Genomic DNA, 55,735 nt, shown 5'->3' on the forward strand with positions numbered 1-55,735 from the left:
CACTCCTGGTGTTGCTCGGGGCTTGTGGCCTGGCGCTGGTTCTGCGCGCCGGCCATACCTGGAACCGCGTGCTGCTGTGCAGCGTGGCCGTGGGGTTGTTGTGTGCGGTGAGCCTGGGAACTGTATTCAGTTCCTTCATCGAGTCACTGGCGCAGACGTTCGAACACGTCCTGCCGCTGGCGATGGGTGAGGTCTACGAGACATTCTCGGCAGACCAGAAGGCGTTTCTCACCGCCCTGAGCGCTCCGCTGATGATCATTTCGATAGCGTCTTCGCTGCAGATCTTTAGCGTGCTGTGCCTGATTCTTGGGCGCTATTGGCAGGCATCGTTGTATAACCCCGGTGGTTTCGGTCGCGAGTTTCGCGCCATCCGATTCCCCAAGAGCGTGGCGCTGTCACTGCTGGCCGTCATGTGTGTTGCTCCGTTTTTCGGGCTGCATGCATTGATCCTGTTGCCGTTGTGCAGTGTACCGCTGGTCTTCGCCGGCCTGGCCCTGATTCACGGGCTGGTGGCGCAGAAACGACTGGCCACTTTCTGGCTGGTGGGGGTATACGTGACGTTGTTGCCTTTCATGCACTTGCTCGGTCCGTTGCTCGTGGTCTTGGCCATCGTTGACAGCCTGATTGATTTTCGCGGTCGTATGGCGCCGAAAGACGCCGACAACGCGAACGGTGAAGGTTAAAAGTTAGAGGATTTTCACATGCAACTGATCCTTCTGGAAAAAGTCACCAACCTGGGCAACCTGGGTGACAAAGTAAACGTTAAGGCCGGTTACGGTCGTAACTACCTGCTGCCTTACGGCAAAGCCACCGCTGCGACCGCTGCCAACCTGGCTGCGTTCGAAGAGCGTCGTGCCGAGCTGGAAAAAGCTGCCGCAGACCGTAAAACCTCGGCTGAAAGCCGTGCTGCCCAACTGGCTGAGCTGGAAGTGACCATCACTGCCACCGCTGGCGACGAAGGCAAGCTGTTCGGTTCGATCGGTACTCACGACATCGCTGACGCACTGACCGCCTCCGGCGTTGAAGTTGCGAAAAGCGAAGTTCGTCTGCCGAACGGCACCATCCGCAACGTAGGCGAATTCGACGTAGCCGTGCACCTGCACGCCGAAGTTGAAGCCACCGTACGCGTTGTCGTGGTAGCAGCCTAAGCAACACCTGTCGGTTGGCACCCTCGGGTGCTTGCCGGTAACATCGGGCACGATCCTGTTTACAGGTCGTGCCCTTTGTCTTTCTGCAATTCCTGATTTTCATAACCAGAAGTGGCCATGAACGAAATCACCGCTCCCGAGCAATACGATCTGCAAACCGCTGCCCTGAAGGTGCCTCCGCATTCCATCGAGGCCGAACAGGCCGTGCTCGGTGGCCTGATGCTGGACAACAACGCCTGGGAACGCGTGCTCGATCAAGTCTCCGATGGCGATTTCTACCGGCATGACCACCGTCTGATTTTCCGTGCGATCGCCCGTCTGGCCGATCAGAACATGCCGATCGACGTTGTGACCCTGGCCGAGCAATTGGACAAGGAAGGGCAGACGTCCCAGGTCGGCGGCCTCGGTTACCTGGGCGAACTGGCGAAAAACACACCGTCGGTCGCCAACATCAAGGCCTATGCCCAGATCGTGCGCGAGCGGGCGACCTTGCGCCAATTGATCGGCATCAGCACCGAAATCGCCGACAGCGCCTTCAACCCGGAAGGCCGTACCGCCGCCGAGATCCTTGACGAAGCCGAGCGGCAGATCTTCCAGATCGCCGAGGCCCGTCCGAAAACCGGCGGCCCGGTCAGCGTCAACGACCTGCTGACCAAGGCCATCGACCGCATCGACACCTTGTTCAACACCGACAACGCCATCACCGGCCTGTCCACCGGTTACACCGACCTCGACGAGAAGACCAGCGGTCTGCAACCGTCCGACCTGATCATCGTCGCCGGCCGTCCGTCCATGGGTAAGACCACCTTTGCGATGAACCTGGTGGAAAACGCCGTGCTGCGCAGCGACAAGGCGGTGCTGGTGTACTCCCTCGAGATGCCAGGCGAATCGCTGATCATGCGTATGCTTTCGTCCCTGGGGCGTATCGACCAGACCAAGGTCCGTTCCGGCCAGCTGGAAGACGACGATTGGCCCCGCCTGACATCGGCGGTCAACCTGCTCAACGACCGCAAGCTGTTCATCGACGATACGGCCGGTATCAGCCCGTCGGAAATGCGCGCCCGTACCCGTCGCCTGGTGCGTGAGCACGGTGATATCGCACTGATCATGATCGACTACCTGCAATTGATGCAGATCCCGGGTTCCAGCGGCGACAACCGGACCAACGAGATTTCCGAAATCTCCCGTTCCCTCAAGGCCCTGGCCAAGGAATTCAACTGCCCGGTGGTAGCACTTTCCCAGTTGAACCGATCCCTGGAACAGCGCCCCAACAAGCGTCCGGTGAACTCCGACTTGCGGGAATCCGGAGCGATCGAGCAGGACGCCGACGTGATCATGTTCGTGTACCGCGACGAGGTGTACCACCCCGAGACGGAGCACAAGGGCATCGCCGAAATCATCATCGGCAAGCAGCGGAACGGCCCGATCGGCTTCATCCGCCTGGCGTTTATCGGCAAATACACGCGCTTCGAAAACCTGGCGCCGGGTAGCTACAATTTCGATGACGACGAGTAAGCCGTTCGCTCGATCGGATATTGTCTTTGTGGCGAGGGAGCTTGCTCCCGCTCGACTGCGCAGCAGTCGCAAAACCAGCGAATGCGATCTGCCAGGGTAAAAGTGGGTGCAGCAGTGGGTCTGCTGCGCAGCCCAGCGGGAGCAAGCTCCCTCGCCACAATTGATTTGTATCTGGCTTGAGTTCTGGGGGCGAGCCACAAAATCGATTTCCGACCATAGCCGTCGGAATTGGTCAAAATTTGTGCTATATTCCGCGCCCGCGATTTTTCATCCTTTATACCGGTCATCGACATGCAAGCAGCCAAGCCGTTATTTGACTATCCCAAGTACTGGGCCGAATGTTTCGGCCCGGCGCCGTTCCTGCCCATGAGCAGGGAGGAGATGGATCAGCTCGGCTGGGATTCGTGCGACATCATCATCGTGACCGGTGATGCCTACGTCGATCACCCGTCGTTCGGCATGGCGATCATTGGCCGTCTGCTGGAAGCCCAGGGCTTTCGCGTCGGGATCATTGCCCAGCCGAACTGGCAGTCCAAAGACGACTTCATGAAGCTTGGCGAGCCCAACCTGTTTTTCGGTGTCGCGGCCGGCAACATGGACTCGATGATCAACCGCTACACCGCCGACAAGAAGATTCGCTCCGATGACGCCTACACCCCGGGCGGCATGGCGGGCAAGCGGCCGGACCGCGCGAGCCTGGTCTACAGCCAGCGCTGCAAGGAAGCCTACAAGCATGTGCCGATTGTGCTGGGTGGCATCGAAGCGTCGCTGCGCCGCATCGCTCACTACGATTACTGGCAGGACCGTGTCCGCAACTCGATCCTGATCGACGCCTGCGCCGACATCCTGCTCTACGGCAACGCCGAGCGGGCGATTGTCGAAGTTGCCCAGCGCTTGTCCTACGGTCACAAGATCGAAGACATCACTGACGTGCGCGGCACGGCCTTCATCCGTCGTGACACGCCGAAAGACTGGTACGAAGTCGATTCCACGCGCATCGATCGTCCGGGCAAGATCGACAAGATCATCAACCCGTATGTGAACACCCAAGACACCCAGGCTTGTGCTATCGAGCAGGAAAAGGGGCCGGTTGAAGACCCGAGCGAAGCCAAGGTCGTGCAGATCCTGGCAAGCCCGAAAATGACCCGCGACAAAACCGTGATCCGTCTGCCCTCAGTGGAAAAGGTCCGTGGCGATGCGGTGCTCTACGCTCACGCCAACCGCGTCCTTCACCTTGAAACCAACCCGGGCAACGCCCGTGCCCTGGTGCAGAAGCACGGCGAAGTCGATGTCTGGTTCAATCCACCGCCCATTCCGATGACCACCGAAGAAATGGACTACGTGTTTGGCATGCCTTACGCACGCGTCCCCCATCCGGCGTACGGCAAGGAGAAGATCCCGGCCTACGAGATGATCCGTTTCTCGGTGAACATCATGCGTGGCTGCTTCGGTGGCTGCACGTTCTGCTCGATCACCGAGCACGAAGGCCGGATCATCCAGAACCGTTCCGAAGAATCGATCATTCGCGAGATCGAAGAGATCCGCGACAAGGTTCCCGGTTTTACCGGGGTGATTTCCGACCTCGGCGGCCCGACCGCGAACATGTATCGCATCGCCTGCAAGAGCCCGGAAATCGAATCCGCGTGCCGCAAGCCGTCCTGCGTGTTCCCGGGCATCTGCCCGAACCTGAACACCGACCATTCTTCGCTGATCCAGCTGTACCGCAGCGCCCGGGCCTTGCCTGGGGTGAAGAAGATTTTGATTGCCTCCGGCCTGCGTTACGACCTGGCGGTCGAGTCGCCGGAATACGTCAAGGAGCTGGTGACCCACCACGTCGGCGGTTACCTGAAGATCGCTCCGGAGCATACCGAAGAAGGCCCGCTCAACCAGATGATGAAGCCGGGCATCGGCAGCTATGACAAATTCAAGCGGATGTTCGAGAAGTACACCAAGGAAGCCGGGAAAGAGCAGTACCTGATTCCGTACTTCATCGCCGCCCACCCGGGCACCACCGATGAAGACATGATGAACTTGGCGCTGTGGCTCAAGGGCAACGGCTTCCGCGCCGACCAGGTGCAGGCGTTCTATCCATCGCCAATGGCTACGGCCACGGCGATGTACCACTCGGGCAAGAACCCGCTGCGCAAGGTCACCTACAAGAGCGACGCGGTGACCATCGTCAAGAGCGAGGAGCAGCGCCGGCTGCACAAGGCCTTCTTGCGTTATCACGACCCCAAGGGCTGGCCGATGCTGCGCGAAGCGCTGACCCGCATGGGCCGTGCCGACCTGATCGGGCCAGGCAAGCACCAATTGATTCCGTTGCACCAGCCGGCCACCGACAGCTACCAGAGCGCCCGTCGCAAGAACTCGACGCCAGCCGGCAGCCACAAGGTTGGCAAGGAAACCACCAAGATCCTGACCCAGCACACCGGCCTGCCACCGCGCGCCAGCGACGGCGGCAACCCGTGGGACAAGCGTGAGCAGGCCAAGGCCGCGGCATTCGCCCGCAACCAGCAGGCCGCCAAGGAACGCAAGGACGCCGCCAAGGGCAAAGGACCGAAACCGGCGCGCAAGCCTGTCGTGCCGCGCTGATCGCCTAGCCGCATCGCAAAACGCCAGCCTAAGTGCTGGCGTTTTGCTTTCTGGCGACGGTGCTGACCGTTTGTTATCGTGGCGCCCGCATAGCCCTTGTGGCGAGGGAGCTTGCTCCCGCTGGGCTGCGAAGCGGCCCAAACAATCCCATGCAATGTTTCCAGACAGACCGTGCCGGCCGGTGTACGACGGCTTCGCCGCCGAGCGGGAGCAAGCTCCCTCGCCACAATATTGTGTGTGGATAAAGATTCACTTCCGTTTCTCAAGGACGATTCATATGAGCAGCGCTTCAACAGGCATCGGCATGGACCTGAGTTTCTCCCAGGTCATGGCCCGCAAACGCATTGAAAGCCAAATCAACCTGCCACGTCTGTTCGCCGCCATCGATGCCGATCCAGGCATCGTCGGTGCAGGCGTGGTGTACATCGATGCTGAGTTCAATGTAGTGACCCTGCGTGAGTTCAAGCCGATTTGCAGCATCAAGCCCAAGCGGATCATTTTGCATGAGGCGCAGAAGTACATCGCGCCTGAGCAGTTTGCCCAGCAGGTACAGGTCAATCCTCGGCAATCGCGCCTGGTGGGAGAGGCGATCAATACCACCTTGTCCTGCGCTGGAGCGGTATTGGGTTGGGTTGTCGTGCTCAGTGGGTCGATTGCGGTTCCTTTCAGTGCCGGGGCTAGCACTGTGGTAGTGGCTTTAGGTTATGCGGCTGCGACGGCGAGTTCAGTGCAATGTGGTATCGGTATTATCCGTACGACGGCAGAAGTGACTAATCCGCAGATCAATGACAAGTTGGACAGTGAAGAGTGGTACCAATACGCCTCGATCGGTCTGGATGCTGCCTCTTTGCTGGGCGTAGGGGCTTCTACCTTAACCACCATAAAACTTGTGAGGGTGGCCAAGGCCAGTACGGGTAAGAGTCTGCGTGAAGTCTTGCGTGGCCTGACTCGCCAGGAGCGGTCGAAGTTGACCAAAGAGTTGTTGAGCATCAATGATCCCCGGCTGACGCCAAAGATGCTCAAGCTCAAGCAACTTGCCGGTGAGTTGCCAAAGCGCTTCACTCCGACCCAACTGCAGCACGCTACGGTTACTCAGATCAAGGACGCCTTGGGGGCGGCGATAGGCCTGACGGGTAGTAGCTTGTCGGGCAATGTCAAAACTATTGCCGTTGGCTTGTACGAAGAGCTGGAGGAGTAATGGAAGATCTGAGTCTGCCCCGTTTTTTGGCGCGTTACTTTCCGACTTTCATGGGCGGCATTTTCGCCGCGCTGCTCTCTTTGGGCTGTGCTATTCCCTTGGTGACAACGTCCTATTTCGCCGGGGCTTCAATCGACGAGCAAGCGACTTGGTCGGTTCTGGGGGGCGCGGCGGTCACCCTGGTGGTGGTGCACTGCAATTTCATGATGGTGCGCGGATGGCCATTGTGGGTGTGGGGAGTGGTCGCCGTTCTGGTTTTATGCCTGCTAGTCGTATTACCCACCATAGGGAGCCATCCGCATAAGGTCATCTATGTTTTGGCTGTGATGTTTCCACTATTAGGTTTGCTGGTACTCAACAGCAAACGGCATCGCGAGATGCGTAGCCGGCTGGTGGAGATCCGTCATCAACGTGAAATGTTAAGGCAAGAGCTGAAGGGGCAGAGAAAGAAATAATGAATCGCAAGCATTCATTGAGCGCTTTCCTTGCTCACTATTTCCCGACCTTCATCGGCGCCTTTTTTCTAGCCTGCTTTGCGGTCTCCGCTTCGATTTCATTGGCATCAAGTACTTATTTTCGAGGTGATCCTGAACGGGCAAAATATTCTTTCCTGATTGCACTGGTGCTATCTCTGCTCTTGGCGCTGAGTCATTTCTTCATGATCAGAGGGTGGTCATGGGGTGTTCGGGTCATCGTTGTGTTCTATCTGGGGTGCCTTTTCACTGTCCTTCCCACCTACGGCTATAAACCGCACCCCGTTGTCTATGTGGCTGGGTTGCTGTTCCCGTTGCTAGGGCTGCTACTGCTAAACAGCAAGCGCCATCGCGAAATGCGCAGCAAACTGGTAGAAGTCCGCCGTCAGCGCGAACTCACCATCCAGGCCGCCAAGGCATCACGCCCGCGTCGCTGAGTCGATTCGCGCTGCCTGCGCCGCATTTATGTGCATTGCTTTGCAGATGAATTCGGGCAGCGCGCGTTTTTAGTGCTCTACTGCCTTGAGTAGACAAAGAAAGTGTCCGACCTGCCTGCATGGCATAAGTCTTGCGCCGCTTTCACCAACGCTCAGGCTCGCAGGAGGCACGTCGTGTCGATCCATGTCGCATTGCACCACGTTACGCATTACCGCTACGACCGCGCCGTCGAACTCGGCCCGCAGATCGTTCGCCTGCGCCCGGCGGCCCACAGCCGCACGCGCATTCTTTCCTATGCGCTGAAGGTTTCGCCCGAGCAGCACTTCATCAACTGGCAGCAGGATCCCCAGGGTAACTACCTGGCGCGGCTGGTGTTTCCCGAGAAAACCCAGGAGATGCGCATCGAAGTCGATCTGCTGGCGGAAATGGCAGTGTTCAATCCGTTCGACTTCTTTCTCGAGCCCTACGCCGAAAAGATTCCGTTCGCCTACGCGGCCGACGAGCGCAAGGAGTTGGCGCCTTACCTGGAAACCCTGCCGTTGACGCCGAAATTCCAGGCTTATCTGGACGGCATCGACCGCACGCCATTGCCAGCGGTGGATTTTTTGGTGGCGCTCAACCAGCGCCTGAGCGAAGACATCAACTACCTGATTCGCATGGAGCCGGGCGTCCAGACCCCGGAGCATACCCTTGAGCACGCGTCCGGCTCTTGCCGCGACTCGGCCTGGCTGTTGGTGCAGCTGTTGCGCAACCTTGGCTTGGCCGCGCGTTTCGTTTCCGGTTACCTGATCCAGTTGACCGCCGATGTGAAAAGCCTCGATGGTCCGTCCGGCACTGAGGTGGACTTCACCGACTTGCATGCCTGGTGCGAGGTCTACCTGCCCGGTGCCGGTTGGATCGGCCTGGATGCGACGTCGGGGTTGTTCGCTGGTGAAGGCCATATCCCGTTGGCGTGTAGTCCCGATCCGTCCTCGGCGGCCCCGATCAGTGGCTTGGTGGAGCCTTGCGAGTGTGAGTTCAGCCACGAAATGTCCGTCGAGCGGGTCTGGGAAGCGCCGCGGGTGACCAAGCCTTACACCGACGCACAGTGGCTGGCGATCCAGGCCCTGGGACGGCAGATCGATGCCGACCTGTTGGAGGGCGACGTGCGCCTGACCATGGGGGGCGAACCGACCTTTGTCTCCATTGATGACCCGGACGGTGCCGAGTGGAACACTGCGGCACTCGGGCCGGATAAACGCCGGCTCTCCGCCGAGCTGTTCCAGCGCATGCGCAATCACTATGCGCCCAAGGGGCTGGTGCATTTCGGCCAGGGCAAGTGGTACCCCGGCGAGCAATTGCCGCGCTGGTCGCTCAACTGCTATTGGCGGCGCGACGGCGTGCCGATCTGGCACAACAGCGCGTTGATTGCCGATGAGCAGGAGGACTACGGCGCCGATGGCGAACTGGCCGGACGTTTCCTGGCGAGCGTCGCCGAGCGTTTGAAAATTCCTGCGCGGTTCGTGTTTCCGGCCTACGAAGACAACTTCTATTACCTCTGGCGCGAAGGTGCATTGCCTTCGAATGTCACGGCCGAGGACCCACGCCTGGAGGACGCCCTGGAGCGTGCACGGTTGCGCAAGGTCTTCAGCCAGGGCCTGGACAAGGTCATCGGCCAGGTCCTGCCGCTGGCCCGTACCGCCAAGGGCGATCAGTGGCAAAGCGGTCGCTGGTACCTGCGCGACAACCACTGCCGCCTGGTGCCGGGGGATTCGCCCCTGGGTTATCGCTTGCCGCTGGCGTCCCAGCCTTGGGTAACGGCGGCCGAGTACCCGTTCATCCACCCCACCGACCCGAACCAGGATTTGCCCGAGCTGCCCGGCACCGAGCAACTGGCGCGTCACGGCGAGCCGGCGGTCGAGCAGGAGCGCGTCCCGGAGATCGACAAATCCGCCGACTGGCTGACCCGCACCGCCTTCTGTGCCGAGGCCCGCGATGGCCGGCTGTACCTGTTCATGCCGCCACTGGAGCGGGTCGAGGATTACCTGGAGCTGGTCAGCGCCATCGAGGCGACGGCCGAGGAGCTGCATTGTCCGGTGCTGTTGGAGGGCTACGAGCCGCCGAGCGACCCGCGCCTGGGCAATTTCCGCATCACCCCCGACCCGGGTGTGATCGAGGTCAACGTGCAACCCTCGGCGACCTGGGATGAGTTGGTCGAGCGGACAGAATTTTTATACGAAGAGGCGCGACAGACCCGACTGACCACCGAGAAATTCATGATCGATGGCCGGCACACTGGCACTGGCGGTGGTAACCATTTCGTACTGGGTGGCGCGACACCGGCTGACTCACCGTTTCTGCGGCGTCCCGACCTGCTGCGCAGCCTGATCAGTTACTGGCATAACCATCCGTCGTTGTCCTACCTGTTTTCCGGATTGTTCATCGGCCCGACCTCCCAGGCACCTCGCGTGGACGAGGCGCGCAACGACGCGTTGTACGAGCTGGAAATCGCTTTCGCGCAAATGCCACAGCCCGGCGAGGAATGCCCGCCGTGGTTGGTCGATCGCCTGTTGCGCAACCTGTTGATCGACGTGACCGGCAATACACACCGTGCCGAATTCTGCATCGACAAGCTCTATTCACCGGACGGCGCCACCGGGCGTCTCGGCCTGTTGGAGTTGCGTGCTTTCGAGATGCCCCCCCACGCCCGCATGAGCCTGGCCCAGCAATTACTGCTGCGGGCACTGGTGGCGCGGTTCTGGCGTGAGCCTTACGCGCCGGCGAAACTGGCGCGCTGGGGCACCGAGCTGCATGACCGGTTCTTGTTGCCGCACTTTATCGAGCAGGATTTTGCCGATGTCATCCATGAGCTGAACGCCGCCGGCTACCCGCTGCGGGCCGAGTGGTTCGCCGCGCACCTGGAGTTCCGCTTCCCCAAGGTGGGCGATTACGCGGTCAGCGGTATCGAACTGCAATTGCGCCAAGCCCTCGAGCCTTGGCATGTGCTGGGGGAAGAGGGCGCGGTAGGCGGCACCGTGCGTTATGTGGATTCCTCCCTGGAGCGCTTGCAGGTCAAAGTCAGCGGCCTGGCGCCGCAACGCTACCTGCTGACCTGCAATGGCGTGCCGGTGCCGTTGCAACCCACTGGACGGGTCGGCGAGTTCGTCGCCGGGGTGCGCTTCCGCGCCTGGCAACCGCCCAACTGCCTGCAACCGACCATCCCGGTGCATGCGCCACTGGTCTTCGATTTGCTCGACACCTGGATGCAACGTTCCGTGGGCGGCTGCCAGTATCACGTGGCCCATCCGGGGGGGCGTAACTACGACAGCCTGCCGGTGAATGCCAACGAGGCCGAAAGCCGGCGGATGGCGCGTTTCTTCCGTATCGGACACACGCCTGGGAAACTTCCGATACCTAGCCTGGCAATGGATGACGAATTTCCCCTCACGCTCGACCTGCGTCGTTTTCAAGGGGCACCCAAGGTGTAAGCGAACCCCGTGGCGAGGGAGCTTGCTCCCGCTGGGCTGCGCAGCAGCCCTGAAACCTGACGACCCGGTGTGTCAGGCCAATGGAGTCTGCTGTCTTGGGGCCGCTGCGCAGCCCAGCGGGAGCAAGCTCCCTCGCCACGGTCGTCATGTTCCGCTCCAAACTCAACTATCCGGGCGTCATGCGCTTGCGCTAGTCTCACCTTTTATTGCCGTCTGCCGAGCTTTCCATGCCTGACCTGCTTGACCGTTACCCGCTGACGACGGGCACCTATCACGAACTGTTGGACGACAACGGTGCGGTGCGTCCGCACTGGCGGCGGTTGTTCGATCAGTTGCAGCGCAGCACGCCGGCTCACCTGATCCAGCGTCAGGCGCTGCTGGCTCGGCAGATCCAGGAAAACGGTGTGACCTATAACGTCTACGCCGATCCGAAGGGCGCCGACCGGCCGTGGGAGCTGGACCTGCTGCCCCACGTGATCGACCCGCAGGAATGGAAACATCTGTCGGCCGGGATCGCCCAGCGTGCGCGCCTGCTCAATGCGGTTCTGGCCGACCTGTATGGGCCACAGCGGCTGATCAGCGAAGGGCTGCTGCCGGCAGAGTTGGTGTTCGGGCACAACAACTTCCTTTGGCCCTGTCAGGGCATCGTGCCGCCGGACGGCAGCTTCCTGCACTTGTATGCGGTGGATCTGGCGCGCACCCCCGATGGCCGTTGGTGGGTCACGGCGGATCGGACCCAGGCGCCTTCGGGGGCCGGTTATGCGCTGGAAAATCGCATGATCGTTTCCCGCGCGTTCCCCGAGCTGTATCGCGACCTGAGGGTGCGACACCTGTCCGGGTTCTTCCGCACCTTGCAGGAAACCCTGGCACGACAGGCACCCAGCGACGGAGAGTCGCCACTGGTGGTGCTGTTGACGCCGGGGCGGTTCAACGAAAGTTATTTCGAGCATCTTTATCTGGCCCGTCAGCTTGGCTATCCGCTGGTGGAAGGGGGCGACCTGACCGTGCGGGACGCCACGGTCTACCTCAAGACCCTTAGCGGCTTGCGCCGGGTTCACGCCATCATGCGCCGGCTCGACGACGATTTCTGTGACCCCCTGGAGCTGCGCACTGATTCAGCCCTCGGCGTGCCGGGACTGCTGGAAGCGGTGCGCCAGGGGCGGGTGCTGGTGGCCAATGCCCTGGGCAGCGGCGTGCTGGAGTCACCGGGCCTGTTGGGGTTCCTGCCGAAGATCAGCCAGTATCTGTTCGGCGAGGAATTGATACTGCCGTCCATCGCCACCTGGTGGTGCGGTGAGCCGCCGGTGCTGGCCCAGGCCCTGGAAAAGTTACCGCAACTGTTGATCAAGCCGGCGTTTCCTTCCCAAAGTTTCACCCCGGTGTTCGGCCGTGACCTGAACGAGGTGCAGCGCGGCCAACTGGCGGCGCGCATGCAGGCTCGGCCCTATGCCTATGTCGCCCAGGAGCTGGCGCAACTGTCCCAGGCCCCGGTCTGGCAGGCCGAAGACGGGCACATCCAGCCTCGGGCCATTGGCATGCGCGTGTATGCCGTGTCCGGGAAGGATGATTATCGGGTGCTGTCGGGTGGCCTGACCCGCGTGGCCGCCGAGGCCGACGCCGAAGTGGTGTCGATGCAGCGCGGCGGCGCCAGCAAGGACACTTGGGTGTTGGGCGAGCAGGTGCCCGGCGGTGAACAATGGACGGCCCAGCGAACCGTAGGCGTCCATGACCTGGTTCGACGCGATCCGTACCTGCCTTCGCGGGTGGTGGAAAACCTGTTCTGGTTCGGCCGTTACTGCGAACGCTGCGACGACAGCGCGCGGCTGCTGCGGATCATGCTGGGACGATATGTCGATGGCGATGATCCGCAGGCCCTGCAGTCGGCGGTGGCCCTGGGCGAAAGCCTGATGCTGCTGCCTGAAGAGGGTGAGCTGCACGAGCGTTTGCTGGCGGCGCTGTTGGGCGATGACTGGTCGTTCAGCCTGCGTTCCAACCTGCAGCGCTTGCAGTGGGCGGCCTCGCAGGTTCGCGGCAAGCTGTCCCGGGAGAACTGGCAGGCGCTGGTGGAGTTGCAGCGCGAAGCGGCGGAGCTGGAAACCGAGGAACCGGATTTCGGTGAGTTGCTGGATTTCCTCAATCGGCTGGTGATGTCCCTGGCGGCGTTGTCTGGATTTGCCTTGGACGACATGACCCGCGACGAGGGCTGGCGCTTCTTGATGATTGGCCGGCGCCTGGAGCGCTTGCAGTTCCTCAGCAGCAGCCTGGCGGCGTTTTTGCGCAGCGATGCAGTATTCGACCAGGCCGGGCTGGAGTGGCTGCTGGAACTGGGCAACAGCAGCATCACCTACCGTTCGCGCTACCTGGCGGTGGCGCAACTGATCCCGGTGCTGGACCTGTTGTTGCTGGACGAGCAGAACCCCCACGCGGTGCTTTTCCAGTTAAAACTGGTGGCCCGCACGCTCAAGCGCCTGAACGACGATTTTGGCGCGCCGAAGGAAACGGCCTTGCCAGAATTGGTGACGCGTCTTTCTCGCTTTGACTTGCGTTGCCTGGAAAATCCCCTGTTTGGCGAAGCCAGCCTGCGCGCGGCACTTGATGGGCTGGCCGACCTGTTGCAGGAAGTGGCCGATGTCGGTGGCCAGGTATCCGATCGCCTGGCCTTGCGTCATTTCGCCCACGTCGATGACGTCAGCCAACGCACGGTATCCGTCTGATGAGCGCTCGTTACCAGATCCTCCACGACACCCATTACCACTACGACAGCCCGGTGTCCCTGGCCCAGCAGCTTGCTCATCTGTGGCCGCGCGCCTGTGACTGGCAGCGTTGCACCGAACAGCAGTTGCTGATCAGCCCGGAGCCGACGACCCGGCGCGATGAGCAGGATGTGTTCGGCAACCCGCTGACCCGCCTGGCCTTCGAACGCCCCCACGACGAGTTGCTGGTCAATGCTCGCTTGAGCGTCGAGGTGCTGTCTCGCCCCTCGCTGGACTTCAACCTGTCCCCGGCCTGGGAGTCGACCTGCAACGCGCTGACCTACAGCGGCCGGCCACTTGCGGCGCCATTGCTGCAAGCATGCCGTTTTCGTTTCGAGTCACCGTATGTGCACCTCAAGCGCAGCTTCGTCGAGTTTTCCGAAAGCTGCTTCCCGCCGGGGCGCCCGTTGATGGTTGGCGTGCGGGCGCTGATGGAAAAGATTTTCGAGGAGTTCACCTTCGATGCCGAGGCGACCCAGGTGGCCACGCCGCTGGTGGAGGTGCTGGAGCGGCGGCGGGGCGTGTGCCAGGACTTCGCCCACTTGATGCTGGCCTGCGTGCGCTCTCGCGGGCTGGCGGCGCGTTACGTCAGCGGCTACCTGCTGACCCAGCCGCCCCCCGGCCAACCCCGGCTGATTGGCGCCGATGCGTCCCATGCCTGGGTCTCGGTGTATTGCCCGGTGTTGGGTTGGGTGGACTTTGACCCGACCAACAACGTGCAACCGGCCTTGGAACACATCACCCTGGCCTGGGGCCGGGACTTTTCCGATGTGTCGCCGTTGCGGGGCGTGATCCTGGGGGGCGGCAATCATGATCCCGAGGTGCGGGTGACGGTGATGCCGCTGGAGTCATGACCCCGCTCTGCGGTGAAATACTGGTGGCGAGGGAGCTTGCTCCCGCTTGGGTGCGAAGCGCCCATAAAAATGGGGTGGCTGCGCGACCCAGCGGGAGCAAGCTCCCTAGCCACAGATAAATCATTAACTGCGAGGCCTCTTCATGTTCCCGGTTTCCATCAAGGGCGTGCTGCAATCCCCCGAAGGCCTGGTCGTGCTGATGCTCAACGAACGGGATGAATGGGAATTGCCCGGCGGGCGGATCGAGCTGGGCGAAACAGCGCCGCAATGCCTGGCGCGGGAAATTACCGAGGAGCTGGCGATCGAGGTGAGCGTGGGGGAGCCACTGGATTCGTACTTGTTCGAGGTGATCCCCGGCAAGCACGTCTTCATCTCCACGTACCGCTGCCAGTTGCTGGGCGGTTTCGTGCCGACGATCAGTCATGAACACAAGGAAATTGGGCTGTTCGAGCCGGGGCGGCTGCCGGCGAACCTGCCAACGGGTTATCGCGAGTCGATTATCAAGGCATTGGGGTTGTGAGGACCGGCAGCTAGGCTGCCGGCCCTGGACACAAACCGTGGGGCCGGATTACATCATCGGGCCCGGAGGGGCTCAGGCGTCGGGCGCCTGATCTTTCGGTGCATCAACATCATCTTCTGCCGCCACTTCGCCTTCGGTATCCGGGGTCAGTGAGGCTTCTTCTTCAGCTGTGGCTTTCTTGCGCTGCAGCTTTTCCTCTTTCTTCTGCTCCTTGGCCAAGTCTCTTTGACGTTTGGCGAAGGAATAATTGGGTTTGGCCATGGGCGATCCTCTGGGGTCGAAGGTGAGGTTGAGCGGCGCATATTCTGCCCTGTATCGGGGCCGAGCCGTTAGCTGGGTTTTTGTTCGGCCCACTTTGGCTGCACTGACGGTTGCCATTCGTCCAGCGCATCGAGCAGGCTCTGCGCTGATTCGCTCACCTGCAGCATGTCACGATGGGGCGCGCGGACGAAGCCTTCGTCGACGATATGATCGAGAAAGCCGATGAGCTTGCTGTAGAAACCGTTCACTTCCAGCAGCCCCAGCGGTTTGCCGTGGTAGCCCAGTTGGCCCCAGGTCCAGACTTCGAACAACTCCTCCAACGTGCCGAGGCCGCCAGGCAGGGCGATGAAGGCATCGCTGAGTTCGGCCATGCGTGCCTTGCGGGCGTGCATGCCGTCCACCACTTCCAGGCGAGTCAGGCCGCTGTGGCCGATTTCCTTGTCCTTGAGGCTTTGCGGGATGATGCCGATGACCTCGCCGCCGGCCGCCAGCGCCGCGTCGGCGACGATCCCCATCAGGCCGACGGCACCGCCGCCGTAGACCAGGGTCAATTTTCGTTCCGCCAATGCCCGGCCCAAGGCCTGCGCCGCTTCACGATACGCTGGATCGGTGCCGGTGCTGGCGCCGCAAAATACACAAACAGACGCGATGGACATGCTTTACTCCATGATCAGTAACCGACCCAGAGTAAAGCCTGGCCTTGGTGGCGCAAAGCGATTAAACCTCGCGCTGGGTTTTTTCGTAGGTACCACTGGCGCCGCAGGCGTAGGCGGCGAGCAAGCTGCATAACAGGCTGTTGACGTTCATGAGGGGCGCTCCCGAGAGGTGGTGAGGCTGATCATAAAGTGGCGTCATCCCTCTGGCTGGTTGATTGTGTCCATCAGGCTGATAGCCTTAAGTTGTATACAATCTTTGATTCAGGTCATAGGAACTTGTCTGAAATTCAGGCAGTCTTCCCCTTTGACGGATTTTTGTTAACCATGCCTTGGAGATTCACGATGTTTGCCAAACTTGTTGCAGTATCCCTGTTGACGCTGGCCAGCAGCCAACTGATGGCAGCGGAGTGCAAGACCACCATCGACTCGACCGACCAGATGTCCTTCAACACCAAGGCCATCGAGATCGACAAGAGCTGCAAGACGTTCACCGTTGAGCTGACGCATTCGGGCAGCTTGCCGAAAAACGTCATGGGCCATAACTGGGTGCTGAGCAAAGAGGCTGACATGCAGCCGATTGCCACGGCTGGTTTGGCAGCAGGCATCGACAAGAACTACCTGCCGGAAGGTGATGCACGCATCATCGCCCACACCAAGGTCATTGGTGCCGGGGAAAAAGACTCGGTGACCTTCGACGTGTCTAAACTGGCTGCCGGTGAGGCATACGGTTTCTTCTGCTCGTTCCCGGGCCACATCTCGATGATGAAAGGCACCGTTACCCTGAAATAATCACTTCAGGCATAAAAAAGCGCCCAAGCAGGGCGCTTTTTTATGCCTGGCAAACACCCTGTGGGAGCGAGCTTGCTCGCGATGGCGGCAGAGCAGGCGCCTCTTGTAGTCATGGGGCGTAAGGCATCACCCGCTTGTGCTCAGTCTTGCGATAGGTCTCGCAAATGATCCTGAACGCCTCGTCCCGTACCGGCTTGCCGTGCAGGAACGCATCGATCTCGGCGTAGGTCACGCCGTGGGAGGCTTCGTCCGGCTTGCCTGGGGACAGGTCCTCAAGGTCGGCGGTGGGGATTTTTTCCACCAGCGACTCCGGCGCGCCAAAGTCACGAGCGATGGCCCGGACCTGGTTTTTCACCAAACCACTCAACGGCGCCAAGTCGCAGGCGCCATCACCGAACTTGGTGAAGAAACCCATCACCGCTTCGGCGGCATGGTCGGTGCCGATCACCAGGCCGTGCTCGGTGCCCGCGATGGTGTATTGCGCCACCATACGCATCCGCGCCTTGGTATTGCCCAGCACGAAATCCCGCGAGACTGCTGCCTTGCCTTCGAACGCCGCGACTTGATCGGCCAAGGCCTTGACCGCCGGACCGATGTTGACGGTATGGCGCTCGTCCGGGTCGATGAAGTCCACACAGGCTTGGGCTTCATGCTCGTCGAACTGGGTTTCGTACGGCAGGCGCACGGCGATGAACTTGTAGGCGGTGTTACCGGTTTTCTCCCGCAGCTCGCGCATGGCACGTTGGGCCAGCAGCCCGGCGGTCAGCGAATCGACGCCACCGCTGATGCCCAGCACGAGGGACTTGAGCCCGGAGTTGACCAGGCAATCCTGGATAAAGTCTACCCGACGGGCGATTTCGGCCTTGAGGGCGGCGTCATCGGCGAACGGTGGCTGGACCTTGAGCTGTTCAGCAATCTCACGCTGTACGGCTTGCATGAATTCACTCCTTGCTTGATGTGTCAGAAAGGGCGGCAGGTACTTGGAAAACATGTCGCATGTAGGCGACGAAATTCGGGTCTTTGCAGTGGGTCTTGCCGGGCTCGTCTGAAATCTTGGCCACGGGTTGCCCGTCACAGCTGATCATTTTAAGCACGATGCTCATCGGCTCTACACCTGGAATGTCACACGTCAGGTTGGTGCCAATACCGAAGCTGACATTAATGCGACCACGCAATGCTCGAAAAATCTCCAGGCATTTGGGCAATGTCAGGCTATCGGAGAACACCAGGGTTTTGCTCATCGGATCGATGCCGAGCTTGTGATAGTGGGCAATGGCTTTTTCGGCCCAGATCACCGGGTCGCCCGAGTCATGGCGCAAACCGTCGAACAGCTTGGCGAAGAACAGATCGAAATCCTTGAGGAAGGCGTCCATTGTGATGCAATCGGTCAGGGCGATCCCCAGCAGGCCTCGGTACTCGCGCACCCAGCAATCGAGGGCGGCGATCTGGCTGTCGATCAGCCGCGGGCCCAATTGCTGGTGGGCCATGATCCACTCGTGGGCCATGGTGCCCAGGGGCTTCATGTCCAGTTCCCGGGACAGGTGCACGTTACTGGTGCCGACGAAGCGCCCGGGGAAGTCATGCTTGAGCACGTTGACCACTTCTTCCTGGACACGGAAGGAAAAACGACGACGGGTGCCGAAGTCCGCGACTTGCAGTTCGGACAGTTCTTCGGCGCTGGCGTTGGCGCTCAGCCAGTCGAACTTGCGATAAAGCTGTTCCCGCGCCTGTTCCAGGACGATTTCACGATAGCGATAACGATTGCGCACCTCGCTGACGATGGCCAGTAGCGGCACTTCGAACAGAATGACGTGCAGCCACGGCCCGCGCAGGCGGATGAACAGCTCGCCGTTTTCGATACCGGTGTGCACGTAGCGCAGGTTGAAGCGAAACAGGCCCAGGAAACGCAGGAAGTCCGGCTTCAGAAAACTGATGCGCTCCAGGAAACCCAACTGGTCGGCGCTCAGGCTCAACTCGGCCAGGCGCTCGATCTGAAAGCGGATCTCCGCCAGGTACGGGCGCAGATCTTCGCTGTTGCGGCAGCGAAATTCCCATTCGACTTCGACGTTGGGGTAGTTGTGCAACACCGCCTGCATCATCGTCAGTTTGTAGAAGTCGGTGTCGAGCAGGTTCTGCACGATACGATCGGCAAATACGCTCTCGCTCATAGGGTTCTCCAGACAGGCCGCTGCGGCGGGCAGCGGGGTGCAGCGGTTTGGGATGAGGGGGTTAGTGGCGCATAACCTGGGTGGGTATTGCCAGTGATTTTTTTGGTGTTCACAGGCCTTTGTGGCGAGGGAGCTTGCTCCCGCTCGGGTGCGCAGCGCCCGCACGTTTTTGGGGCCGCTTCGCAGCCCAGCGGGAGCAAGCTCCCTCGCCACAGGGGGAAAGCCAATGGCTACTGCGGCGTACCCGGGCTCTCGATCTGTTCCAACATCCACTCCACAAAAAAACGCACCTTGGGCACTTCCGCCGAATGTTCCGGATAGGCCAGGTAATAGGCGTTGGTGCTGGGCATCGCGTGTTGCCAGGGGATGACCAGTTTACCGTCGGCCAGTTCTTCTTCCACCAGAAACCGCGGCAGCAGGGCGACGCCGCAGCCGACCTGAGCGGCGCGGATGCACATGTAGAAAGTTTCGAAACGCGGCCCGTGATAGCTATGTTCGGTGTGGTAGCCCTGGTGGTCGAACCAGTCGTGCCAGGCCTGGGGCCGCGAGGCGTTTTGCAGCAGCACCAGCTCGGCCAGTTGGGTCGGGTCGGTGAAGGGCTGGTCAGGCAGGCTGCCGGGCGCGCAGACGGGCACCAGTTCTTCGCCAAACAGCTTCAGGGATTCGGTGCCGGGGCGCGAGCCTTGGCCGAAATAGAACGCCAGGTCGCTGCGCCCTTGCAGCAAGTCGTCGGCCTCCTGCTCGCTGCACAGGTCCAGGTGAATCTTCGGATGGCGCAATCGCCAGCCCTTCAAGCGTGGGACCAACCAGCGAGCGCCGAAGGTCGGAGGCGTGGAAACGCGCAGAACTTCGGTGTCGCCGCCGTAGGAGCGCAGGTAATGGGTAGACATCTCCACCTGTGTGAGGATTTTTCGCACTTCCCCCAGGTACAAATCACCGGCAGGCGTCAGCTGCAAGCGTCGGCGCACGCGTCGGAACAGCAAGTGCTGCAGCAGTTCCTCCAGTTGCGCGACCTGTTTGCTGACGGCGCTCTGGGTCAGATTCAGCTCTTCGGCGGCACGGGTGAAGCTCAAGTGGCGGGTCACCGCTTCGAAGCATTGCAGCGCCGTGATCGACGGCAAATAGCGTTTATTGAGCATATGAGGCCTTATTTCTTGTCGCTCTGCTTATCCGGTCATGGCCAGCATGAATAAACGGAATGATATCTCGCTTAAAGGTCGTTTGTTGGCAAGACTCAGGCCAGCTACAACTACAGGTCTGATCAGTCGCATTCGTCCGGCTGCCAATCCTTTGTTTTTCGTGTGAGGAAATTTTCCATGGTTGCTGCATTGCTTGATCGCTTGGGCGTCGACTCGGCCTTGTACCAGAACGGCACACAACCGGTGCATTCGCCCGTTGATGGCAGCCGTATCGGCGCTGTGAACTGGGAAGGCGCGGCTGAGGTCGAGCAGCAGGTCAGCCGTGCCGAACACGCCTTCGACCTGTGGCGCCAGGTGCCGGCCCCGCGTCGCGGCGAGCTGGTGCGTCAATTTGGCGACCTGCTGCGTGAATACAAGGCCGACCTTGGCGAGCTGGTGTCGTGGGAAGCCGGCAAAATCACCCAGGAAGGCCTGGGTGAAGTGCAAGAGATGATCGACATCTGCGACTTCGCCGTCGGCCTGTCCCGCCAGCTGTACGGCCTGACCATCGCCTCCGAGCGTCCGGGCCACCACATGCGTGAGTCCTGGCATCCGCTGGGCGTGGTCGGGGTGATCAGTGCCTTCAATTTCCCGGTGGCGGTCTGGGCCTGGAACACCACGCTGGCCCTGGTGTGCGGCAACGCGGTGATCTGGAAGCCGTCGGAAAAGACCCCGCTCACCGCCCTGGCGTGCCAGGCGCTGTTCGAGCGCGTGTTGAAGAACTTCAGTGACGCCCCCCCATACCTGAGCCAGGTGATCATCGGCGGTCGTGATGCCGGTGAAGCGCTGGTGGATGACCCGCGCGTGGCCTTGATCAGCGCCACCGGCAGCACCCGCATGGGCCGTGAAGTGGCACCGAAAGTTGCCGCGCGTTTCGCCCGCAGCATACTGGAGCTGGGCGGCAACAACGCCATGATCCTGGCACCGAGTGCCGACCTGGACATGGCCGTACGCGCCATCCTGTTCAGCGCCGTCGGCACCGCCGGCCAGCGTTGCACCACCCTGCGTCGGCTGATCGCCCATGAGTCGGTAAAGGAAGAAATCGTCACCCGCCTCAAGGCCGCCTATTCGAAAGTGCGCATCGGCCATCCGCTGGAAGGCAACCTGGTGGGGCCGCTGATCGACAAGCACAGCTTTGACAACATGCAGGACGCCTTGGAGCAGGCCCTGAGCGAAGGCGGGCGCGTGTTTGGGGGCAAGCGCCAGCTCGAAGACCAGTTCCCGAATGCCTATTACGTCTCGCCGGCCATCGTCGAGATGCCGGAGCAGAGCGACGTCGTGCGCCACGAAACCTTCGCGCCGATCCTGTATGTGGTTGGCTACAAGGACTTTGCCGAGGCCTTGCACCTGAACAATGCCGTGCCCCAGGGCCTGTCGTCCTGCATCTTTACCACCGACGTGCGTGAAGCCGAGCAGTTCATGTCGGCCGTGGGCAGTGACTGCGGCATCGCCAACGTCAACATCGGCCCGAGTGGCGCCGAGATCGGCGGTGCATTCGGTGGCGAAAAAGAAACCGGCGGCGGTCGCGAATCCGGCTCCGATGCCTGGCGCGGCTACATGCGCCGCCAGACCAACACCGTGAACTATTCGCTGGAGTTGCCGTTGGCGCAGGGAATTACCTTTGATTAAGCAGCTTCAAGCCGCAAGCTCCAAGCTGCAAGCGACCCCTGCTTGCAGCTTGAGGCTTGAAGCTCGCAGCTGCTCCTGACCAGGAGCTGGCAATGCCGTTACGCGAAGAATGTCTATGGGAAAAACTGACGCCGCAAAGGCCTGAAAACAGCGGGCTCACCGGTGAAGTCACGGCCGACGTCTGCGTGATCGGCGCGGGTTTTACCGGGTTATCGGCGGCGGTGCATTTGCTCGAACAAGGCAAGCGCGTGGTTGTGCTGGAAGCCCATCGGGCCGGGCACGGCGGATCGGGGCGTAACGTCGGGTTGGTCAACGCCGGCCTATGGATCCCGCCGGATGACATCGAGGCCGGGTTCGGCGAGGCGGTGGGCAGCCAGCTCAACCGCATGCTGGGGGCCGCACCGGCCCTGGTGTTCAGCCTCATCGATAAATACAACATCGATTGCCAACTGCGCCGCGAAGGCACCTTGCACATGGCCCATAACGCCCGGGGCGAGGCCGACCTGCGCAGTCGTGAAGAGCAATGGAAGCGCCGCGGTGCCCCGGTGGAATTGCTCACCGGCCAGGCCTGTGTCGATGCCACCGGCACGTCGAAAATCGCCGCGGCGCTGCTCGACCATCGCGCCGGCACGCTCAACCCGATGGCCTACACCAGCGGGTTGGCCAAGGCCGCCACCGACCTTGGCGGTCAGTTGTTCGACCACTCGCCGGTGACGCACCTGGAACGCCAAGGCCAGCGCTGGTCGGTGCAGACTGCCCAGGGGGCGGTGCTGGCCGAGCAGGTGGTGATCGCCTCCAACGCCTACACCGAGGGCGACTGGACCGAGCTGCGGCGCAATTTCTTCCCCGGTTATTACTATCAGGTCGCCTCGGTCCCGCTGACCGACGAGGCCGCCCGACGCATTCTGCCGGGCGGGCAGGGCTCGTGGGATACCCGCCAGGTGTTGAGCAGCATCCGCCGGGACAAGGACGGCCGTTTGCTGCTGGGCAGCCTGGGCAACGGCAACCGCAAGCCGACCTGGTTCCTCAAGGCTTGGGCCGATCGGGTGCAGCAGCACTATTTTCCTTACCTCAAGTCGGTGGAGTGGGAGTGCACCTGGACCGGTTGCATTGCTTTTACCCCCGATCACTTGATGCGCCTGTTCGAACCGGCTCCCGGGCTGGTGGCCGTTACCGGCTACAACGGTCGGGGCGTGACTACCGGCACGGTGGTCGGCAAGGCGTTCGCCGATTACCTGTGTCACGGTAACGCCCAGGCCCTGCCGATCCCGTTCGCCCCCATGCAGCCATTGGCCGGGGTGGGGTTGCGCAGTTGCCTGTATGAGGCGGGCTTTTCGCTGTATCACGCGGGCCAGTGCCTGCGGATCGTCATTTGAGTGTTGAAAATTGTTGCTGGAAGCCGCGTTTTCCGGCGTAGCGTCTAGCCTGTTATGGTGCGGGTTGTAGCAATCGTGCACCGACAGTGTGCAGTTCGGTGACGTGGGTTGTTACACAGCGGTTGCACGCTGTTTCGTGCGATGGTTGCAATGATGGCTCACAGAGGGTTTCACTCATTTAAATAAAAGGTTGCACCTCGTGCGGTTTAGACGGTTGCACGCCCTATGAAAAAGGGCTCGAAACAGTCGAAATAACAATAAAGCAGCGACTTTTTTCAGAATAAAAAACCGATGGCACGGCCCTTGCTCTGAGCTTTTCAGTGAAATGAAGTCGCAGTGCCAACTAAAAAAAACCTTGGAGCACCACCTCATGTCCCAGACGTTTTACAAGAAAGGTTTCCTGGCCCTCGCAGTGGCAGCTGCGCTGGGTGTTTCTGCGTTTGCTCAAGCTGATGTGAAATTTGGTGTGGCGGGGCCGATGACCGGCGCCAACGCTGCATTTGGCGAGCAGTACATGAAGGGTGCCCAGGCGGCAGCCGATGCCATCAACAAGGCTGGCGGCGTCAACGGCGAGAAAATCGTACTGGTCGCGGGCGACGACGCCTGCGAACCCAAGCAGGCCGTGGCCGTGGCCAACCGCCTGGTCGACCAGGACAAGGTGATCGGCGTGGTCGGGCACTTCTGCTCGTCCAACACCATCCCGGCCTCCGAGGTCTACGACGAAGCTGGCATCATCGCCATCACCCCGGGCTCCACCAACCCCCAGGTCACCGAGCGCGGCCTGAGCGCCATGTTCCGCATGTGCGGTCGTGACGACCAGCAGGGCATCGTGGCAGGTGACTACATCGTCGACGTGCTCAAGGGCAAGAAAGTGGCCGTGCTGCACGACAAGGACACCTACGGCCAAGGCCTGGCGGATGCCACCAAGGCACAACTGGCCAAGCGCGGCGTGAAGGAAGTGCTGTACGAAGGCCTGACCCGCGGCGAGAAAGACTTCAGCGCCGTGGTCACCAAGATCCGTGCGGCCGGTGCCGACGTGGTCTATTTCGGTGGCCTGCACCCGGAAGCCGGCCCGTTGGTTCGCCAGTTGCGTGAGCAAGGGCTCAAGGACGTGAAGTTCATGTCCGACGATGGCATCGTGACCGACGAACTGGTCACCACCGCCGGCGGCGCGCAATACGTCGATGGTGTGTACATGACCTTTGGCGCCGACCCGCGCCTGCTGCCAGACAGCAAGGCCGTGGTTGAAGAGTTCCGCAAGAACGGCACCGAGCCTGAAGGCTACACCCTGTACGCCTACGCTTCGGTCCAGGCCCTGGCCGCCGGTTTCAATGGCGCCAAGTCCAATAAGGGCGAAGACGCGGCCAAGTGGCTCAAGGCCAACCCCGTCCAGACCGTGATGGGCAAGAAGGAATGGGATACCAAGGGCGACTTGAAAGTCTCCGACTACGTGGTCTATCAGTGGGACAAGGACGGCAAATACCACCAGCTGGAAAAACAGAAGTAAGGGCTGACGCGACCGTCAACGCCTCCTTTGGGGGCCGGGCAAACCCCGGTTTCCAAAGGGCGCGTGCAGGTCGTGCCTGACATTGCTCCGACGTTAATCTGTATTTTCCTTAGAAGAACCGCGCACCCAAAGGTGTGCAGGTTCTCACTGCGTGAGATTGCGTTATGGATGGTATTTTCCTGCAGCAACTGATCAATGGCCTGACCCTCGGGTCGGTCTATGGTCTGATCGCCATCGGCTACACAATGGTCTACGGCATCATCGGCATGATCAACTTCGCCCACGGCGAGGTTTACATGATTTCCGCTTACCTCGCGGCAATCAGTCTGGCTCTGCTGGCTTACTTCGGTATCGAATCCTTTCCACTCATGATCCTTGGCACGCTCGTGTTCACGGTGGTGGTCACCGGGGTATACGGCTGGGTCATCGAACGCGTCGCCTATAAACCCCTGCGCAACTCGACCCGGCTGGCACCGCTGATCAGTGCCATCGGTATTTCGCTGATCCTGCAGAACTACGCACAGATCAGCCAGGGTGCCCGTCAACAGGGTGTCCCGACGCTGCTTGAAGGCGCCATGCGCCTCGACATCGGCAGCGGTTTCGTCCAGCTCACCTACACCAAGATCTTCATCCTGATCGCCGCATTCGCCGGGATGGCGGTGCTGACCTACATCATCAAGTACACCAAGCTCGGGCGCATGTGCCGCGCCACCCAGCAAGACCGCAAGATGGCCTCGATCCTGGGGATCAACACCGACCGGGTGATCTCCTACGTCTTCATCATCGGTGCGGCCATGGCAGCCCTGGCCGGCGTGCTGATCACCATGAACTACGGCACATTCGACTTCTATGCCGGCTTCATCATCGGCATCAAGGCGTTCACCGCGGCGGTACTCGGCGGCATCGGCTCCCTGCCTGGGGCCATGCTCGGCGGGATCATCCTCGGGATTTCCGAGTCGCTGTTCTCCGGTCTGATCAACTCCGACTACAAAGATGTGTTCAGTTTCTCGCTGCTGGTGCTGATTCTGATTTTCCGTCCCCAAGGCCTGTTGGGTCGCCCACTCGTGGCGAAGGTATAAGTATGTCTGCTGCCAATAAACCGCTTGATATCAAACAGAGCGTCATCGACGCGATCCTGGCCGGCCTGATCTCGCTGATCGTGTTCGGGCCGATCGTCGGCGTGGTGCTCGACGGCTACAGCTTCAACTTGCAACCGGCCCGCGTCGGCTGGCTGGTGGCGATCGTGATGATCGGGCGCTTTGCCTTGAGCCTGTTCCTGCAAACCCCCAAGGGACTGAAGATTCTCCAGGGTTTCGAGAGCACCGGCTCCGGCGTGCACGTGCTGCCGCCGGACTACAAGTCGCGCCTGCGCTGGATCATCCCGGCGTTGATCGTGATTGCCATCGTGTTTCCGTTCTTCGCCAACAAATACGTGCTCACGGTGGTCATCCTCGGGCTGATCTATGTGCTGTTGGGCCTGGGCCTGAACATCGTGGTCGGCCTGGCGGGTCTGCTCGACCTCGGCTATGTGGCGTTCTACGCCATCGGCGCCTATGGCCTGGCGCTGGGCTACCAATACCTGGGGCTGGGCTTCTGGACGGTGCTGCCGCTGGCGGCCATCGCGGCGGCGATGGCGGGGTGCATATTGGGATTCCCGGTGTTGCGAATGCACGGTGACTACCTGGCCATCGTGACCCTGGGCTTTGGCGAGATCATTCGCCTGGTGCTCAACAACTGGCTGTCGTTCACCGGTGGGCCCAATGGCATGCCGGTGCCTTCACCGACTTTCCTGGGCCTGGAATTCGGCAGGCGGGCGAAGGATGGCGGGGTGCCGTTCCATGAGTTCTTCGGCATCGACTACAACCCCAACATCAAATTCCTGTTCATCTACATCGTGCTGTTCATCACCGTACTGCTGGTGCTCTACGTCAAGCATCGCCTGACCCGCATGCCGGTCGGTCGTGCCTGGGAAGCCCTGCGCGAGGATGAAATCGCCTGCCGCTCCATGGGCCTGAACCATGTGCTGGTCAAGCTCTCGGCGTTCACTATCGGTGCGTCCACGGCTGGCCTGGCCGGGGTGTTCTTTGCCAGTTACCAAGGCTTCGTCAACCCGTCTTCGTTCACCTTCTTCGAATCGGCGCTGATCCTGGCCATCGTGGTGCTCGGTGGCATGGGCTCGACGGTCGGCGTGGTGATCGCGGCATTCGTGCTCACCGTGGCACCGGAGCTGCTGCGCAGCTTCTCCGAATACCGGGTGTTGCTGTTCGGCGTACTGATGGTGTTGATGATGATCTGGCGTCCTCGCGGCCTGATCCGTATCAGCCGAACCGGCGTGACGCCGCGCAAGGGGGTTGCGCCATGAGCGAAGTCGTACTCAAAGTTGAAAACCTGATGATGCAGTTCGGTGGCATCAAGGCCCTCAGCGATGTCAGCCTGCAAGTCAAACGCAACTCGATCTTTGCCCTGATCGGTCCCAATGGCGCGGGCAAAACCACGGTGTTCAACTGCCTGACCGGTTTCTACAAGGCTTCGGGCGGCAAGATCGAGCTCAATGTGCGTGGCGAGCAAACCAACGTCATCAAGCTGTTGGGCGAGGCGTTTCGCCCGACTGATTTCGTGTCGCCGAAGTCCTTCGCCAGCCGGCTGTACTACAAGATGTTCGGCGGCACCCACTTGGTGAACCGCGCCGGCCTGGCGCGTACTTTCCAGAACATTCGCCTGTTCAAGGAAATGTCGGTGCTGGAAAACCTGCTGGTGGCCCAGCACATGTGGGTCAACCGCAGCATGGTGGCGGGTATCCTCAACACCAAGGGCTACCGCAAGGCCGAAAGCGACGCCTTGGATCATGCGTTCTATTGGCTGGAAGTGGTGGACCTGGTGGATTGCGCCAACCGTCTGGCGGGCGAGCTTTCCTACGGTCAGCAACGGCGCCTGGAAATCGCCCGGGCCATGTGCACACGCCCGCAGATCATCTGCCTCGACGAACCGGCCGCCGGCCTCAACCCTCAGGAAACCGAAGCGCTGAGCGCGATGATCCGGCTGCTGCGCGACGAGCATGATCTGACCGTGGTACTGATCGAACACGACATGGGCATGGTAATGAGCATTTCCGATCACATCGTGGTGCTGGACCACGGCAACGTGATCGCCGAGGGCGGTCCCGAGGCGATTCGCAACGATCCGAAGGTGATCGCGGCCTACCTGGGTGCCGACGAAGAGGAGCTGGTATGAGTGGACCTATCCTCGAACTCAAGGAATTGGACGTGTTCTACGGGCCGATCCAGGCCCTGAAGAAAGTCTCGATGCACATTGGCGAAGGCGAGACCGTGAGCCTGATCGGCTCCAACGGGGCCGGCAAGTCCACGCTTTTGATGTCGATCTTCGGCCAGCCGCGTGCCGCCGGTGGGCAGATCATTTACCAAGGCGTGGACATCACCCACAAGTCGTCCCACTACATCGCGTCCAACGGCATCGCGCAGTCGCCGGAAGGGCGGCGGGTGTTCCCCGACATGACCGTCGAGGAAAACCTGCTGATGGGCACCATTCCTATCGGTGACAAATACGCCAGCGAAGACATGCAACGCATGTTCGAGCTGTTCCCGCGACTCAAGGAGCGGCGCAACCAGCGGGCCATGACCATGTCCGGCGGCGAGCAGCAAATGCTCGCCATCGCCCGGGCATTGATGAGCCGGCCAAAGTTGTTGCTGCTCGATGAGCCGAGCCTGGGGCTGGCACCCATTGTGGTGAAGCAGATCTTCGCCACCCTGCGTGAGCTGGCATCCACGGGGATGACCATCTTCCTGGTGGAGCAGAACGCCAACCACGCCCTCAAGCTGTCGGACCGGGCCTATGTGATGGTCAACGGTGAAATTCGCCTGACCGGCACCGGCAAGGAATTGCTCGCCAACGAAGAGGTGCGTAACGCGTACCTGGGCGGTCATTGAGGCGGTTGTTGCAATGAAAAAAACGGCGAGTGATCGCCGGTTTTTTTATTCCTCGAATGCACCACTCATTCCCTGTGGGAGCGGGCTTTGGTCGCTTGGGAGAATTGTGGACAACAATCCTTAGCCCTTGCGAAACCGCGACATAAAGTCGCCGCAAATATTTGTTTTGCCACGGTTTTGACTTGTCCCCGTTTGCTGTGGAACTGGCTGTGGGTAACGTGGGAGTAGCTGGCTGAAAGCCTTTGAATACGTGGCTTGCAGGGCTGTGATCGTTTTTTGATCAGGCGTTTTCAGTCAAGCGGGAATGGCTGTTGTCAACACTTTTGTGACCGCTGCAATGGGCTTGAAAGTCGCTGGGCAAGCCTGTGGATAAGTCTGTGGTTAAACTCTGGAAAGACGGCGCTGAGCAGCGTCGTTACTGGCTTGGAGCCATCGCCCATCTCGCATTGGCTTATAGCAGATAACTTGCGCTGCACAACCTCACTTGCAGGGTCAAGCGAAAAAAATTTCCAAACACCCCGCAAAGCCTTATGCACAGCGGCTTGCGGGTTTTGCACTTGCCCCCGATTACTGTGGACGTGCCTGTGGATAAGGTGCGGGCAACCGGCTGCGACCCTTGTTCGACAAGGCCTGGCGTTGATTGGTTGTTTTATGAGCAGTCGTTGGGAAAAGCCGCGTGCAAGCCTTGCCCCTGCCGTGCCAGGGCGGGCATGCTGTGGGCCGATTTCCATTCAATGGCTGTTGAAGTTCAAACAAGGAGAACACGATGTCTGACACCCTGTTTATTACCGGCGCGACGTCCGGTTTTGGTGAAGCCTGTGCCCGTCGTTTTGCCGAGGCCGGTTGGAAACTGGTGCTGACCGGTCGTCGTGAAGAACGCCTCAATGCCCTCTGTGCCGAGCTGTCGAAGCAGACTGAAGTCCATGGCCTGGTATTGGATGTGCGTGATCGCAAGGCCATGGAAGAGGCCATCGCCAACCTGCCGCCATCCTTCGCCAAATTGCGCGGGCTGATCAACAACGCCGGACTGGCCCTGGGCGTTGACCCTGCACCCAAGTGCGACCTTGATGACTGGGACACCATGGTCGACACCAATGTGAAAGGGCTGATCTACAGTACTCGCCTGTTGTTGCCGCGCCTGATCGCCCACGGTCGTGGGGCCGGGATCGTCAACCTGGGTTCCATCGCCGGCAACTACCCGTACCCGGGCAGCCATGTGTATGGCGCGAGCAAGGCGTTCGTCAAACAGTTCTCCCTGAACCTGCGTTGCGACCTGCAAGGCACGGGCGTGCGGGTGAGCAATATTGAGCCGGGCCTGTGCGAGAGCGAGTTCTCCCTGGTGCGCTTCGGTGGCGACCAGGAACGCTACAACGCGACCTACGCCGGCGCGGAGCCGATCCAGCCACAGGACATCGCCGATACGATTTTCTGGGTGCTCAATGCGCCAGCGCATATCAACATCAACAGCCTGGAGCTGATGCCGGTGAGCCAGACCTGGGCCGGGTTTGCCATTGAGCGCAACAAGACTTGATGGTGGACATCTGTGGCGAGGGAGCTTGCTCCCGTTCGGCTGCGAAGCAGCCGCCAGCTTTTGGGGCCGCTACGCAGCCCAGCGGGAGCAAGCTCCCTCGCCACAAAAGCTACAGGAGTCACAGCAGCCACAGCAGCGTTATGCCAGGTAGTCGGCCAGCCCGCGATAGCAGGTCAGCAGGTGATACGGCGTAGTGGACGGCATGTCCCGGCGGCTGACGATGCCGTCGGCGTCCAGGCATTCGTTCCAGCCCTTGGCATGCAGGAAATGCTGCTGCAGCGCGCGCAATTGACGCAGCAGCAGCCCCTGGCTGCCCGGGCGCAAGGTGAGTGCCCGCAAGTATTCCGCCTGGGCCCAGATGCGTTGGGTGGCATCGCGCGGGCCTGCCTGGGATCCCAAGGCCAGCGTTGCACACACAGCGCCGGAGTCCGGGGCGACGCCGCGTTGTTCGGTATGGCCGAAGCTGTGCTCCAGGGCCGCGTGCAGCTTGCCGTCACGCAGCAGGGGTGAGGAAGCCAGCAGGAAATACCATTCGAACTGGTGCCCCGGTTCGAACCAGTTATCCACAGCTCTGAGCGGCTTCTCCATCATCACGCGTTGCTGCGGCTCGATGAAATGCTTGGACATCCCGTCGCAAAGGCTCAGCAGCGCCTGGCGGACGTTGGCGTCTTCGCGAACCGACAAGGTCGCGAGGAACGCTTCGGCCAGATGCATCAAGGGGTTTTGCAACGGGCCGGATCCGGTCGTTGACCAGTCGCGCTTTAGGCTGGCTTCGTAGAGGCCGTCTGCGCTGGCAAAGCGCCGGGCAATGACCTCCAGGCTCGCGTTGAGTACCGACTCCACCAGCGGTTCGCGGACCTTGCCCCAGTAATGGGCGCAGGCGAACAGGATAAAGGCGTGGGTGTAGAGGTCTTTGCCGGTGTCCAGCGGCGCGCCTTGCGGGTCGATGCTGTAGAACCAGCCGCCATGCTCGGCATCGTGGAAATGACGCTGCAGCGAGCGGAACAGTGCACCGGCTCGCTCCTCGGCCTGGGGCACTTCGCCGATCAGATTGGCGAACACATACAACTGCCGCGCACAGGCCATGGCGCGGTAGCGCTGGGGTGGCAGCGGCACATGCTCGGCATCAAGGGATTCATAGGGCAACGCCAGTTCGGCATTCCAGCCCGGGCCTTGCCACATCGGCACGATCACGTCGTGAAAATGCTGACGCACCGTTGCGTACAGGGCGGTCAATTCAGGCTGGGGAGCGGGGCGGGAAGCATCAGGCATCGGCGGAGGTCGTCACGGCTGGGGGCGATTGCGCGACATGGTAGCAGAGTGGCAGGTCGTGGGAGATGGGGCGCCTGTCAGGCCGCCTTCGCGAGCAAGCCCGCTCCCACGTTAGGTGCGGTGTACACCGATCAAATGCGGGAGTGGGCTTGCTCGCGAAGGGGCCTTTGCAGGCGCTAGAAAATCAACCCGCCAACAACCAAACCCCAGCTCCTGCCGAAGCCGCCCCAGCCAATCGAACCAACGGCGCCGCCGCTCGCGGCAACACCCGCACCAGGGCAAACCCGGCGCCATGCAACGCCGCCGTCGCCGCGACAAAGCCCACCGCATAGGCCCACGGGCTCGACATGTCCGGCAGTTCCAAGCCATGGGCCACGCCATGGAACAGCGCGAACAGTGCCGTCGCACCGACTGCCAGGCTCAATGGTGGACGCACCGCCAGTGCCACCGCCAGGCCCAGGGCGAGCACCGAGGCGGCGATCCCGCTTTCCAGCGCTGGCAGATCCAGGCCTTCAAAGCCCAGCAGGCCACCGAGCAGCATTGTACCGACGAAAGTGCAGGGCAGCGCCCAGCGCGCGGCGCCTTGTTGTTGCGCGGCCCACAAGCCCACCGCCAGCATCGCCAGCAAATGGTCGAGCCCACCGATGGGGTGGCCGAGGCCGGCGATCAGGCCATTGTCGCCATGGCCGGGATGGGCGAAGGCCAAGGCTGGGGTCAGCAGCAGGGCAAGGGCGCCGAGGATGCGTTTGAAGTTCATGGATAAGCTTCCTTGTGGTCAGTCGGAAAGATCAGGCGGCGGTCAGCAGACCCTGGCGCTCGATGAAGGCAATGATGTCGTCCAGGCCCTGGCCGGTCTTCTGATTGCTGAACACGAAGGGCTTGCCGTTGCGCATCCGCCGGGTGTCGCTGTCCATCATTTCCAGGGACGCACCCACCAGCGGTGCCAGGTCGATTTTATTGATCACCAGCAGGTCTGATTTGCAGATGCCCGGCCCGCCCTTGCGCGGCAGCTTGTCACCGGCCGAGACGTCGATCACATAGATGGTCAGGTCCGACAATTCCGGGCTGAAGGTCGCCGACAGGTTGTCGCCGCCTGACTCCACCAGGATCAGGTCCAGGCCCGGGAAGCGCCGGTTCAACTGGTCCACCGCCTCCAGGTTGATCGACGCGTCTTCGCGAATCGCCGTGTGCGGGCAACCGCCGGTTTCCACGCCGATGATCCGCTCCGGCGCCAGGGCCTCGTTGCGCACCAGGAAGTCGGCGTCTTCGCGGGTGTAGATGTCGTTGGTGACCACCGCCAGGTTGTAGCGTTCACGTAGAGCCAGGCACAGGGCCAGGGTCAGGGCGGTCTTGCCGGAACCTACCGGGCCGCCGATACCGACGCGCAGAGGTTGTGTATTCATGAGTGTCTCCTAGGAACGGAACAGACGGCTGTACTGGCGCTCATGGGCCATGCACGCCAGGGACAGGCCAAATGCGGCGCTGCCGTAATGATCGGGGTCGATGTTCGAGGCGTCGCGCTGGGCCTGTTGCAGCAGCGGCAGCAGCTCGCTGGTCAGGCGCTGGGCCGCTTGCTGGCCCAGGGGCAGGGTTTTCATCAGCACCGCCAGTTGGTTTTCCAGCCAGCTCCACAGCCAGGCGGCGAGGGCGTCCTGGGGGGCTATCTGCCAGGCGCGGGCGGCCAGGGCCCAGCACAAGGCCAGGTGCGGCTCGCTGCGCTGTTCGAGAAAGTCTCGCGCGGCGCGGTCGAGTTCCGGCAGGCCCGCGAGCAATTGCTGCAACGAGTAGCCCATCTGCCGGCTCTCCTGATACAGCTCGCGGGTTTCCCGGCTGGCGCGGTGTTCTTCGCAACGTTGCAGCAGCGCGTCCCAATCGTCAGCGGCGGCTGCGGTGCAGTGCGCCAGCAGCAAGGGCGCTTCGAAGCGTGCCAGGTTCAGCAGCAATTGATCGCTGATCCAGCGACGGGCGTCGTCAGGGTTTTTCACCTGGCCGTTGTCCACCGCCATCTCCAGCCCCTGGGAATAGCTGTAGCCACCAATCGGCAGTTGCGGGCTGGCCAGACGCAGCAGCGCCCAGGCCGGGTTCATGTGCGCACGCCGAACTGATGCAGGCGCGGCGCGTAGTTGAAATCTTCGTCGCCGTGCCGGGAGTGATGGTGACCGCCGCCATAGGCGCCGTGTTCCGGCTGGAACGGGGCTTCGATGGATTCGGCGCGGGCGCCCAGTTGTTCGAGCATCGCCTTGAGCACGTAGTCGTCCAGCAGGCGCAACCAGCCATCGCCCACTTGCAGGGCGACATGGCGATTGCCCAGATGGTAGGCGGCGCGGGTCAGTTCGAAGGCGTTGGCGCAGGTGACATGCAGCAATTGTTCGGCGCGGGCGCAAACGCGCACGATGCGCCCGTCTTCAGCTTGCAGGCATTCGCCGTCGTACAGCGGCGGTTGGCCTCGTTCCAGGAACAACCCCACGTCTTCACCCTCGGCACTGAAACAGCGCAGGCGGCTTTTGCTACGGGCGTCAAAGGTCAGGTGCAGCTCGGCGTCCCAGCGCGGTTGAGTGTCGATTCTGCGATGAATCACCAGCATCGGAGTGCTTCCAGCAATGAACAGTGCTGTGTTTAGAGCAAGGGGCTTGCCAACCGAATGAGGTGTAGGAAATAGCTGGGATGGCGTTTCAGGATGGGGCGGATTGCGTGCCATGTTGGTGCGCGACGAGATGGCGTGCACCATTTTGCGGCTGACACAAAAAGAACCTGTGGGAGCGGGCTTGCTCGCGAAGGTGTCGGCTCAGCTTGCGTCAAAACAAAGCGCTATCCCTTGGCACCAGGCGCCGCCATCTCCTTGGTTTCCAGATGATCCAACGCCCGCTCAACCAACAACTGCACCCCATCGGCCATCCGGCTGATCGCCAGGGCGACGCAGCGGCGTGAATCGTCCACGTCGTCAGCCAGGTCGGCGGCGATGGTGCTGATGGAGAGCAGGTCTTCGGAGGCGTTGGCGAGCAGGGTTTCGGTGTCGATGTGGGGGGGACACGATGAAGAGTTGGTTTTTGTCAGGTTCGGGCGGTGAGGCGGGCTTGGGCTTGAGGTAGTAGTCGAGGGCGCGGGTGGCGGCGTCTTCGAGCTTTTTTTCTTCCTGTGCTTCGACGCGGGATTTGTGGCTGCTTTGCGGGGGATTCGGAGTTGCTTTGAACATAGTGAAAATTCCTGGAAGTGGAGCCGACACCCTCCGATTGCACGTCGAAAAATGGGTGGCAGCTGTACGTAGGTGTGCAAGACCGGTCCAGGAACCCGGCAGACCCGAAGGTCTCCCACGCGCAGCCGCCATAACAGTCGGCGAGCATAGAAAAATGCTCGGCGAATAGCCATAACGAATGCGTTCCTAGATCGGACTTGCACGTCCGTGTCACCGTTTTTTGCGATGACGAACAAAGGTTAGCGGCGCTCGAAATTGCTGCCTAGTTCATGAGCAGCCCTGCGTGTTGAAGGAAATGTCCGAGGGTTTGGCAGGGAAAAGCCCCGAAAGGTCACAGCGGTCGGCAGTTCCTACAGAGATGGCCACATCTCCCAAGCGGTTCTTCGGGAGGCGGTGTGTCAGGTGAGCAATCAGGGGGCTGAGACTCCGCTATCGCGAGCAAGCTCCCACAGTGGGTACATCGGGGTTATTCGGTACTGCCCAACCCTTGCCAATGCTTGAGGCCAATGAAGATGAACCGCAGTTGCTGGGTAATCTTCGCCTGGGGCGTGAGATGTTCGGGGAGGGCTTGGGCGGGTGGGTCGATGATGTCTGGCAGGGTGGCGAATACGCTCTTGACGATGAGGTCGGCCATCACGCCCAGGGCGGCAAGGTCCAGGTGCTGCAACTTGGGCATCAAGGCCAGGTCGGCTGCCAGGTCCGAGCTGATGTCTTCGCGCAGTTGGGCGATGGCCTGGCGCACCGGCAGGGAACCGCCGTATTGCTCGCGGGCCAGGAACAGGAACTGCGATCGGTTGGCCTGCACCACATCGAGAAAGATCCGCACTGACGCGTCGATAATGCCGCCCATGACGAATTCGTTGTGGCGTACCAGGCGGATGGTTTCGCGGAAGGTCTGGCCGACTTCGCTGACCAGTACCAGGCCCAGTTGGTCCATGTCGTCGAAGTGCCGGTAGAACCCGGTGGGGACGATGCCGGCTGTCCGGGCGACTTCCCGCAGGCTCAGGCTGCCGAACCCCCGGCCACACTCCATCAAACGGCGGGCTGCGTCCATCAGGGCAATTCGGGTCTGTTGTTTCTGTTCGGCGCGGGGCAGCATCGCAAGGCTGGCTTCTGATTCACGGGAGCGACGCACTCTAGCAAATCGGCTTTGTCGACGTCGAACGATAGAGAGGGGGGCGGGCGGGGAAAACGAGGGGTTTGAAAAGTCAAAAGCCCGATTGCAGGAATCGGGCTTTTTTCTGGGCCACCATGGGCTCAGCTCACTGTGCCGTTGCGTTCGATCACGCGGTCACCACCGCCTTCGGCGAGGGTCTCACCCAGCTTGGTGCGGGAAGAGCCGTCTTCGGCGAGGGTCTCGCCCAGCTTGGTGCGGGAAGAGCCGTCTTCGGCGAGGGTCTCGCCCAGCTTGGTGCGGGAAGAGCCGTCTTCGGCGAGGGTTTCGCCCAGCTTGGTGCGGGAAGAGCCGTCTTCGGCGAGGGTTTCGCCCAGCTTGGTGCGGGAAGAGCCGTCTTCAGCCAAGGTCTCGCTTTGCTTGGTGCGGTCATAACCGTCTTCCACCAGACCTTTTTGTTCCAGGCGATCACGGCCACCTTCGGCAACCGTCTGGCTGTAGACAGAGTGGCTGTCCTTGACCTGTGGCGTGGCTTGTTCGGAAGCTGGCAGTGCGAAGGCAGTGGAGGCCAGCAGTGAAAGGGACAGGCTCATTAGTAATTGGCGTTTCATGGTCGTTGCTCCTTGGGGGGGGCGATAAAGTGGGTACGAGGGCAATGCTACTCTCGATAAGTCGATATAAAAGTTCATAAAGACAATGGTAATAATCAACGGAATTGATTGTTCGGCGCGAAGGCTCTAGAACGGGCGTTTCCGAGGTGCCGTTTTGCACCGAGGTGGGTATTTTGTACCCACTGCTGCCTCGTAAATGTGCGGGGGCGGTAACAGTTTGTTGGCTGATCGGTCAGGAATATTGCATTTTTTTGTGCCGTTCATCGGCACCTGTGGGCCGCTTTACCAGTCCAACCCTTCATAACGAACCGACTGCAAGGTCGTGTTCCCAGCGGCGGCGCGGTTGCGGACGCTGACTTGTCATCAGGAGCCTTGTGCATGACGCGCACCTCGAAAATCCTCGCCTGGAGCTTTGCCAGCCTTGTTGTCCTGCTGGCCGTGCTGGTCCTGGTCATCGCCTTCTTCGACTGGAACCGCATCAAGCCCACGCTCAATGCCAAGGTTTCCGAGGAGTTGCATCGTCCCTTCGCCATCAACGGCAATCTGGCGGTAGCCTGGCAGCGTGAGCCAGAGGAAGGGGGCTGGCGTGCCTGGCTGCCCTGGCCCCATGTGGTGGCCGAGGATTTGAGCCTGGGCAACCCTGACTGGTCGAAAACCCCGCAAATGGTCACGCTCAAGCGTGTCGAGTTGCGCGTGTCCCCCTTGGCCTTGCTGGCCCGGCGGGTGGCGATACCGCGCATCGACCTGACGGAGCCCAATGCCAACCTGCAGCGTCTGGCTGACGGACGCGCCAACTGGACCTTCCAATTCGATCCGAAAGACCCGGACGCCGAGCCGTCCAGCTGGGTGGTGGACATCGGCGCCATCGGCTTCGACAAGGGCCACGTCACCCTTGACGACCAGACGCTCAAGACCCGGCTCGACCTGTTGATCGACCCGTTGGGCAAACCCATCCCGTTCAGCGATATCGTCGGTGATAAGGCCGCCAAAAAGGCTCAGGACCAGGGCGCGACACCGCAGGACTATGCGTTCGCCTTCAAGGTCAACGGGCAGTATCACGGGCAGAACCTGGCCGGCTCCGGCAAGGTCGGTGGTTTGCTGGCATTGCAGGATGCCTCACGACCCTTTCCGCTCCAGGCCCAGGCGAAGATCGCCGAGACCCGCGTCGAACTGGCCGGCACCCTCACCGACCCGATGAATCTCGGGGCCCTGGACTTGCGCCTGAAACTGGCCGGCAACAGCCTGGCTCATCTCTACCCGCTGACCGGCGTGACCCTGCCGGATTCGCCGCCTTACGCCACCGATGGCCGCTTGATTGCCAAGCTGCATGAGCCGGGTGGGGCGCTGTTCCGCTACGAGGCGTTCAACGGCAAGATCGGCGACAGCGATATCCATGGCGACCTGGCTTATGTCGCCAGTCAGCCCCGGCCGAAACTCAGTGGCGCGCTGGTCTCCAACCAATTGCTGTTCAGCGACCTGGCGCCGCTGATCGGTGCGGACTCCAATACCGAGCAAAAGGCCCGTGGCGGCGCCAGCAAGCAGCCAGCCGACAAGATCTTGCCCGTGGAAGAGTTTCGCACCGAGCGTTGGAACGTGATGGACGCCGATGTGGAGTTCACCGGCAAGCGCATTGTCCATAGCGAGCAGTTGCCATTCACCGACCTGTATACCCATCTGGTGCTCAACGATGGGCAGTTGAGCCTCGAGCCCCTGCGCTTCGGTGTGGCCGGTGGTCGCCTCGATGCGCAGATCCGCCTCAATGGCCATGCCCAGCCCCTTGAAGGCCAGGCGAAGTTGACGGCGCGCGGCTTCAAACTCAAGCAGCTGTTCCCGGGTTTTGAGCCGATGAAAACCAGTTTCGGCGAATTGAACGGCGATGCCGATATCACCGGGCGCGGCAATTCGGTGGCGGCGTTGCTGGGCACTTCCAACGGCACGCTGAAAATGCTCATCAACGATGGCGCTATCAGTCGTGAGCTGATGGAGCTGGCGGGGCTGAACGTCGGCAACTACGTGGTGGGGAAAATCTTTGGCGACAAGGAAGTGAAGATCAACTGCGCAGCGGCGGACTTCGACATCAAGACGGGCCTGGCAACCACGCGTCTGTTCGTGTTCGACACCGAGAACGCGATCATCTACATCGACGGCACGGCGAACATGGCGAATGAACAGCTGGACCTGACCATCACCCCCGAGTCCAAGGGCTGGCGCCTGATTTCCCTGCGCTCGCCGTTGTACGTCCGGGGTCCGTTCGCCAAGCCCGCCGCCGGGGTCAAGGCGGTGCCGCTGATGCTGCGCGGCGCCGGGATGGTGGCGTTGGGTGTGATCGCTGCACCGGCCGCCGGCTTGCTCGCGCTGGTAGCGCCCAGCGGCGGTGAGCCGAACCAGTGCGCACCGCTGCTGGAGCAGATGAAGGCGGGCAAGGCGCCGGTGACGGTCAAGCCCACCCGATAAGCCAGGCTTGCGGTGAGGCGACGGGCCTCATCGCGAGCAAGCTCGCGCCCACAGGGAGATGCGATTCCATGTGGGAGCGAGCTTGCTCGCGATAGCGGTATCAGTATCAGAGGTCGGCCAGGATATCGGCCATGTCATCGGCATGCTCTTCTTCCTGGGCCAGGATGTCTTCGAAGATGCGCCGGGTGGTCGGGTCTTTTTCGCCGATGTACTGGATGATTTCCCGATAGCTGTCGATGGCGATCCGTTCCGCCACCAGGTCCTCGTACACCATTTCCTTGAGGGTGTTGCCCGCCACGTACTGGGCGTGGGAATTGCGGGTCAACAGGTCGGGGTTGAACTCCGGCTCGCCGCCCAACTGCACGATTCGCTCGGCGAGTTTGTCGGCGTGTTCGGCTTCCTGGTTCGCGTGCTCGAGGAATTCACTGGCCGCCACGCTGGCCTTGAGGCCGGTGGCCATGAAGTAGTGGCGCTTATAGCGCAGCACGCACACCAGTTCGGTGGCCAGCGCTTCGTTGAGCAGGCGGACAACTTCCTGCCGATCGGCGCCGTAACCTTCGGTCACTGCGCCGTTCTGCACGTTCTGCCGTGCACGTTCGCGCAGGGTCGTTACATCGGATAAGTGCATGTCGCTCATCTCGTTCTCCTGGAGGCTGATCCGGTGGGAGCGTCACGCTCTGATGGCGCGATCACTCTAAGTCTGAGTGACACGGTCCTTAAAAAGTTTTACCGAGTTTTTCAACGCATAGCCGGACAGCCGTGCTTCCTCCCCTAGCCACTGGAAGAACGCCCGCACCGGGGGATGGCGTTCGCGGCCCGGGACGCACAGGGCGCTGTAGCCAGCACCATTGACCTGGACGTCCGGGCGATAACCCACCAGCAAGCCACTGGCGATGCTTTCGGAAGCCAGGATATTGCTCGCCAGCACCAGGCCCTGCCCGGCGATCGCCGCTTGCAAGGCGTAATGCTCCTCGTCGTACGCGCGCATGCACGGCTGCCGGGTAAGCCAGGTTTCCCCGGCCTGGGCGCACCAGGCATCCCAACCGTGGGCGTACAGCTTGGAATTGTGCCAATGCACGCTGATCAGCGTCGGCACCTGCCGTGCCGCCAGGGCCACCTGTTCAGGCGAGCCATAGACCCCGAAGCTTTCATCGAACAGGCACATGCCGTACAGGTTCGGGTAGGCGTCCAAGCTGTAGCGCACCACCAGGTCGACGCTGGCGTCCTGGTGCAGGTCGATCACTTCGCAGTGGGTGTCCAGGCGCACGTTGATGTTCGGGTGACGCGCATAAAAACGCCCCAGGCGAGGCACCAGCCACAGGGCGGCAAACGCTGCGGTGGTGGACAGTGTCAGGTGGCTGGTGCTGCGTTGCGGGCGCAGGGTGTCGACGCTTTGGGCCACTTCCAGCAACGCCCCGTGCAGGCTGTGGAACAAGCGTTGCCCGCCGTCGGTGAGGCGTACCTGGCGTGGCAGGCGTTCGAACAGCGCCAGCCCCAGCCAGCTCTCCAGGGATCGAATCTGATGGGAGACCGCCGTAGGCGTCACCGACAGCTCCGCCGCAGCCGCCTTGAAACTGAGCAGCCGCGCGGCAGCCTCGAAGGCGCGCAGGGCGTTGAGCGGCAGGTTGGCGAACATCCTGATTCTCCTGAAATACGATGGATGAAACTAATTCATCCAGATGAACTAACGCTCATTTGTCTGTCAGCGGCAACGAGCCTCAAGCTGCAAGGCATAAGCAGTTTTGATTGTAGCCGCATAAAAGGAGATTCAGATGAGTAGTATTCTTGTGGTGCATGGCAGTCCACGTGGCGAGCGCTCTCATTCCCGGCGCTTGGCCGAGGTCTTTGTGTCGGCGTGGCAGGCCGCCCATCCACAATCGCAATTGACCCGTCGAGAAGTTGGACGGACGGTGATTGCGCCGGTCAACGAAGCGTTCATCGCCGCGGCGTTCTACCCCGAGCCCCAGGCCCGTCCGTTGATCATGCAAGCGGACCTGGCCCTGAGCGATGCCTTGGTCGAGGAGTTGCAAGCCCATGACCGACTGGTGATCTCCGCGCCCATGCACAACTTCAGCGTGCCCGGCGGCGTGAAGGCCTGGATCGACCAGATCGTGCGCATCGGGCTGACGTTCAACCACAGCCTGGATAATGGCGTGTCGCACTACGAGCCGCTGTTGCTGGGCAAGAAGGCGCTGATCGTGACCAGTCGCGGCGATTTCGGTTTCGGGCCTGGCGGCCCGTTGGAGAGCATGAACCACGCCGACACGCTGTTGCGCACCGTCCTGGGGTTTATCGGCATTACCGATGTGACGGTGGTGGCGGCAGAAGGCGAGGAGTCGGCCGAGCGCAGCTTTGCGTTGTCCTGCGCCGAGGCCGAGGAGCGTTTGCTGGCCTTGGCGCGGTCCTTCTGAGAAGGGCTGTTGCGCAGCCCAACGGGAGCAAGCGCCCTCGCCACGGATTTATCTGGATGTCATAGACTGGTCATCATCAGTACCGATGCTGACCCCTCTTGATCACAAGGATGTCGCCATGTCGCAACGCTGCGCCACTCGTTATCCGCTGGTACTGGTCCCGGGCATGCTCGGGTTCATACGCCTGGTGTTGTATTCGTACTGGTATGGGATCGTCTCGGCGCTGCGTCGCGGCGGGGCAGTGGTCGTGGCGGTGAAGGTTTCGCCGCTGCATTCTTCCGAGGTGCGCGGCGAGCAATTGCTGGCGCGGATCGAGGAGATCCTGCGGCAAACCGGTGCGCAGAAAGTCAACCTGATCGGCCACAGCCAGGGCAGCCTTACCGCCCGCTATGCGGCGGCCAAACGGCCGGATCTGGTGGCGTCGGTCACGTCGGTGGCCGGCACCAACCACGGCTCCGAACTGGCGGATTACCTGCAAGCCCACTACCCCGCCGACAGTGCCAAGGGGCGCGTGCTCAGTGCCGTGCTGCGCCTGATCAACACCCTGATGAGCCTGCTGGAAACCGGCTATCGCGGGCCGAAGCTACCGGTGGATATACAGGCGTCCCATGCTTCCCTGACCACCGCCGGGGTGGCGCTGTTCAACCAACGTTATCCACAGGGCTTGCCGCAAACCTGGGGCGGGAATGGACCGGAAGAGGTCAATGGCGTGCGTTACTACTCGTGGTCCGGCACCTTGCAGCCAGGCAAGACCGATAGAGGGCGCAATCTGTTCGACGGCACCAACCGCACTTGCCGTTTATTCGCCCGCACCTTTGTCAGGGAAGCGGGGCAATGCGATGGCATGGTCGGACGCTACAGCTCGCACCTGGGCACGGTCATCGGCGATGACTATCCGCTGGACCATTTCGATATCGTCAATCAATCGCTGGGGTTGGTGGGCAAGGGGGCCGAGCCGATCCGGTTGTTTGTCGAGCATGCCGAGCGGTTGAAGGCTGCCGGGGTGTAGCCTGTTGGACCGCGTTATCGTTCATCGCGAGCAAGCGCTAGATCAGGCCCTGAGGGTCACCTGGTGAAGGTGTAACAGGCGTTGTCTACACTGCACCTCATCGCCGTACCCTCGTGCGGCAGCCAGGAGAACCACCATGAAGATGCTGCGTGTCCCTCTGTTGATGATCGGTTTGCTACTGTGTTCCCAGGGCTTCGCCGAGACGGCGCAGCAGACCAAGATGACCACCTGCAACGCCGATGCCACCGCCAAGGCGCTCAAGGGTGACGAGCGCAAGGCGTTCATGAGCACCTGCCTCAAGGCTGCACCGAGCACCCCGCAGGAACGCATGAAAACCTGCAATGCCACGGCCACCACCCAGGCATTGAAGGGCGATGCCCGCAAGGCGTTCATGAGTGAGTGCCTGAAGAAAAAATAAGCGTTGAACCCATGAGCCCCATCGCGAGCAAGCGCGCTCCCACGGTGGGGCTGTGTTGCCCGGTCCAGGGTGGGAGCGAGCTTGCTCGCGATGGGGCCGGCACATCCACCGCAAAAAACCCTGAACTGCGACGAAGGTTGGCCGATACAATCCCTAGTGCTGCTAGTGGAAGGCTGGCAGACTGCCGATCCTTTCACGCCGTTTTGTCCTGAGGCTGTATGCCAACGTTTTCTCAGCGTCATGTGTTGTTGGTGATCAGTTGGGTGATCATTTTTGGTGGGCTGTTGCTGGTGCTGCCGCTGCGCCTGTTGCCGAGCCTGCTGGCCGGGTTGCTGGTGTTCGAACTGGTCAACATGCTCACCCCGCAGTTACAGCGACTGATCGAAGGCCGCCGTGCTCGCTGGTTGGCGGTGGCGTTGCTGGGCACGCTGGTGGTCAGTGTGCTGACGTTGATCTTCGCCGGCGCTTTCAGTTTCCTGTTGCATGAAGCGGAAAACCCGGGCGCGTCCCTGGACAAGTTCATGACCGTGGTCGACCGTGCCCGTGGGCAATTACCGCCGTTCATCGACGCTTACCTGCCGGCCAGCGCCGCCGAGTTCCGGGTAGCGATCGGTGACTGGGTGAGCAAGCACCTGAGCGACCTGCAACTGGTGGGCAAGGACGCGGCCCACATGTTCGTGACGCTGCTGATCGGCATGGTGCTGGGGGCCATCGTTGCCCTGCAGCGCATCCCCGACCTGACCAAGCGCAAGCCTCTGGCCGCGGCGCTGTTCGATCGCCTGAACCTGCTGGTCAAGGCGTTTCGCAACATCGTCTTCGCCCAGATCAAGATTTCCCTGCTCAACACCTTCTTCACCGGGATTTTCCTGGCGGTGGTGCTGCCGTTGTTCGGCATCAAGCTACCGCTGACCAAGACCCTGATCGTGATGACCTTCCTGCTGGGGCTGCTACCGGTCATCGGCAACCTGATGTCCAACACCCTGATCACCATTGTCGGCTTGTCGCTGTCGATCTGGGTGGCGGTGGCGGCGCTGGGTTACCTGATCGTGATCCACAAGCTCGAGTACTTCCTCAACGCCCGCATTGTCGGCGGGCAGATCAGCGCCAAGTCCTGGGAGTTGCTCATGGCGATGCTGGTGTTCGAAGCCGCGTTCGGCCTGCCGGGGGTGGTGGCGGGACCGATTTATTATGCGTATCTCAAGAGTGAGTTGAAGCAGGTGGGGATGGTTTAGGAGCAGCGGCAAGTTTTCAGCGGCAAGCTACAAGTAGAAGCCAACCTGCTTTCACTTGCCGCTTGCCGCTTGAAGCTGCTCCTCACCCATACCGCTTCATCGCCTCGATCGCCAACCCGCTGCCGATACTGCCGAAGATATTGCCTTCCACATGCCGCGCCTGGGGCAGCATCGCCGAGACGCTGTTGCGCAGCGCCGGGATGCCGCTGGAACCGCCGGTGAAGAACACTGTGTCCACCTGATCGACCCGCACGTTGGCATCGCCCAGCAACTGCGTGACGCTGCCGCGCACTCGCTCCAGCAAGCCGTCGATGGCCGACTCGAACAAGGCCCGGCTCAGGTCCACGCTCAGGCCTGGCTCGATCCGGTCCAGCGGTACGTGGCGCTGGTCGGCGTGGGTCAGCTCGATCTTGGTTTCTTCCACTTCCATCGCCAGCCAGTGCCCGGCGCGCTGTTCGATCAGTTTGAACAACCGGTCGATGCCGCCGGTGTCTTCGATGTCGTAGCGCATGCTGCCCAGGGCGAGGGTGGATTTTTGCGAGTACACCGCGTTGATGGTGTGCCAGGTCGCCAGGTTCATGTGGTGACTGGTGGGCATGTAGGCGCCACTCTTCATGCGGCTGCCGTAGCCGAACAGCGGCATCAGGCCGGCTAGCGAAAGTTGCTTGTCGAAATCGGTCCCGCCGATGTGCACGCCACCGGTGGCGAGGATGTCGGCGTGGCGGTTGTCGTGGGTGCGGCGCTCGGGGGACAGGCGCACCAGGGAGAAGTCCGAGGTACCGCCGCCGATGTCGACGATCAGCACCAGCTCTTCTTTCTCGATGGTCGATTCATAATCGAAGGCCGCGGCGATGGGCTCGTACTGGAATGAAACCTCCTTGAAGCCGATGGCTCGGGCGACGTCCACCAGGGTGTTTTCCGCTTCCTGGTCGGCCATTTCATCGTCGTCGACGAAAAACACCGGGCGACCCAGCACCACTTCTTCGAACTCCCGACCGGCGGTGGCCTCGGCGCGTTTCTTCAACTGGCCGATGAACAGCCCCAGCAGATCCTTGAACGGCATGGCCGTGCCCAACACGCTGGTGTCGTGCTTGATCAGCTTGGAGCCCAGCAGGCTCTTGAGCGAGCGCATCAGCCGGCCTTCGTAGCCTTCCAGGTATTCGTGCAGGGCCAGGCGGCCATACACCGGGCGGCGCTCCTCGAGATTGAAAAATACCACCGAAGGCAGGGTGATCTTGTCGTCCTCCAGCGCGATCAACGTTTCCATGCCGGGGCGCAGCCAGCCGACAGTGGAGTTGGACGTGCCAAAGTCGATGCCGCAGGCACGGGCCGGGGATGCGTTTTTCATGTCTTTCGGGTTCCAGTTGAAAAAACGGCCGCGCAGTGTATGTCAGTGTGGCGCGGATTCGAAGGCCGGTTATCTGCTAATTCGCAATCGTTGGCCTTGAAAGACGCCCTTGTACCCCCAAACTTGCTGGCATGAGCCTGGCAGCCACAGGGCGGGCACAAGAACCGCCACCGACTGCCGATAAACTTCTGCTGCACCGCCCGGTCACAAACCTTGAGATCGGTCAAACCCCAGGACTTGTATCACGAGCATGCTGCGGGTGGTGGTGCGATTCGATAACGGATGGTGATCCTTCAATGGACTTCAAAGACTATTACAAGATTCTGGGTGTGGAGCCGACGGCCGACGACGCCACGATCAAGGCCGCCTATCGAAAATTGGCGCGCAAGTACCACCCGGATGTCAGTAAGGAAAAAGACGCCGAGACCAAGTTCAAGGACGTCTCCGAAGCCTATGAAGCGCTGAAAAGCGCCGACAAGCGCGCCGAGTACGACGACCTGCGCCGTTATGGCCAGCACGGCCAGCCGTTCCAGGGCCCTCCGGGTTGGCAAAGCCGTGGCGGTTTTGGCGGTGGCCAGGACACCGGCGACTTCTCGGACTTCTTCAGTTCGATCTTCGGCAATCGCGGGTCGGGTTTCGGTGGTGGGCAGTCAGGTCGCAGCGCCGGCCGTCGAGGGCAAGACGTGGAAATGGAATTACCGATCTTCCTGGAAGAGACCCTGTCGAGCGAGTCGAAGAAAGTCAGCTTCCAGGTGCCGCAGTACAACGCGGCCGGCCAGCATGTGAGCAACACGAGCAAAAGCCTGAACGTGAAGATCCCGGCCGGTGTGACGGACGGCGAACGCATCCGCCTCAAGGGCCAGGGCGCGCCGGGTATCGGTGGCGGTGCCAATGGTGACCTGTACCTGACCATTCGCTTCGCGCCGCACCCCAAGTTCGACGTCGAAGGCCAGGACCTGATCATCACCTTGCCGCTGGCCCCGTGGGAATTGGCCCTGGGCACCGAAGTGGCGGTGCCGACCCTCACCGGCAAGATCAACCTCAAGGTCCCGGCCGGCAGCCAGAACGGCCAGCGCATGCGCGCCAAGGGCCATGGCCTGCGCAACAAGGCCGGCGAGCGCGGTTACCTGTTCGTGCAGCTCAAGGCCGTGATGCCCAAGGCCAACGATGAGGCGGTCAAGGCACTGTGGGCAGAACTGGCGAAGAAAGCCGCGTTCGATCCGCGGGAGAATTTCTGACCTGTGGTTGATGACCCGCTGAACACAAAACCCGTGGCGAGGGAGCTTGCTCCCGCTGGGCTGCGAAGCAGCCCCAAAACCATTGGACGCGCAGAGCCAGGAAAAACAGTTGGCAGGTCTTTACGACTGCTACGCAGCCGAGCGGGAGCAAGCTCCCTCGCCACAGTCACGGCTAGACTCGACAGTTAACGCATTGGGAGAAGCAGACCATGAACAACCCGATCATTGAACTGACCCTGACGGAGTTCTGCGAGGCCGCCGCGTTGCAGGATGTCCACGTCATCGAAATCGTCGCCCACGGCATCCTCGAACCCCATGGCGCGGCCCCGGCGGATTGGCGTTTCACCGATTACGAACTGGTCCTGGCCCGCCGTGCAGCCAAGCTGCGCCGCGAGCTGGAGCTGGAATGGGAAGGCGTCGCCCTGGCGCTGGACCTGCTGGAGGAAGTGCAACAACTGCGCAGCGAAAACCGCATGCTCAAGCAGCGGTTGGGGCGGTTGGTGGAGTGATGCGAATTATTTGAGCAGATGCCGACTGTGGCGAGGGGATAAATCTCCTCGCCACAGCACGGTCTCGTCGGACTGGCGTTTCACCGATTACGCACTGGCCCTGGCCCACTGTGCGGTGCAAGCTGCACCGCTAGCTTCTGATGTCGCTGTTTTTTAAAGGCAAAAGAGGCTTTATGAAGCTGCTGTGTGTGGTGATGCCTGATTTATACTTTACGCGATACTCACGTGTGCCCTCTCTTGTAGTTCTTGGAAAGGGAGCAGGAGGAAATTCAAAGGGTTGGCTCTTCCAGAAGAGATCGTAACGCTCCAGCTCACCAGCCGCGATGATACTTACCTGCCCACCCGTGTCATGGAATTCAAAGGGTTGGCTCTTCCAGACGAGATCGTAACGCTCCAGCTCACCAGCCGCGATGTTACTTACCTGCCCACCCGTGTCATTGACGTGGGGCTGTCTATACGAGTCATTGAGGGGCTTTCGTTTTGATGGGCGTGGAGGGACTTCCCTATTAAGTCGGGGGGGAGGTTGAGTCGGTATGGGTGTATGAGGGCTCGATGTGGTTGGCGTTGGCGTTGATGTTGATGTTGATGTTGGCGTAGACGGAGAGGGTCGATGCAAGACGTAAGAATTAGAGCGACCTCTAACATGTCTAGCTGGCGAGGCGAGGTGGTGTAAGTTCGGCGTGCTAGATGCCCTACGTAAGGAAAAAAAACTTTTAATTTTCTCAAAAAAATGCCCCGTCGGATCCGAAAAATTCACCGGATCTCCCATGCAATACATGTACGCATTCAACCCACCTTTCCCAAATGGGCTCAAACTGTCCGGGCTATGAAAGCGCATCAATACCGGGTTGTAGACGCGATAGCCCTTGCCCAAAAAATACCAACCCAGCCGCGCCTCCCGCAGTTCACCATTAAAGCCTAGCTTCGTCGCAATTATCTGTTGCGTGGACTGCTGTCCGTAAGCGGAATATGCGATAGAACGGGTCTGACTCTCCGAAACTTCAGCGAGGATGGAGTGCTTGTCATCCGCGGCCAGCAGAATGGTTTGGGATTGGCGCGAATGTACATCATCAGGGCGAGAGCGGGTCATGACGGGCCTTCCCTTGTGCTGAGTGCCGACGTTAATCAACGCCTCCCGTTTTACCCGTATTTTGTAACGCTGGTAACTAGCAGAAGTGTTAGTGGCTGCCGCCTTCGGCATAGCAGCCATTTCCTTTGCGAACACCGATTCAAAACAGAAAATACCGCTGCGCCATCGGCAGCACCTCAGCCGGTTCACACCACAGCAACACCCCATCGGCCTTGACCTGGTACGTCTGTGGATCAACGTCGATGCTCGGCAGGTAGTCGTTGTGGATCAAGTCGGTCTTCTGCACATCGCGACAGCCCTTGACCACGGCGATTCTCTTCTTCAAGCCCAATTGCTCCGGTAGCCCCGCCTCGGCGGCGGCCTGGCTGATGAAGGTCAGGCTGGTGGCGTGCCGCGAGCCGCCAAAGCTTGCGAACATCGGTCGGTAGTGCACCGGTTGCGGCGTCGGGATCGAGGCGTTGGCGTCGCCCATCAAGCTGGCGGCGATGGCCCCGCCTTTGAGGATCAGGGTTGGTTTGACGCCGAAGAACGCCGGCCGCCACAGCACCAGGTCGGCCCACTTGCCCACTTCGATGGAGCCCACTTCATGGCTGATGCCGTGGGTGATCGCTGGGTTGATGGTGTACTTGGCGATGTAGCGCTTGATGCGGAAGTTGTCGTTGCCTTCGCCGTCGTCGGGCAGGGCGCCGCGTTGCTTCTTCATCTTGTCGGCGGTCTGCCAGGTGCGGGTGATGACTTCGCCGACGCGGCCCATGGCCTGGCTGTCGGAGCTGATCATCGAGAACGCACCGAGGTCATGGAGGATGTCTTCGGCGGCGATGGTTTCGCGGCGGATGCGGCTTTCGGCGAAGGCCACGTCTTCGGCGATGCTCGGGTCCAGGTGATGGCAGACCATCAGCATGTCCAGGTGTTCGTCGATGGTGTTGCGGGTGAACGGCCGGGTCGGGTTGGTGGAGCTGGGCAATACGTTGGGAAAACCGCAGGCCTTGATGATGTCCGGCGCATGCCCGCCACCGGCACCTTCGGTGTGGTAGGTGTGGATGGTGCGGCCCTTGAACGCGGCGAGGGTGGTTTCGACGAAACCGGACTCGTTGAGGGTGTCGGTGTGGATCGCCACCTGCACATCGTACTGGTCGGCCACGCTCAGGCAGTTGTCGATGGCCGCGGGCGTGGTGCCCCAGTCTTCGTGGAGCTTCAGGCCGATGGCTCCGGCCTTGACCTGTTCGATCAGCGGCTCCGGCAGGCTGGCGTTGCCCTTGCCGGTGAAACCGATGTTCATCGGGAACGCATCGGCGGCCTGGAGCATGCGCGCCAGGTGCCACGGCCCGGAGGTGCAAGTGGTGGCGTTGGTCCCGGTGGCCGGGCCCGTGCCGCCGCCGATCATGGTGGTCACGCCGCTCATCAGCGCTTCTTCGATCTGCTGGGGGCAGATGAAGTGGATGTGGGTGTCGATACCGCCGGCGGTGAGGATCATGCCTTCGCCGGCGATCACTTCGGTGCTGGCGCCGATGGCGATGGTCACGTCGGGCTGGATGTCCGGGTTGCCGGCCTTGCCGATGGCCGCGATGCGCCCGTCCTTGAGGCCGACATCGGCCTTGACGATGCCCCAGTGGTCGATGATCAGCGCGTTGGTGATCAAGGTGTCGACGACCTCGGCGGCCAGCAGCTGGCTCTGGCCCATGCCGTCGCGAATCACCTTGCCGCCACCGAACTTCACCTCTTCGCCGTAGGTGGTGAAGTCCTTTTCCACTTCGATCCACAACTCGGTGTCGGCCAGGCGGACCTTGTCACCGACGGTGGGGCCGAACATGTCGGCGTAGGCTTGTCTCGAAATTTTCATGTGCTTGCCTTGGAATTCAATATTCGAAATTTGCGATCACTATGGCGAGGGAGCTTGCTCCCGCTGGGCTGCGCAGCAGCCCCCAAAAACAGGGCCGCTGCGCGCCCCAGCGGGAGCAAGCTCCCTCGCCACAAAGGCGTGTCAATCCAGGTCGCCCATCACCCGCCCGGCAAACCCGAACACCCGCCGATGCCCGGCCAGGTCCACCAGCTCCACCTCGCGGCTCTGGCCTGGCTCGAAGCGCACGGCGGTGCCGGCCGGGATGTTCAGGCGCATGCCACGGCTGGCGGCGCGGTCGAAGGTCAGGGCGTCGTTGGTCTCGAAAAAGTGATAGTGCGAGCCGACCTGGATCGGCCGATCGCCGCTGTTGGCGACGTTCAGCGTGAGGGTGCGGCGGCCGACGTTGAGTTCGATGTCGCCGGGCTGGACCTGGTATTGGCCTGGAATCATTGCGGTTGCCCCAAAGTCTTGTAGTAAATGGCGGTCGGTGTGTAGGTCCCGTCCGGGCTCTGGCAGTAGTCGGGCAGCTCGCCGACGCGGGTGTAGCCCATGGCCCGGTAGAACGCCTCGGCCTCGGAACCGGCCTCGGTGTCGAGGTACAGCAGGCCGCGCTTGTGCTGACGGGCGCCGAGTTCCAGGGCATTCATCAATTGCTGGCCGAGGCCCCGGCGGCGCGCCTCGCCGCGGACCAGCAGCTTCTGCACTTCGGCGCGATTGAGACCGTTGGGCTTCTGGCACAGGGCAAGCTGGACGCTGGCCTGCACCTGTTCATCCTTGACCACTACCCACAGCAGCAAGTGGCCCTGGTTGAGGCTGGCCTGGACCTCGTCGAAATAGGCGCGGGCCTGGACGGCATCGAGGTCGGCCATGAACCCCACGCTGGCGCCATAGCCGACGGCATCGAGCAACAGATCGATCAGGCCCTGGCGATAATGCGCAAAGCTTTCAGCGTGGACTCGACGCAACTGGGCGGGGTTCATAGGCATCACTCCTTGTCTAAGGCAGGCGGTTGCGCCCCGGGATCGAGGACCAACTGCATGAAAGTCAGGTCCAGCCAGCGACCGAACTTGGTACCCACCTGGGGCATTTGCCCGGTGGTGATGAAACCGGCTCGCTCGTGCAAGCGAATCGAGGCGGTGTTGCCGCTTTCAATGGCGGCGACCATGACGTGCTTGGCGCAGGCCCTGGCGCGCTCGACCAGCGTGGTCATCAGCCGTGGACCGAGGCCGTTGCCGCGCTGATCTCTGCGTACGTACACCGAATGCTCCACGGTGTGCCGGAAACCGTCGAAAGGCCGCCAGTCGCCGAATGAAGCGTAGCCGAGCACGTTCTCCTCGGCGTCGACCACCACCAGCACCGGGTAGCCTTGGGATTGCCGGGCGCTGAACCAGGCCTGGCGATTGCCCAGGTCCACGGCCTGTTCGTTCCAGATCGCGGTGGTGTTCAGCACCGCGTCGTTGTAGATGTCGCGGATCGCTGGCAGGTCGGTCGGCTGGGCGTCGCGCACGAGATAGGTCATGGCATGGCCTCAGGCGATCGGTTGATGGACGGTGACCAGTTTGGTGCCGTCGGGAAACGTCGCCTCGACCTGGATCTCGGGGATCATTTCCGGGATGCCTTCCATCACCTGTTCGCGGCTCAGCAGCGTGGTGCCGTAGTGCATCAGCTCGGCTACGGTCTGGCCGTCACGGGCGCCTTCGAGCAGGGCCGCGGAGATATAGGCCATGGCCTCCGGGTAATTGAGTTTCAAGCCGCGAGCCAACCGCCGCTCGGCAACGAGGCCGGCGGTGAAGATCAGCAGCTTGTCTTTTTCGCGTGGGGTCAGGTCCATGTGCAATCCATAAGGGCAGATAAATAAATCGGGCTAAAAACATGTACCTCTGTGGGAGCGGGCTTGCTCGCGAATGCGGGCTCACATTCAACGGTTGAGTTGGCTGACACACCGCCTTCGCGAGCAAGCCCGCTCCCACAGAAAAGCAAATTCAAGTACTCCAGATTCTCGGAGGCATGGCCTCTCGACCGAGCAGCGCCGGGCGCAGAAGCCGCCACAACGCAATCAACCACCCCCGCGCCAGCAACGCCTCGCTCGCCAGGCACCGCGCCACGACCAGGCCGGGCAACTGGGTCAGGTCACCGCGCACGGCATGGCCCAGGGAGCGGCACTGCTCCAACAGCTCGCTGTCGATCTCCCCGGTCACCAATAACGTGGCAAACACCGGATCGCCGCCCAACCCGATGGGTGAGTCGAGCAACCCATCACCGCCCACAATGCGCTGGCGCTCATGCCACAGCAACTGGCCGTCGCGACGAATGTCCAGCCGCGACTGGAAATGCCCCAGGTCGAACCGCTCGCCGCTGGCCGGTCGGCCGAGGGCAACCATGTCCCAGTAGAACAAACGCCCGTCGCCCTGCAGATCGATCGAGGTAGCGAGCTCGGCCTGGGCCGCGCTGAAGACGATGGTTTCCTGGGGCAGCCATTCCAGGGTCGCACCGGGAGCCACGCTCAAGGTCAACTGCTGATACGCCGGGCCGGCGGCGCGGTACCACTTGGCCGCGCCGGGGCTGGTTAACTGCGCCCAGGCGTCCGGGCCGACGTGGGCCGAAATCTCCAACCGGTCACCGCCGGCTATCCCGCCGGGCGGGTGGACGATGATGTGCTGGCACACTTCGGGGCCTTCGGCATACAAGTGCTTCTGCACCCGCAGCGGGCCTTTATGGCGGCGCTGTACCGGGCGCGTGCAATCGCCGAATCGGGCGTAACCCAGTTCCAGCTCGGCATGCCAGCTGGGGGTGAAGAGGGCCGAAGTTGCCAATGAACAGACAGGTAGATTCATGATTTCTGATTATCGTCAGGACGCTACAGACTAGATCGTAACCAGGCCGCGCACACCCTCGGCTTCCATATTTTCTCCACGCCCTTGCTGCACGATCTCGCCCCGGGACATCACCAGGTATTGATCGGCCAGTTCGGCGGCGAAGTCGTAGAACTGCTCCACCAGCAGAATCGCCATGTCGCCCCGGGCCGCCAGTTTCTTGATGACCGCGCCGATCTCCTTGATCACCGACGGCTGGATGCCTTCGGTGGGCTCGTCGAGAATCAGCAGGCGCGGACGGCTGGCCAGGGCCCGACCGATGGCGAGTTGCTGTTGCTGGCCGCCGGACAGGTCACCGCCACGACGCTGCTTCATCTGCAGCAGCACCGGGAACAGTTCGTAGATAAACGCCGGCACCTCCTTGGCCTCGGAGCCGGGAAACCGCGACAGGCCCATCAGCAGGTTTTCTTCCACCGTCAGCCGGCCGAAAATCTCCCGGCCCTGGGGCACGTAGGCGATGCCGGCATGCACCCGTTGGTGTGGCTTGAACGTGGTGATGGCTTTGCCTTCCCAATTCACCGCACCTTCCTTGGCCGGCAACAGGCCCATCAGGCATTTGAGCAGGGTGGTCTTGCCCACGCCGTTGCGACCCAGCAGGCACGTCACCTCGCCGACCTTCACGTCGAACGACAGGCCCCGCAGGATGTGGCTACCGCCGTAGTACTGGTGCAGCTTGTCGACTTGCAGCATGGCTTAAATTCTCCTAATCCCTTGTGGGAGCGGGCTTGCTCGCGAAGAGGTCGGTACAGCCAACATCGTTGTTACCTGACACACCGCCTTCGCGAGCAAGCCCGCTCCCACAGGGGGAAAGTGTTTGCAGGTCTAGCGACCGAGGTACACCTCGATCACCCGCTCATTGTCCTGCACCTGTTCCAGCGACCCTTCGGCCAGCACGCTGCCCTGGTGCAGCACGGTGACGTGGTCGGCAATCGCGCCGACGAAGCCCATGTCGTGCTCCACCACCATCAGTGAATGCTTGCCCGCCAGGGACTTGAACAGCTCGGCGGTGAACTCTGTCTCGGCGTCGGTCATACCCGCCACCGGTTCGTCGAGCAGCAGCAATTGCGGGTCTTGCACCAGCAGCATGCCGATTTCCAGGAATTGCTTCTGCCCATGGGACAGCAACCCGGCGGTGCGGTTGACCGAGTGGGTGAGGCGGATGGTCTCGAGCACTTCGCTGATGCGATCGTGCTGCTCGCCAGTGAGTTTCGCCCGCAGGCTGGCCCACACCGATTTGTCGGTCTTGAGCGCCAGCTCCAGGTTTTCGAACACGCTCAACGCTTCGAACACCGTGGGTTTCTGGAACTTGCGCCCGATGCCCGCCTGGGCGATCTGCACTTCGCTCATGCTGGTCAGGTCCAGGGTTTCGCCGAACCAGGCCTTGCCGTGGCTGGGGCGGGTCTTGCCGGTGATCACGTCCATCAACGTGGTCTTGCCCGCGCCGTTGGGGCCGATGATGCAGCGCAATTCGCCGACGCCGATGTACAGGTTCAAATCGTTCAAGGCCTTGAAGCCGTCGAAGCTGACGCTGATGTCTTCCAGGGTCAGGATGGTGCCGTGGCGGGTGTTCAGGCCAACGCCTGCCGCCTGGCCGAGGCCGATGGCGTCGCGGCTGCTGCCGGCGTCCTGGTTGGGTTCCGGCGGAAAGAACGCAGGTTCGAGCATGAATTCGGCACTCGCTGTGATTCTCATTGTTCACCTCGTTTCTTCAGCAACCCGATCACGCCCTTGGGCAAGTACAGGGTCACGACGATGAACAGCGCACCGAGGAAGAACAGCCAGTACTCAGGGAAGGCCACGGTGAACCAGCTCTTCATGCCATTGACTACGCCGGCACCCAGTAGCGGTCCGATCAGCGTGCCGCGCCCGCCAAGGGCGACCCACACGGCGGCTTCGATGGAGTTGGTCGGCGACATTTCGCTGGGGTTGATGATGCCCACCTGCGGCACGTACAAGGCCCCGGCCAGGCCGCACAACACCGCGCTCAACACCCAGACGAACAGTTTGAAACCACGGGGATCGTAACCGCAGAACATCAGGCGGTTTTCCGCGTCGCGCAGGGCGGTCAGCACCCGGCCGAACTTGCTGCGGGCCAGGCGCCAGCCGATGAACAGGCTCGCCACCAGCAACAACACCGTGGCAAAAAACAGCACCGCCCGAGTGCCCGGTTCGGTGATGCCAAAGCCCAGGATCGAGCGGAAATTGGTGAAGCCGTTGTTGCCACCGAACCCGGTTTCGTTGCGGAAGAACAGCAGCATCCCGGCGAAGGTCAGGGCCTGGGTCATGATCGAGAAGTACACGCCCTTGATCCGCGAACGGAAGGCGAAGAAGCCGAACACCAGCGCCAGCAGCCCCGGCGCCAGCACCACCAGGCACAGGGCCCAGAGAAAACTGTCGGTGCCGGACCAGTACCAGGGCAATTCGGTCCACGACAGGAAGGTCATGAACGCCGGCAAGCCATCACCGGCGGCCTGGCGCATCAGGTACATGCCCATGGCATAGCCGCCCAGGGCGAAGAACAGACCGTGACCCAGGGACAACAAACCGGCGTACCCCCAGACGAGGTCCAACGCCAGGGCGACGATGGCGTAGCAGAGGATCTTGCCTACCAGGGTCAAGGTATAGGCCGAGACGTGCAGTGGATGGTCCGCCGCCAACAGCGACAGCAGCGGCAGGCTCAGCAGCACCGCCAGGATTACCGCGCCGACGGCGAGGGTGAGTTTGGGACCGGCCTTTTGCGTGGCCGTGAGCATCAGGGGCTGGTTCATCAGTCGATTACCCGTCCTTTGAGCGCGAAGAGGCCTTGCGGACGCTTCTGGATGAACAGAATGATCAGCGCGAGGATCAGGATCTTGCCGAGCACGGCGCCGATCTGCGGTTCGAGGATCTTGTTGGCGATACCCAGGCCGAACGCGGCGAACACGCTACCGGCCAACTGGCCGACGCCACCGAGCACCACCACCAGGAACGAGTCGATGATGTAGCTCTGGCCCAGGTCCGGGCCGACGTTGCCGATCTGGCTCAGGGCCACGCCACCGAGCCCGGCGATGCCCGAGCCGAGGCCGAAGGCGAGCATGTCCACCCGCCCGGTGGGCACACCGCAGCAGGCGGCCATGTTGCGATTCT

Annotated in this window: 53 protein-coding genes and 1 pseudogene (2 of these 54 running past the window's edge); 27 read left to right on the forward strand and 27 right to left on the reverse strand. The window is 61.5% G+C overall.

Annotated elements, in window-relative coordinates; genetic code table 11:
• The 11 genes from BLT00_RS14505 to BLT00_RS14555 form a co-directional block, all read left to right on the forward strand.
• Nucleotides 1–683: the 3' portion of a YybS family protein gene (locus tag BLT00_RS14505; protein WP_092146973.1), read on the forward strand. It extends 208 nt beyond the left edge of the window; only the last 683 of its 891 coding nucleotides appear in the window; its start codon lies off the left edge, out of view; it ends in the stop codon at nt 681–683.
• An 18-nt stretch (nt 684–701) separates the two neighbouring features.
• Nucleotides 702–1,148, forward strand: coding sequence for a 50S ribosomal protein L9 (gene rplI, locus BLT00_RS14510; RefSeq protein ID WP_003197251.1), 447 nt, complete (start codon nt 702–704; stop codon nt 1,146–1,148).
• A 117-nt stretch (nt 1,149–1,265) separates the two neighbouring features.
• Nucleotides 1,266–2,663 carry a replicative DNA helicase gene (gene dnaB / locus BLT00_RS14515; RefSeq protein ID WP_027911801.1) on the forward strand — a complete coding sequence of 466 codons (1,398 nt, stop codon included), beginning with the start codon at nt 1,266–1,268 and terminating at the stop codon, nt 2,661–2,663.
• A 291-nt stretch (nt 2,664–2,954) separates the two neighbouring features.
• Entirely contained in the window at nt 2,955–5,255 is a 2,301-nt protein-coding gene (locus BLT00_RS14520) for a YgiQ family radical SAM protein (RefSeq protein ID WP_092146975.1), read from the forward strand.
• A 277-nt stretch (nt 5,256–5,532) separates the two neighbouring features.
• On the forward strand, nt 5,533–6,453 hold the full coding sequence (locus BLT00_RS14525) for an Ssp4 family T6SS effector (RefSeq protein ID WP_092146977.1): 921 nt from the start codon (nt 5,533–5,535) through the stop codon (nt 6,451–6,453).
• Nucleotides 6,453–6,908, forward strand: a complete 456-nt coding sequence (locus BLT00_RS14530; RefSeq protein ID WP_092146979.1) for a hypothetical protein — start codon at nt 6,453–6,455, stop codon at nt 6,906–6,908. The genes BLT00_RS14525 and BLT00_RS14530 overlap by 1 nt, the downstream gene beginning before the upstream one ends.
• Nucleotides 6,908–7,363 (forward strand): hypothetical protein, encoded by a 456-nt coding sequence (locus BLT00_RS14535; protein WP_092146981.1) that lies wholly within the window; start codon nt 6,908–6,910, stop codon nt 7,361–7,363. Before BLT00_RS14530 ends, BLT00_RS14535 begins: the two co-directional genes overlap by 1 nt.
• A gap of 174 nt (nt 7,364–7,537) precedes the next feature.
• The gene (locus BLT00_RS14540) at nt 7,538–10,831 is read left to right on the forward strand and encodes a transglutaminase family protein (protein WP_092146983.1); all 3,294 of its coding nucleotides are present in this window, start codon (nt 7,538–7,540) and stop codon (nt 10,829–10,831) included.
• 227 nt (nt 10,832–11,058) lie between these two features.
• On the forward strand, nt 11,059–13,545 hold the full coding sequence (locus BLT00_RS14545; RefSeq protein WP_063323174.1) for a circularly permuted type 2 ATP-grasp protein: 2,487 nt from the start codon (nt 11,059–11,061) through the stop codon (nt 13,543–13,545).
• On the forward strand, nt 13,545–14,438 hold the full coding sequence (locus BLT00_RS14550; protein WP_063323173.1) for a transglutaminase family protein: 894 nt from the start codon (nt 13,545–13,547) through the stop codon (nt 14,436–14,438). The genes BLT00_RS14545 and BLT00_RS14550 overlap by 1 nt, the downstream gene beginning before the upstream one ends.
• Before the next feature lie 142 nt (nt 14,439–14,580).
• Nucleotides 14,581–14,958: an NUDIX hydrolase gene (locus tag BLT00_RS14555; protein WP_063323172.1), complete on the forward strand. Its 378-nt coding sequence runs from the start codon at nt 14,581–14,583 to the stop codon at nt 14,956–14,958.
• A 72-nt stretch (nt 14,959–15,030) separates the two neighbouring features.
• Here the strand turns inward: BLT00_RS14555 and BLT00_RS14560 are convergent, their stop codons facing one another.
• Together BLT00_RS14560 and BLT00_RS14565 are read right to left on the reverse strand one after the other, a co-directional pair.
• Nucleotides 15,031–15,219, reverse strand: coding sequence for a hypothetical protein (locus BLT00_RS14560; protein ID WP_092146985.1), 189 nt, complete (start codon nt 15,217–15,219; stop codon nt 15,031–15,033).
• Between the two features lie 68 nt (nt 15,220–15,287).
• Nucleotides 15,288–15,875, reverse strand: a complete 588-nt coding sequence (locus BLT00_RS14565; RefSeq protein WP_063323171.1) for an LOG family protein — start codon at nt 15,873–15,875, stop codon at nt 15,288–15,290.
• A 342-nt stretch (nt 15,876–16,217) separates the two neighbouring features.
• Here BLT00_RS14565 and azu point away from each other — a divergent pair, with 342 nt between their 5' ends.
• On the forward strand, nt 16,218–16,664 hold the full coding sequence (azu, locus tag BLT00_RS14570; protein ID WP_092146987.1) for an azurin: 447 nt from the start codon (nt 16,218–16,220) through the stop codon (nt 16,662–16,664).
• A 109-nt stretch (nt 16,665–16,773) separates the two neighbouring features.
• On the opposite strand, the gene nadE is transcribed toward azu, so the two are convergent.
• From nadE to BLT00_RS14585, 3 genes are all read right to left on the reverse strand, one after another.
• Nucleotides 16,774–17,601 (reverse strand): ammonia-dependent NAD(+) synthetase, encoded by an 828-nt coding sequence (gene nadE, locus BLT00_RS14575; RefSeq protein ID WP_092146989.1) that lies wholly within the window; start codon nt 17,599–17,601, stop codon nt 16,774–16,776.
• Between the two features lie 4 nt (nt 17,602–17,605).
• Nucleotides 17,606–18,832, reverse strand: a complete 1,227-nt coding sequence (gene pncB, locus BLT00_RS14580; protein WP_063323168.1) for a nicotinate phosphoribosyltransferase — start codon at nt 18,830–18,832, stop codon at nt 17,606–17,608.
• A gap of 230 nt (nt 18,833–19,062) precedes the next feature.
• Nucleotides 19,063–19,971, reverse strand: a complete 909-nt coding sequence (locus BLT00_RS14585; protein ID WP_063323167.1) for a LysR family transcriptional regulator — start codon at nt 19,969–19,971, stop codon at nt 19,063–19,065.
• Nucleotides 19,972–20,148: 177 nt separating this feature from the next.
• Here BLT00_RS14585 and BLT00_RS14590 point away from each other — a divergent pair, with 177 nt between their 5' ends.
• The 8 genes from BLT00_RS14590 to BLT00_RS14630 all read left to right on the forward strand — a co-directional run bounded on the left by BLT00_RS14590 (nt 20,149) and on the right by BLT00_RS14630 (nt 29,997).
• Entirely contained in the window at nt 20,149–21,639 is a 1,491-nt protein-coding gene (locus BLT00_RS14590) for an L-piperidine-6-carboxylate dehydrogenase (protein WP_092146991.1), read from the forward strand.
• A 92-nt stretch (nt 21,640–21,731) separates the two neighbouring features.
• The gene (locus BLT00_RS14595; RefSeq protein ID WP_092146993.1) at nt 21,732–23,015 is read left to right on the forward strand and encodes an L-pipecolate oxidase; all 1,284 of its coding nucleotides are present in this window, start codon (nt 21,732–21,734) and stop codon (nt 23,013–23,015) included.
• 370 nt (nt 23,016–23,385) lie between these two features.
• Complete coding sequence (locus BLT00_RS14600) at nt 23,386–24,522, forward strand: branched-chain amino acid ABC transporter substrate-binding protein (RefSeq protein ID WP_063323164.1); 1,137 nt, start codon at nt 23,386–23,388, stop codon at nt 24,520–24,522.
• Nucleotides 24,523–24,686: 164 nt separating this feature from the next.
• Nucleotides 24,687–25,601 carry an ABC transporter permease subunit gene (locus BLT00_RS14605; protein ID WP_063323163.1) on the forward strand — a complete coding sequence of 305 codons (915 nt, stop codon included), beginning with the start codon at nt 24,687–24,689 and terminating at the stop codon, nt 25,599–25,601.
• 2 nt (nt 25,602–25,603) lie between these two features.
• Nucleotides 25,604–26,884, forward strand: coding sequence for a high-affinity branched-chain amino acid ABC transporter permease LivM (gene livM, locus BLT00_RS14610; RefSeq protein ID WP_060739397.1), 1,281 nt, complete (start codon nt 25,604–25,606; stop codon nt 26,882–26,884).
• Nucleotides 26,881–27,753 (forward strand): ABC transporter ATP-binding protein, encoded by an 873-nt coding sequence (locus BLT00_RS14615; RefSeq protein ID WP_063323162.1) that lies wholly within the window; start codon nt 26,881–26,883, stop codon nt 27,751–27,753. Before livM ends, BLT00_RS14615 begins: the two co-directional genes overlap by 4 nt.
• Entirely contained in the window at nt 27,750–28,466 is a 717-nt protein-coding gene (locus BLT00_RS14620; RefSeq protein ID WP_053117959.1) for an ABC transporter ATP-binding protein, read from the forward strand. The genes BLT00_RS14615 and BLT00_RS14620 overlap by 4 nt, the downstream gene beginning before the upstream one ends.
• Nucleotides 28,467–29,232: 766 nt before the next feature.
• Entirely contained in the window at nt 29,233–29,997 is a 765-nt protein-coding gene (locus BLT00_RS14630; protein WP_003197302.1) for an SDR family oxidoreductase, read from the forward strand.
• A gap of 138 nt (nt 29,998–30,135) precedes the next feature.
• On the opposite strand, the gene BLT00_RS14640 is transcribed toward BLT00_RS14630, so the two are convergent.
• From BLT00_RS14640 to BLT00_RS14675, 8 genes and pseudogenes are all read right to left on the reverse strand, one after another.
• A complete protein-coding gene (locus BLT00_RS14640) occupies nt 30,136–31,269 on the reverse strand; it encodes an AGE family epimerase/isomerase (RefSeq protein WP_092146997.1) in 1,134 nt (377 codons plus the stop codon).
• Between the two features lie 184 nt (nt 31,270–31,453).
• Complete coding sequence (locus BLT00_RS14645; RefSeq protein WP_063323160.1) at nt 31,454–32,026, reverse strand: HupE/UreJ family protein; 573 nt, start codon at nt 32,024–32,026, stop codon at nt 31,454–31,456.
• Between the two features lie 31 nt (nt 32,027–32,057).
• A complete protein-coding gene (gene ureG, locus BLT00_RS14650) occupies nt 32,058–32,672 on the reverse strand; it encodes an urease accessory protein UreG (protein WP_003197309.1) in 615 nt (204 codons plus the stop codon).
• 9 nt (nt 32,673–32,681) lie between these two features.
• Nucleotides 32,682–33,356, reverse strand: coding sequence for an urease accessory protein UreF (locus BLT00_RS14655; protein ID WP_092146999.1), 675 nt, complete (start codon nt 33,354–33,356; stop codon nt 32,682–32,684).
• Complete coding sequence (gene ureE / locus BLT00_RS14660; protein WP_063323158.1) at nt 33,353–33,853, reverse strand: urease accessory protein UreE; 501 nt, start codon at nt 33,851–33,853, stop codon at nt 33,353–33,355. The genes BLT00_RS14655 and ureE overlap by 4 nt, the downstream gene beginning before the upstream one ends.
• 224 nt (nt 33,854–34,077) lie before the next feature.
• A pseudogene (locus BLT00_RS14665) lies at nt 34,078–34,462 on the reverse strand (DUF6124 family protein).
• A 466-nt stretch (nt 34,463–34,928) separates the two neighbouring features.
• Entirely contained in the window at nt 34,929–35,561 is a 633-nt protein-coding gene (locus tag BLT00_RS14670; RefSeq protein ID WP_063323156.1) for a TetR family transcriptional regulator, read from the reverse strand.
• Nucleotides 35,562–35,719: 158 nt separating this feature from the next.
• Nucleotides 35,720–36,187: a hypothetical protein gene (locus BLT00_RS14675; RefSeq protein WP_092152533.1), complete on the reverse strand. Its 468-nt coding sequence runs from the start codon at nt 36,185–36,187 to the stop codon at nt 35,720–35,722.
• Nucleotides 36,188–36,565: 378 nt separating this feature from the next.
• On the opposite strand from BLT00_RS14675, the gene BLT00_RS14680 reads away from it, so the two are divergent.
• A complete protein-coding gene (locus BLT00_RS14680; RefSeq protein ID WP_092147003.1) occupies nt 36,566–38,641 on the forward strand; it encodes an AsmA family protein in 2,076 nt (691 codons plus the stop codon).
• A gap of 106 nt (nt 38,642–38,747) precedes the next feature.
• Here BLT00_RS14680 and BLT00_RS14685 read toward each other — a convergent pair whose 3' ends face one another.
• A complete protein-coding gene (locus tag BLT00_RS14685; protein WP_003197320.1) occupies nt 38,748–39,278 on the reverse strand; it encodes a ferritin-like domain-containing protein in 531 nt (176 codons plus the stop codon).
• Between the two features lie 57 nt (nt 39,279–39,335).
• Nucleotides 39,336–40,277: a LysR substrate-binding domain-containing protein gene (locus tag BLT00_RS14690; protein ID WP_092147005.1), complete on the reverse strand. Its 942-nt coding sequence runs from the start codon at nt 40,275–40,277 to the stop codon at nt 39,336–39,338.
• 136 nt (nt 40,278–40,413) lie between these two features.
• On the opposite strand from BLT00_RS14690, the gene BLT00_RS14695 reads away from it, so the two are divergent.
• From BLT00_RS14695 to BLT00_RS14710, 4 genes are all read left to right on the forward strand, one after another.
• Entirely contained in the window at nt 40,414–41,052 is a 639-nt protein-coding gene (locus tag BLT00_RS14695; RefSeq protein ID WP_092147007.1) for an FMN-dependent NADH-azoreductase, read from the forward strand.
• Between the two features lie 118 nt (nt 41,053–41,170).
• On the forward strand, nt 41,171–42,061 hold the full coding sequence (locus BLT00_RS14700) for an esterase/lipase family protein (protein ID WP_092147009.1): 891 nt from the start codon (nt 41,171–41,173) through the stop codon (nt 42,059–42,061).
• Nucleotides 42,062–42,197: 136 nt separating this feature from the next.
• Complete coding sequence (locus BLT00_RS14705) at nt 42,198–42,479, forward strand: PsiF family protein (protein ID WP_092147012.1); 282 nt, start codon at nt 42,198–42,200, stop codon at nt 42,477–42,479.
• A 218-nt stretch (nt 42,480–42,697) separates the two neighbouring features.
• Nucleotides 42,698–43,711 carry an AI-2E family transporter gene (locus BLT00_RS14710; RefSeq protein WP_003197331.1) on the forward strand — a complete coding sequence of 338 codons (1,014 nt, stop codon included), beginning with the start codon at nt 42,698–42,700 and terminating at the stop codon, nt 43,709–43,711.
• Between the two features lie 82 nt (nt 43,712–43,793).
• Here BLT00_RS14710 and BLT00_RS14715 read toward each other — a convergent pair whose 3' ends face one another.
• Nucleotides 43,794–45,059, reverse strand: a complete 1,266-nt coding sequence (locus BLT00_RS14715) for an Hsp70 family protein (protein ID WP_092147014.1) — start codon at nt 45,057–45,059, stop codon at nt 43,794–43,796.
• Nucleotides 45,060–45,355: 296 nt separating this feature from the next.
• Between BLT00_RS14715 and BLT00_RS14720 the strand changes: the two genes are divergently transcribed.
• Together BLT00_RS14720 and BLT00_RS14725 are read left to right on the forward strand one after the other, a co-directional pair.
• On the forward strand, nt 45,356–46,297 hold the full coding sequence (locus BLT00_RS14720; RefSeq protein ID WP_092147016.1) for a DnaJ C-terminal domain-containing protein: 942 nt from the start codon (nt 45,356–45,358) through the stop codon (nt 46,295–46,297).
• Nucleotides 46,298–46,506: 209 nt separating this feature from the next.
• Nucleotides 46,507–46,806: a chaperone modulator CbpM gene (locus BLT00_RS14725; protein WP_063323146.1), complete on the forward strand. Its 300-nt coding sequence runs from the start codon at nt 46,507–46,509 to the stop codon at nt 46,804–46,806.
• A 130-nt stretch (nt 46,807–46,936) separates the two neighbouring features.
• Here BLT00_RS14725 and BLT00_RS14730 read toward each other — a convergent pair whose 3' ends face one another.
• From BLT00_RS14730 to urtB, 11 genes are all read right to left on the reverse strand, one after another.
• Entirely contained in the window at nt 46,937–47,896 is a 960-nt protein-coding gene (locus tag BLT00_RS14730) for an RHS repeat-associated core domain-containing protein (RefSeq protein ID WP_256572773.1), read from the reverse strand.
• 139 nt (nt 47,897–48,035) lie between these two features.
• Nucleotides 48,036–49,736, reverse strand: coding sequence for an urease subunit alpha (gene ureC / locus BLT00_RS14735; RefSeq protein ID WP_092147020.1), 1,701 nt, complete (start codon nt 49,734–49,736; stop codon nt 48,036–48,038).
• 141 nt (nt 49,737–49,877) lie between these two features.
• Nucleotides 49,878–50,186 (reverse strand): urease subunit beta, encoded by a 309-nt coding sequence (locus tag BLT00_RS14740; protein WP_003186307.1) that lies wholly within the window; start codon nt 50,184–50,186, stop codon nt 49,878–49,880.
• Nucleotides 50,183–50,716 (reverse strand): GNAT family N-acetyltransferase, encoded by a 534-nt coding sequence (locus BLT00_RS14745; RefSeq protein WP_072340210.1) that lies wholly within the window; start codon nt 50,714–50,716, stop codon nt 50,183–50,185. Before BLT00_RS14745 ends, BLT00_RS14740 begins: the two co-directional genes overlap by 4 nt.
• Before the next feature lie 5 nt (nt 50,717–50,721).
• A complete protein-coding gene (locus BLT00_RS14750; RefSeq protein WP_092147022.1) occupies nt 50,722–51,255 on the reverse strand; it encodes a GNAT family N-acetyltransferase in 534 nt (177 codons plus the stop codon).
• A gap of 9 nt (nt 51,256–51,264) precedes the next feature.
• The gene (gene ureA, locus BLT00_RS14755) at nt 51,265–51,567 is read right to left on the reverse strand and encodes an urease subunit gamma (RefSeq protein ID WP_003197350.1); all 303 of its coding nucleotides are present in this window, start codon (nt 51,565–51,567) and stop codon (nt 51,265–51,267) included.
• A gap of 151 nt (nt 51,568–51,718) precedes the next feature.
• Nucleotides 51,719–52,570, reverse strand: a complete 852-nt coding sequence (locus BLT00_RS14760; RefSeq protein ID WP_092147024.1) for an urease accessory protein UreD — start codon at nt 52,568–52,570, stop codon at nt 51,719–51,721.
• Nucleotides 52,571–52,600: 30 nt separating this feature from the next.
• Complete coding sequence (gene urtE, locus BLT00_RS14765) at nt 52,601–53,299, reverse strand: urea ABC transporter ATP-binding subunit UrtE (RefSeq protein WP_063323142.1); 699 nt, start codon at nt 53,297–53,299, stop codon at nt 52,601–52,603.
• 132 nt (nt 53,300–53,431) lie between these two features.
• Nucleotides 53,432–54,301 (reverse strand): urea ABC transporter ATP-binding protein UrtD, encoded by an 870-nt coding sequence (gene urtD, locus BLT00_RS14770; RefSeq protein ID WP_092147026.1) that lies wholly within the window; start codon nt 54,299–54,301, stop codon nt 53,432–53,434.
• Nucleotides 54,298–55,377, reverse strand: coding sequence for an urea ABC transporter permease subunit UrtC (gene urtC / locus BLT00_RS14775; protein WP_063323140.1), 1,080 nt, complete (start codon nt 55,375–55,377; stop codon nt 54,298–54,300). Before urtC ends, urtD begins: the two co-directional genes overlap by 4 nt.
• Nucleotides 55,377–55,735 carry the final stretch of an urea ABC transporter permease subunit UrtB gene (gene urtB, locus BLT00_RS14780; RefSeq protein ID WP_092147028.1) on the reverse strand. The gene runs 1,144 nt beyond the window's last position, so the window shows 359 of its 1,503 coding nt (coding positions 1,145–1,503); the start codon falls outside the window, past its right edge; it ends in the stop codon at nt 55,377–55,379. The genes urtC and urtB overlap by 1 nt, the downstream gene beginning before the upstream one ends.

The sequence above is a fragment of the Pseudomonas sp. NFACC51 genome (genome assembly GCF_900103575.1).
Lineage (GTDB): Bacteria > Pseudomonadota > Gammaproteobacteria > Pseudomonadales > Pseudomonadaceae > Aquipseudomonas > Aquipseudomonas fluorescens_Q.

What these genes read in the sequence shown, in the direction of transcription:
- rplI (WP_003197251.1), top strand. Translation starts at nt 702, where the DNA reads ATGCAACTGATCCTTCTGGAAAAAGTCACCAACCTGGGCAACCTGGGT.
- dnaB (WP_027911801.1), top strand. Translation starts at nt 1,266, where the DNA reads ATGAACGAAATCACCGCTCCCGAGCAATACGATCTGCAAACCGCTGCC.
- BLT00_RS14520 (WP_092146975.1), top strand. Translation starts at nt 2,955, where the DNA reads ATGCAAGCAGCCAAGCCGTTATTTGACTATCCCAAGTACTGGGCCGAA.
- BLT00_RS14525 (WP_092146977.1), top strand. Translation starts at nt 5,533, where the DNA reads ATGAGCAGCGCTTCAACAGGCATCGGCATGGACCTGAGTTTCTCCCAG.
- BLT00_RS14530 (WP_092146979.1), top strand. Translation starts at nt 6,453, where the DNA reads ATGGAAGATCTGAGTCTGCCCCGTTTTTTGGCGCGTTACTTTCCGACT.
- BLT00_RS14535 (WP_092146981.1), top strand. Translation starts at nt 6,908, where the DNA reads ATGAATCGCAAGCATTCATTGAGCGCTTTCCTTGCTCACTATTTCCCG.
- BLT00_RS14545 (WP_063323174.1), top strand. Translation starts at nt 11,059, where the DNA reads ATGCCTGACCTGCTTGACCGTTACCCGCTGACGACGGGCACCTATCAC.
- BLT00_RS14550 (WP_063323173.1), top strand. Translation starts at nt 13,545, where the DNA reads ATGAGCGCTCGTTACCAGATCCTCCACGACACCCATTACCACTACGAC.
- BLT00_RS14555 (WP_063323172.1), top strand. Translation starts at nt 14,581, where the DNA reads ATGTTCCCGGTTTCCATCAAGGGCGTGCTGCAATCCCCCGAAGGCCTG.
- BLT00_RS14560 (WP_092146985.1), bottom strand. Translation starts at nt 15,219, where the DNA reads ATGGCCAAACCCAATTATTCCTTCGCCAAACGTCAAAGAGACTTGGCC.
- BLT00_RS14565 (WP_063323171.1), bottom strand. Translation starts at nt 15,875, where the DNA reads ATGTCCATCGCGTCTGTTTGTGTATTTTGCGGCGCCAGCACCGGCACC.
- azu (WP_092146987.1), top strand. Translation starts at nt 16,218, where the DNA reads ATGTTTGCCAAACTTGTTGCAGTATCCCTGTTGACGCTGGCCAGCAGC.
- nadE (WP_092146989.1), bottom strand. Translation starts at nt 17,601, where the DNA reads ATGCAAGCCGTACAGCGTGAGATTGCTGAACAGCTCAAGGTCCAGCCA.
- pncB (WP_063323168.1), bottom strand. Translation starts at nt 18,832, where the DNA reads ATGAGCGAGAGCGTATTTGCCGATCGTATCGTGCAGAACCTGCTCGAC.
- BLT00_RS14585 (WP_063323167.1), bottom strand. Translation starts at nt 19,971, where the DNA reads ATGCTCAATAAACGCTATTTGCCGTCGATCACGGCGCTGCAATGCTTC.
- BLT00_RS14590 (WP_092146991.1), top strand. Translation starts at nt 20,149, where the DNA reads ATGGTTGCTGCATTGCTTGATCGCTTGGGCGTCGACTCGGCCTTGTAC.
- BLT00_RS14595 (WP_092146993.1), top strand. Translation starts at nt 21,732, where the DNA reads ATGCCGTTACGCGAAGAATGTCTATGGGAAAAACTGACGCCGCAAAGG.
- BLT00_RS14600 (WP_063323164.1), top strand. Translation starts at nt 23,386, where the DNA reads ATGTCCCAGACGTTTTACAAGAAAGGTTTCCTGGCCCTCGCAGTGGCA.
- BLT00_RS14605 (WP_063323163.1), top strand. Translation starts at nt 24,687, where the DNA reads ATGGATGGTATTTTCCTGCAGCAACTGATCAATGGCCTGACCCTCGGG.
- livM (WP_060739397.1), top strand. Translation starts at nt 25,604, where the DNA reads ATGTCTGCTGCCAATAAACCGCTTGATATCAAACAGAGCGTCATCGAC.
- BLT00_RS14615 (WP_063323162.1), top strand. Translation starts at nt 26,881, where the DNA reads ATGAGCGAAGTCGTACTCAAAGTTGAAAACCTGATGATGCAGTTCGGT.
- BLT00_RS14620 (WP_053117959.1), top strand. Translation starts at nt 27,750, where the DNA reads ATGAGTGGACCTATCCTCGAACTCAAGGAATTGGACGTGTTCTACGGG.
- BLT00_RS14630 (WP_003197302.1), top strand. Translation starts at nt 29,233, where the DNA reads ATGTCTGACACCCTGTTTATTACCGGCGCGACGTCCGGTTTTGGTGAA.
- BLT00_RS14640 (WP_092146997.1), bottom strand. Translation starts at nt 31,269, where the DNA reads ATGCCTGATGCTTCCCGCCCCGCTCCCCAGCCTGAATTGACCGCCCTG.
- BLT00_RS14645 (WP_063323160.1), bottom strand. Translation starts at nt 32,026, where the DNA reads ATGAACTTCAAACGCATCCTCGGCGCCCTTGCCCTGCTGCTGACCCCA.
- ureG (WP_003197309.1), bottom strand. Translation starts at nt 32,672, where the DNA reads ATGAATACACAACCTCTGCGCGTCGGTATCGGCGGCCCGGTAGGTTCC.
- BLT00_RS14655 (WP_092146999.1), bottom strand. Translation starts at nt 33,356, where the DNA reads ATGAACCCGGCCTGGGCGCTGCTGCGTCTGGCCAGCCCGCAACTGCCG.
- ureE (WP_063323158.1), bottom strand. Translation starts at nt 33,853, where the DNA reads ATGCTGGTGATTCATCGCAGAATCGACACTCAACCGCGCTGGGACGCC.
- BLT00_RS14670 (WP_063323156.1), bottom strand. Translation starts at nt 35,561, where the DNA reads ATGCTGCCCCGCGCCGAACAGAAACAACAGACCCGAATTGCCCTGATG.
- BLT00_RS14675 (WP_092152533.1), bottom strand. Translation starts at nt 36,187, where the DNA reads ATGAAACGCCAATTACTAATGAGCCTGTCCCTTTCACTGCTGGCCTCC.
- BLT00_RS14680 (WP_092147003.1), top strand. Translation starts at nt 36,566, where the DNA reads ATGACGCGCACCTCGAAAATCCTCGCCTGGAGCTTTGCCAGCCTTGTT.
- BLT00_RS14685 (WP_003197320.1), bottom strand. Translation starts at nt 39,278, where the DNA reads ATGAGCGACATGCACTTATCCGATGTAACGACCCTGCGCGAACGTGCA.
- BLT00_RS14690 (WP_092147005.1), bottom strand. Translation starts at nt 40,277, where the DNA reads ATGTTCGCCAACCTGCCGCTCAACGCCCTGCGCGCCTTCGAGGCTGCC.
- BLT00_RS14695 (WP_092147007.1), top strand. Translation starts at nt 40,414, where the DNA reads ATGAGTAGTATTCTTGTGGTGCATGGCAGTCCACGTGGCGAGCGCTCT.
- BLT00_RS14700 (WP_092147009.1), top strand. Translation starts at nt 41,171, where the DNA reads ATGTCGCAACGCTGCGCCACTCGTTATCCGCTGGTACTGGTCCCGGGC.
- BLT00_RS14705 (WP_092147012.1), top strand. Translation starts at nt 42,198, where the DNA reads ATGAAGATGCTGCGTGTCCCTCTGTTGATGATCGGTTTGCTACTGTGT.
- BLT00_RS14710 (WP_003197331.1), top strand. Translation starts at nt 42,698, where the DNA reads ATGCCAACGTTTTCTCAGCGTCATGTGTTGTTGGTGATCAGTTGGGTG.
- BLT00_RS14715 (WP_092147014.1), bottom strand. Translation starts at nt 45,059, where the DNA reads ATGAAAAACGCATCCCCGGCCCGTGCCTGCGGCATCGACTTTGGCACG.
- BLT00_RS14720 (WP_092147016.1), top strand. Translation starts at nt 45,356, where the DNA reads ATGGACTTCAAAGACTATTACAAGATTCTGGGTGTGGAGCCGACGGCC.
- BLT00_RS14725 (WP_063323146.1), top strand. Translation starts at nt 46,507, where the DNA reads ATGAACAACCCGATCATTGAACTGACCCTGACGGAGTTCTGCGAGGCC.
- BLT00_RS14730 (WP_256572773.1), bottom strand. Translation starts at nt 47,896, where the DNA reads ATGACCCGCTCTCGCCCTGATGATGTACATTCGCGCCAATCCCAAACC.
- ureC (WP_092147020.1), bottom strand. Translation starts at nt 49,736, where the DNA reads ATGAAAATTTCGAGACAAGCCTACGCCGACATGTTCGGCCCCACCGTC.
- BLT00_RS14740 (WP_003186307.1), bottom strand. Translation starts at nt 50,186, where the DNA reads ATGATTCCAGGCCAATACCAGGTCCAGCCCGGCGACATCGAACTCAAC.
- BLT00_RS14745 (WP_072340210.1), bottom strand. Translation starts at nt 50,716, where the DNA reads ATGAACCCCGCCCAGTTGCGTCGAGTCCACGCTGAAAGCTTTGCGCAT.
- BLT00_RS14750 (WP_092147022.1), bottom strand. Translation starts at nt 51,255, where the DNA reads ATGACCTATCTCGTGCGCGACGCCCAGCCGACCGACCTGCCAGCGATC.
- ureA (WP_003197350.1), bottom strand. Translation starts at nt 51,567, where the DNA reads ATGGACCTGACCCCACGCGAAAAAGACAAGCTGCTGATCTTCACCGCC.
- BLT00_RS14760 (WP_092147024.1), bottom strand. Translation starts at nt 52,570, where the DNA reads ATGAATCTACCTGTCTGTTCATTGGCAACTTCGGCCCTCTTCACCCCC.
- urtE (WP_063323142.1), bottom strand. Translation starts at nt 53,299, where the DNA reads ATGCTGCAAGTCGACAAGCTGCACCAGTACTACGGCGGTAGCCACATC.
- urtD (WP_092147026.1), bottom strand. Translation starts at nt 54,301, where the DNA reads ATGAGAATCACAGCGAGTGCCGAATTCATGCTCGAACCTGCGTTCTTT.
- urtC (WP_063323140.1), bottom strand. Translation starts at nt 55,377, where the DNA reads ATGAACCAGCCCCTGATGCTCACGGCCACGCAAAAGGCCGGTCCCAAA.